Below are 57,671 nucleotides of genomic sequence, written 5' to 3'. Positions count from 1 at the left end.
ATCAGGAATACGCCCGGCACCACGCTTACCAACCCGGCAACCGGCGAGGTGGTTTACACTCCGCCGCAAGGCGAACAGGTAATACGCGATATGCTTAAAGAGTTGGAAGATTTCATAAATATCGACAACGAAATAGACCCGCTGATAAAGCTGGCGCTTATTCATTACCAGTTTGAAGCTATACACCCGTTTATGGATGGTAATGGCAGGGCGGGGCGCATCATCATGCTGCTTTATTTAAAGCTTACCGGGCTAATGCAAATGCCGGCCTTGTATATAAGCGACTATATTATCCATAACAAACGCGATTACTATACCAAACTACGCCGGGTAACCGAACATGGAGACTGGGAGGGCTGGATAATATATATATTGAGCATGGTAGAAAGCACGGCCATAAAAGGGCGGCAGCGGATAGCAGCAATAGAAGCTTTGATGAAAAATATGGGAGAGTCTATCCAAAAAACACTGCCAAAAATTTATTCGAGGGATTTATTAGATGTGCTGTTCAGATTGCCATACACCAAAAGGTCATCTTTAATAACAGCAGGCATCGGCAACCTTAAAACCACGGGGAAGTATTTAAATGACCTGGAAGCGGCGGGTTTCCTCAAAAGTGAATATGTGGGCAAAGAGAAACTGTATTTGAATATGCAATTGATGAACGTTTTAACCTTTAGGGATAGTAGCTAAATTCTGATTTTGCCGAGTTTGTGTCAAAGGTAAAATTTAATATTTTTTACCTTCGAATAAATAACCTTACCCTCGAAAATGGGGGAGGGCCTTCCCCGGCTTCTCAAAAAATCAAACCCCCTCATCTCCAACATCTCCCCAACATTAGCTGCATATTTCTTTTTCATACCATACTAAAATAATACAAAGTAAGTTTTACCTTTGTCACCTTAAAAAAGAAGCGTATTTATAGTTGGCTTTGCTTAAAACAGGTTGTTTTTGAGTATAGCCATGAATTTAACGGCCTTAATTTGGCTGTTAAAACCTCCCGAAAAATGAGTTATAAGGATCAGATAGATTTGCAGAGATTGCCCCGCCACGTAGCAGTTATTATGGATGGTAACGGCCGGTGGGCCAAAGGCAAAGGCAAGTTGCGGGTGTTTGGCCACCATAATGGTGTACTATCGGTACGCGATGTGGTAGAAGGCGCAGGCATTATCGGTATAGAATACCTCACCCTTTATACCTTCAGTGCCGAAAACTGGAGCCGCCCCACCTTCGAGGTAAATGCTATCATGGAATTGCTCATCAGCACCATCAACAAAGAGATAAACAAGCTGATGGAAAACAACGTTAGGCTTAACGCCATAGGCGACCTTGACCAGCTGCCCGCGAAATGCAACCGCGAACTTAAGAATGCAATAGAAAAAACATCGGCAAATACCGGCCTGGTGCTTACGCTTGCATTGAGCTATAGCAGCCGCCGCGAGATTGTACACGCGGCCAAAGCCCTTGCTTTAAAGGTGCAAAGCGGCGAGTTGAAACCCGAGGATATTACTGAGAACACGTTTGAGGATAATTTATATACAGGCGGTATGCCAAACCCCGAGCTATTGATACGCACGAGCGGCGAGTACCGTATTAGCAACTACCTGCTGTGGCAAATTGCCTACGCAGAACTATACTTCACCACAAAATTATGGCCCGATTTCAGGCGCGAAGACTTGTATGAAGCTATACTTGATTACCAGAAACGCGAGCGCCGTTTTGGTATGACAAGCGAGCAGGTAAACTAAATTTTTCCTTTTAACACTTTTTAACAACTGTATAAATTATTTTTAGCCCACTAAAATATTCGGATGAATAAAGTCTTTTTCGCTATACTTTTCTCTTTGCTAAGCACTGCCGTTATAGCCCAGATACCTGGCCAAAGGCGGTCAACGCTTACCAAAACTATCCCTGCCGACAGCTTGAGCTACCTTAATCCAAAAGATTATATCATTGGCGGCATCACCATTAGTGGCGCTAAATACCTTGATAAGGATGTATTGCTGCAGATATCCAAGCTCAACAAGGGCGATAAGATAAACCTGCCCGGCGAAGCCAATGCCAACGTGATCAAAGATCTTTACAAGCAAGGGCTGTTCGATGATATCCACCTGAATGTTACCGGCATCAACATGGATACCATTTACCTGGAAATTGCCGTGGTAGAGCGTCCGCGTTTATCAAGGCTGCACATCACTGGCATTCGCAAAGGCGAAATTGAAGACGTTACCAAAAAGCTGAGCGACAAAACAGGCAAGATCGTAAACGAGAACCTGCTGAGCACTACTACGGCTATCATCAAAAGGCACTTCCAGGAAAAAGGCTACTTAAATGTAACCGTTGTTATCACCCAAACAAAAGACCCCGGCGACCCCAACAGCGTAATACTGAACGTTGCAGTGGATAAAAAGACCAAGGTGATGATCAATGACGTAGTCTTTGAGGGGAATAAGGATTTCTCGCAGAAAAAGTTGCGTGGATACCTTAGCAAAACCCGCAAACGCCGCTGGTACAACCTGTTCGGTTCTAAAAAATTCAAGCAGGACAAATACGAAGAAGACAAGCAGAACCTGATAGATAAAATGCAGGGTGCCGGCTACCGCGATGCCGAGATACTGACCGATAGCGTTTTACACCACGACGATAAAACCGTCGACGTAAAAATAAAGGTGTATGAAGGCCATAAGTATTACTTTGGCGATATTAAATTCAGCGGCAACGCGCGTTACCCTGCCGAGATATTAACCCGCGTAATGTCGATAGAAAAGGGCGCGGTTTTCAGCGAAGAAGAGCTGAACAAGCGCCTGAGCGGCCCAACGCCTAACAACGACGACGTATCTTCGTTATACCTTAACGATGGTTACCTTACTTTCAATGCCGATCCGGTTCAAACCCGTATCCATAACGATACCGTAGATCTGGACATCCGTATTTACGAGGGCCCGCMGTACACCATCAACCGTGTGATACTAAAAGGCAACGATGTTACCAACGATAAGGTGGTAATGCGCGAGATACGTACCAAACCGGGACAGAAATTCAACAAAGAACTCTTGATACGCAGCGCGCGCGAAATTGGCCAGCTGGGCAACTTCGACGAGCAAAAGACCGAACCAAGGCCAACTAACATCAACCCTGCAGAGGGTACTGTAGATTTGGTTTACAATGTGGTAGAGAAACCATCGGATCAAATCGAGCTTTCGGGCGGTTTCGGTGGTGGCCAGTTGGTGGGTACATTGGGCTTAACGTTCAACAACTTCTCGCTGCGCAACTTATTCAATGGCAAAGCATACCGCCCATTGCCAAAAGGCGACGGGCAGAAACTGAGCCTAAGGGGCCAAAGCAGCGGCCGTACTTACCAGAACTTCTCCTTTACCTTTAGCGAGCCGTGGTTGGGTGGTAAAAAGCCAATCTACTTTGCTGTATCGGCTTATACACAGGGAAGCTCTACAGGGCAGTACTACCCAAAAACAAGCCCTAATTACAACAACCTGCGTATAAATGGTGTGGGTATTACCCTGGGTAAACGTTTAAACTGGCCGGATAACTACTTCCAGCTGAACTACTCGTTAAACTTCGACCACTATAACCTGGATAATTACCCGGGCTACCTGTTCAACAATGGTACTTCGTACAACATCAAGTTAACGCAGGAGCTTAGCCGTAACTCGGTAGACGTGCCGCTTTACCCAACCAGCGGGTCAAACATTAAGTTGACCCTGCAGGGCACGCCGCCATACTCGTTATTCAACCATACTAATTACAACGTTGCTACGCCCGAAGAGCGTTACCACTTTGTGGAGTACTTTAAAATAAAATTCGATGCGCAGTGGTTCACTAAAATAACCGGCAAGCTGGTATTGATGAGTCAGGTAAGGTTTGGTTACCTGGGCCAGTATAACAGCAAAGTAGGCCCATCGCCGTTCGAACGCTTTAAATTAGGCGGCGACGGTATGCAAACCTACCAGTTTTTACAGGGTACGGATATCATAGGGATGCGTGGTTACGAAAACTTCTCGGTAGTGCCTGTTGGTTCCAGCTTTGATGCCAACAGCAACCAGGGTAACGCTATCTACAACAAGTACACGTTTGAGTTAAGGCACCCGGTAATTGCCAGCCAGTCGGCAACCATATATATGCTTGCCTTTGCAGAGGGCGGTAACGTGTGGGATAATATAAACCAGGTAAATCCGTTTAACGTTCGTAGGTCGGTAGGCGTGGGCGCAAGGATATTTTTACCTATATTTGGCTTGCTTGGGCTTGATTATGGTTACGGTTTCGATGCGTTGCCCGGCCAGCCTACTGCAAACAAAGGGCATATACACTTTACAATATCACAAAGCTTAAGCGGCGGATTTAACTAAACTTGTAGCATAGTTTATGAAGAAGATAATTTTAGTACTCTTTTTTACGGTAACGGCCTGCACGGCAGCAATGGCGCAGCGGTTCGCGTATGTAGATTCGGATTACATCCTGAAACACATACCCGAGTATGCATCTGCCCAAAAGCAACTCGCAGCTTTATCAGACCAATGGCAGCGCGAGGTGGATGGCCGTTTCCAGGAGATAGACCGCCTGTACAAAGCCTACCAGGCCGATCAGGTGCTAATGACCCCGGATATGCGCAAACGCCGCGAAGCGGAAATTGTAGACAAAGAAAAATTGGCTAAAGATTTTCAACGTCAGAAATTTGGCCCCGATGGCGACCTTGCTCAAAAAAGCACGGCACTGATTAAACCTATACAGGATAAAGTGTCAAAAGCAGTGCAAGCAGTTGCCGAGGCAGATAACCTGGATATGATATTCGATAAAAACAGCGAGGTGATTATGCTGTATGCCAGCCCGCGCTACGATAAAAGTAACGATGTGATTACCAAGCTTGGGCTTAAACCCGGAGTGCTTGCGAAATAAAAATTTTATATAAATTCGCGAACTATTTATTAAACACCAGAACAGAACAAAAAAACAATGAAAAAATTATTTAAAGTTGCTTTAGTTGCAGCAGGAATGTTATTTGCAGGCAACTTTGCCCAGGCCCAAACCAAGATAGCCCACATTAATTTTGAGCAATTGGTAGGTTTAATGCCAGAAACTAAGACGCTTTCTACCCAAATCGATCTATACAAAAAAACATTTGTTGATCAGCTTACTGCCATGAACACCGAGTTGCAAACAAAGCTTAAAGATTATCAGGATAAAAAAGCAACTATGTCTGATGCTGTGCGCGTGCAAAAAGAAGGCGAATTGCAGGATCTGCAGAAACGTTTCCAGGACTACCAAAACACTGCACAGCAGCAAGTAGAAGCAAAAGGTAACGAGCTAACCAAACCACTGGTTGATAAGGCACGTGCCGCAATTGCAGCAGTAGCAAAAGAAAAAGGTTACACTTATGTGCTTAACTCATCGCAAACCGACCTGATCGTAGCGCCGGATGGTGATGATTTGATGGCTGCTGTGAAATTGAAATTGGGCTTGAAATAAGCGTAAACAAGATTATTAATCATAAAAAGCGCCCCAACTATGGGGCGCTTTTTTTAGTTTTGACGATGTATGGCAACCGGCACACCAATAGGCGTATTTGATTCTGGCATAGGCGGCTTAACCGTTTTTCGCTCCATAGTAGCGCAATTGCCCGGCTACGATTATATTTACCTGGGCGATAACGGCCGGGCACCCTACGGCAATAGGTCGTTCAAAACCATACACCAATATACCTGGGAATGCGTACAATGGATGTTTAAGCAAGGCTGCCCGCTGGTGATTTTGGCCTGCAACACCGCATCGGCCAAGGCCTTGCGCACCATACAGCAGCAGGATTTGCCAAAGGCCAATGCCGATAAGCGCGTACTGGGCGTTATACGCCCCACGGCAGAAGTTATTGGCAATTACACCAACACCAATGAGATTGGGGTGCTGGGGACCAAGGGCACGGTGCAAAGCGGATCGTACCTGTTAGAGATTGAGCACTTTGCCCCGCAACTGAAGGTCCACCAGCAGGCTGCCCCGCTTTGGGTTCCGCTGATAGAAAACGGCGAATACGATAAGCCGGGTGCCGATTACTACGTACAGCTTTACCTCGACCAATTAATGGCCCAATCGCCAAATATCGATACCATATTGCTGGCCTGCACACATTATCCGTTATTGGCCGATAAGATCAACGCCCATTTGCCGGCAGGCGTAAACGTTGTGGCCCAGGGCGATATTGTTGCCGCCAGCCTGGTAGACTACTTGCAGCGCCATCCCGAAATTGAACAACGCATCACCAAAACCGGCAGCCGTAAATTTTATACCACCATTGATGATACCGCCGACTTCGACCACCACGCCTCCCAATTCTTCAACGACGACGTAAAAAGCGAGTTTGTGGATGTACGGGAGGGGTGCGAATAGGGATGTGCAGATTGTCTGAACCCCCGCGTCATTGCGAGGAACGAAGCAATCTCCCGATTAGCAGGGCGACCTGCAAAGTAGCCTATCCTACGTAGAGATTATTGATGTTTTAATTTTCTTAAGGAATCAATGTGCTCCCTACGGTCGGTTGTCTTCGTGCCTTATAATGACGGTGGGGGGACCAATCGGTGTAATCACAAAAATCCGTGAAATCGGTGTAATACTAATATACTATCCCCCGCATTTATTAAGTTTGCAACTTATAGCACGCTGTTGAATTTTTACCTTACATATTTCATCGTCGCCTTTGGCCTGTTTGCTTTTGTGGGCCTTTTTACCATGTTGGGCGTATATGCCGAGCGTAAGGTAAGCGCCTTTATACAAAACCGCCTGGGCCCAACAGAAACCGGAAAATTCGGCTGGCTGCAGGTACCGGCAGATATGCTGAAGATGGTGCAGAAGGAGTTCATCATCCCCGCGGCGGCCGATAAGGTGCTGTTTGTGATGGCGCCGGTGATTATCTTCATAGGCGTTTACCTTGGCTTCGCTGCCCTGCCCTGGAGCGCGGGCCTTATTCCCGCAGATATCAACATCGGGCTGTACTACGTGTTCGCCATTATTTCTATCGAAACCCTAGGCATACTGATGGCCGGCTGGGGATCCAACAACAAATATTCTATACTGGGTGCCATGCGTTCGGCTGCTCAGATCATCTCTTACGAGATTCCTGCCGGCTTTGCACTGATAGCGGTAGTGATGATAGCCCAAACCCTAAGCCTGCAGGAAATTGCCATGCAGCAGGGCGTATTGGCAGCAGAGAAAATAAAATTCCTGGGCATTTGGGATGTGAGCCATATAGGCGGCCTATTATCGTGGAACGTGTTCCGTGCGCCGCATTTGCTGGTAGCATTCGTAATATATTTCATTGCCTCACTGGCGGAGAGCAACCGCGCGCCCTTCGATATCCCCGAGGCAGATTCGGAATTGGTATCGGGTTTCCATACCGAGTTCACAGGCTTGCAATTTGCGCTTGTGTTTTTAGCCGAGTACAGTATGATGTACCTGGTATCGATGGTAGGGGTAATCCTGTTCCTGGGTGCCTGGAACACGCCGTTGCCCAATATGGGCTGGCTAAGGCTGGCCGACTGGACGACCAGCACCGGATGGGGCATCATCTGGATATTATTAAAAACAATCGGCCTGGTAGGCGTACAGATGTGGATACGCTGGACGCTGCCCCGCCTGCGCGTAGACCAACTGATGAACCTCTGCTGGAAGATACTGACCCCGCTGGCCTTTGCCTGCATGCTGATATCGGGCGTGTGGCGGCTTTGGGTAATGTAGGGGACGGGTGAATTATTGAATGAGTGATTTGGATTCCGATATAATGATGTCCTTTTGTACTTTCAGCTTTTTAAAATATCTTTAACGCAACCAACTAAGCCATTTAATGTCCTATAAAAACCGGAAGCCTGGGTACTCCAAGTTTATATTGATATTTGTTGCCCTTAAAGTAGTGCTCAATGCGGTAGCTATCAGCCGGTTTGGTTTCCACCGTGATGAATTTTTGCACCTGGTACTGGCCGACCACCTGGATTGGGGCTATAAAGAAGTCCCCCCGTTTATTGCGGTGCTGGCCAGGATCAGCCTGTCTGTATTTGGCGATTCGGTGTTTGCGGCCCGGGTATTCCCAACAATTGCCGGGGCATTGATTGTATGGCTTACGGGGCGTATAGTGGTTGAGCTTGGCGGCAAGCGGTTTGCTATCACTACGGCCTGCCTGGCACTCATATTTGCACCTGCATTTGTAGCCAGCAATTACCTCTTTCAGCCTGTGGTGTTCGATCAGCTTTGGTGGGTGCTTACGGTTTGGCTGTTCTGCAAGTATTTGAACACTGCCGATGTACGCTACCTGTACTGGCTTGGCGCAGCGGTTGGCCTGGGGATGCTTACCAAGTACACCATGGCGTTCTTTACCGGTTCGCTCATCATTGGAATACTCATCAGTAACGAGCGCAAGCTGCTTTTCAACCGCCATGTCATCATCTCGGCGCTTATAGCGGTGCTCATATTCCTGCCCAATGTTATCTGGCAATTCGCGCATCATCTACCGGTAATAACACACATGAAAGAGCTGCGTGCCACGCAGCTCGATTACGTAAAACCTTCTGATTTCATCATCCAACAATTGCTGGTAAATGGCCCATCGCTGTTTATCTGGCTTACCGGGTTTTTCTTTTTGCTGTTTGCATTCAAGCTCAGGCGTTTCAGGTACCTGGCCATTGCTTACGTACTTATCTTCCTGTTCTTGCTTTATATGGATGGCAAAAGCTATTACATTTTCGGGGCGTACCCCATGTTGTTTGCAGCAGGTGGTTTTGCTTTAGAGAAGATGATCCAGCGGTCGTGGGTAGTTTTACGCATTGCGGCCATACTGCTGTTTATTTTGCCCAACCTGCTGTTGCTGCCCTTGTTTTTGCCTGTATTATCTTTAGATAATACCGTAAGTGCATTTCAATATGCCACAAAGCATATGCCTTTCTTAAATTTTGCCGTTACCTGGGAAGATCAAAAGCAGCACCCACTTACGCAGGACTATGCCGATATGTTGGGCTGGGACGAAATGGCCAAAAAAGCCGCAGACGCTTACCATAGCCTTACGCCCGAGCAGCAAAAGCACGCCCAGATATTTGCCGATAACTACGGCGAAGCCGGCGCACTACACTATTTCCACAAAAAATATAACATGCCCGATGTGGTGAGCCTCAACAGCAGTTTTGCCCTGTGGGCGCCCGACAGCCTGAACGGCAAATACATCATTTATGTAGATGATGACGATAACGTAACCGCCCGCCTGGCCCCGCTTTTAGAAAGCTACAAGCAAATGGGCGAAGTTACCACACCCCTGGCCCGTGAAAAAGGCACCCGGATATACCTGCTGGTAAACCCATCGCCAAAGCTGAACGAAGTGTACAGCGCCGAGCTGGCGAAGAAAAGGCTACAGTAATGTGCAGATATGCAGATTACAGATGTGCAGATGGAAATATTCCCCAACGTCATTGCGAGCGATAGCGCGGCAACCATCGGCAAGCAGAGTCGCTTGCATAGCGGATGGACAAGTGGGGGTACTGAAAACAAGTTTAGCATTATCGGGTTACAATAATCCTGTTTTAATCCATAAATCCCTTAATCCTGTTAAAAAACGACTAAAAATCCTGTTAAATCGTGTATTATGCGCGGACTAAAAACCATCCTTCTCCTTACCGTATCCAATATGTTCATGACATTTGCCTGGTACGGGCACCTCAAATTCAAAGAGTACGAATGGGGTAAAAACCTGGGGCTTATTTCGATCATCTTCATCAGCTGGGGACTGGCCTTTTTCGAGTATATGTTCCAGGTGCCGGCAAACCGGTTGGGCTTTAAGGAAGATGGCGGGCCATTTACCCTTGTACAACTCAAAACCATACAGGAAGCCATTACGCTTACCATGTTTATGGTATTCACCATCGTCTTCTTCAAAACCGAAAAACTCGGCTGGAACCATCTCGTGGGTTTCGCGCTGATTGTGCTGGCAGTGTTCGTGATATTTAAGAAATGGTAAGGGTGTTCACGGTGCGCCGCGTGAACACCGTGAACATTTTCAAATACCTAACAATCAACATGTTGAAAATATTGAGGTGCTGACAAAATCGTGTCACCACTACTCTTATTGACATTTGTTATATTTCGTAAAAAAAAGTCGGCTTTTTAACGCCGCCACATAAAGGTGGTATTTGCCCGGCATGGGTTCTTTATTGTTGGTGAATTGGATTTTGATACAGCCTCCTTTAAGTAAACGACATTGATCTGCAGACGATTTACCTGGTGCTATTTTCCTCCTTGGGACATATGGATTACCTGTCCGGTTTTGGCGTATATGATTATCTCAAATTCGCCGCCATGATCTGCCCATAAATGTCCTTGCATCATCCAATAACCATCAGCATAACCCACAGCATATGGCCTTTGCCCCTTTACCCATTCTTCTCCATATTCCGCAAAAAGGATAGGTTCAGCTGCTTTCACAAAGCTCCTTTCATCTGTTATTTTTAATTGCGACACAGGGTATCGCAGGTGATGAAGTTTTAACGCTTCCAGACAATTATGAGCATAAAGTCTAACCATGCTAACAGGCAATGTCCTGTTCTGCCAGGTATTATCGCACCCGGCCAATAAAAACGCGCAAATGATAAGGAGTTTTTTCACAATTAAATATACAAATTTGTGTACGATTGAACCTATGTCAATAGTCCTACCTCCCATGCTCCCAATACATAATCTCGCTGGTTTTTCCGTAGAATATAATGATGAAAACATCTCCGTCGACATCAGGTGGCAGGTAACCATAAACTATCCAATAGCCATCTGCGTTGCCAACTGTATAGGGTCTTTCGTTCCGGATTGTTTCTTTGCCGTATATTGGGAATAGTACTTCCTCCGCTGCAAGCGCTGCGCTCGCCTCGTCTGTTATCACCGTTTTCGCAAACATCCGCTCAGGCAGTTTATGTCGTTTTACATAATAGCTTATAGCGTTTCTCGATTTTTCGGTCGAAAGGTGCATGGTTTGCCAGGTATTATCACAACCGGCCAGAAAAAACAAACATGCGATAAGGAGGATTTTTTTCACAAACTAAATATAATGAAAAGTTTCATTCGGGTTATCTGTGAAATTTAAAATGGTGGAACGGATATGCCTAAAATTATTCAACTTTATCACTACGAGGAGCAGCAGGGGCCGTGTGCTTTGGGGCGACGCGGCAATTATTGGCAAGCAGGTCGGGTTTGCAGGGCCGCGCTATTTTTGGTGTTCCCAGTATATTACCTCACCCGTTTTTCCGTAGAATATAATCTTAAAAACGCCTCCATGATAACCGGGAGGCAAATAACCGTAAATTATCCAATATCCATCTGCATTGCCAACTGTATAGGGCCTTTCGTTCTTGATGGTCTCTTTGCTGAATATTGGGAATAGTATTTCTTCGGCTGCAGCGGCTGCGCTTTTCTCATCGGTTATAGCGGTTTTAGCAAATACCCGTTCCCGTGCTTTATAGTTTTTTGCATAGGGACTTATAGCCTTTCTCGCTTTTTCGGTCGAAAGGTGCATAGTTTCCCAGGTGTTGTCACATCCGGCCAGTAAAAACAAACAGGCGATAAGGAGGATTTTTTTCACAAAAAAGGAATTATGGACAGGTAAATATTACATTATCAATTAATTTAGTTTGGGAGGCCAGCAGTCCTCATCGTACAAGCCGAATTGCTATTGCGGCACTAATCGGTACCATTTTTTTGAGTGTCCCAAACCTATGAAACCAGAGTTCGACACCTCCAGGTCACCTTCATAAGTTAGCCACCTTCCCTCGGCTACTGAAAATTTCGCGATTGCTGTAAAAACTGTTTTGAAGGTAGTTTGCAAGCGTCCGCCAGCCTGTTCTACCTCTTTGCCCTGGAAAGGGAAACGATAGCTACCGGCAACATATTCCTCAATATCATATTTAACAGTCACGATTTCCCCTGCCGGGCCATGTTCAATATCTGCTATCCACACTTTGTTTTTTTTATATGCAGTATCGCATTTAAACCGCGCACCAACGTTCACAAAATGTGTTGCTATTGATATGGTATCGTTTATGTTAACGGGTTTGGCCGGCAATTGAAAAAATAAAGCAAGTATGTTATTTTCTTCATTACCCAGGTAAAAGCTTTCTAAAGCCCCGTCTTCGTGTATGGTGGCGTTCAATAGAGGCTCTGATGACATGGAATCGAACATTTGTAGGAAGCCGTCTTGCTTCTTTGCGGTATCCGTTGTTGCTGTCCTGAAAGGCAGCATTTCTAAATTTATTAAACCATGCTGTCCTCCTTTCATGCTGGTGATATAATATTCAGGCACTAAACTTCTCATCTTTTGCATCATATCGCTAAAGCCCAACTGCGCGTTTGCCATATTTTTCCGGCGATTCGCTTTACTCCTATTTGATAGCTTATCGGCCTTAGAGTCGGCTTTATCCTTTCCGAGAGAATCCATACTGTCAAAAAAGCCTCCAAACGGCGACTTATCAGACGCTGAGGTGTCAAGCTTCATATAGGTTTTATATGTAAGCGTTTCTCCTGGTTTTACTTTCCACCTCATGGTAACCGCAGTCGGGTTTTGGCAAAAAGCAGAAAAACTAAATAAGAGCGTGATACCTGCGAGGTGGAATTTTAGATAAGACATAGGTGCTGGTTTATAAAACTAAAAATAACAAAAAAAGACGCGATATTTCGCGTCTCTACAATAAAAACCTTTCAGCTTTTACCTTTATCCTTTCGCCTCAACTACGCCGATATCGCATTAATAATATCGTACTGCGTAATAATCTCAATCTTGCCGTTATCATCCTCTACCAGCACGGCGATGTTATCCTTGTTAATCATTGCAGATATCTTGTCTATAGCGGTATTCAGGTCGATAAAAGGGAAGGGTGCTGTTGAAATGCTTTTAACGGGCTGCGATTTGATGCCCGGGTTTTCCATCAGCGAGGTGAGGATGTCGCTTTCGGTAATCTTGCCGATAACCATGCCTTTTTGGGTAACGGGTATCTGCGAGATATTGAGCGATTTGATGGTGTTGATGGCCTCCAGCACGGTCTTTTCGCAGTCGATAGTCACAATTTCAGTGCTTTCTTTTTTGCTGAGGATGTGGCGGGCGGTGAGTTTTTCTTCTTTGATGAAACCGCGATCGCGCAGCCAGTCGTCGTTATACATTTTGCCTAGGTAGCGGGTACCATGGTCGGGGAATATCACCACTACCACATCGCCCTCCTTAAACATATCCTTCATTTGCAGCACGCCTGCAATAGCCGAGCCGGTTGAGTTGCCGGCGAAGATGCCTTCCTTGCGGGCAATCTCGCGCGTCATGAGGGCGGCATCCATATCGCTTACCTTCTCAAAGTGGTCTATCAGGCTAAAATCCACATTCGCCGGCAAAAAGTCTTCGCCAATGCCTTCGGTGATGTAAGGATATATCTCGTTCTTATCAAACTCGCCGGTTTCCTTGTATTTTTTGAACACCGAGCCATAAGTATCGATACCGATGATTTTGATATCGGGGTTCTGCTCTTTAAGGTAACGAGCGATACCTGATAGCGTGCCACCGGTACCAACGCCGGCAACCACATGGGTAACTTTTCCGTCGGTTTGCGCCCATATTTCCGGACCTGTTTGCTCGTAATGCGCCTGCGAGTTGCTCAGGTTATCATATTGGTTGGGTTTCCAGGAATTGGGCACCTCGCGCTCCAGGCGCGACGATACGGAGTAGTAAGAACGCGGGTCTTCCGGCTCCACATTGGTGGGGCACACGATAACCTCGGCCCCAAAGGCGCGCAGGGCATCGAATTTTTCTTTCGATTGCTTATCGGTACTGGTGAAGATACATTTGTAGCCTTTTATCACAGCGGCAATGGCCAGGCCCATGCCCGTATTGCCCGATGTGCCTTCTATGATGGTGCCGCCGGGTTTAAGTTTGCCGCTTTTCTCGGCATCCTCAATCATTTTAAGGGCCATGCGGTCTTTTATAGAGTTGCCCGGGTTGGTGGTTTCAATTTTTGCCAAAACCGTAGCAGGGATATCTTTTACTACCTTATTCAGTTTAACCAGGGGTGTGTTGCCGATGGTTTCGAGGATGTTATTGTACCACATAATCTAAATATCTACCTTAATTACCTGCCGGTGAGGACACCGCCAAGGCGGGGACAGGTTAGGCTTCAAAATTAGCTTTCTTAAATGATATTTTGGTTATGGAATGGTAAATACATCTCTACAGTAGATGGATGTGATTAGTAGCCGGTCGTTTTAGAAAAGCAATTGCCGTGGTTCTTAGGTTAAGGTAGCCCCGCTATTTGCTGCAAGCCGCTGATAGAAGCGGGCTTTGCGCTGCTATCGGGTTTAGGTTTGGAAGGCCATCGGGCGACAGCTTTTTATCACATGAGTTTTGCAAGTTTGATATCTTTCTCTTTTGCCAACTCTGTCAATGATTTTTTATCGCGGATAGCTTCCTTGATATCCCTTTTATCTTCCATCATTTTTTTCATGAAAGCCGGAATACCATCTGGTATTTCTTTTTTACTTGAATTTGCCATGATGTTTGCTTTAGTTATGCAACTATACGAAATAAACGATTTAAAGTTTAAATCCACTTACGTATGCGCCTTCAGCAAAAAAACAGGTTAAGCTTCAAATAGCTTTCTTAAATGATATTTTGGTTATGGAATCAATGTCGTTTACTTAAGAGTAGCCCGCTGCATAGGCCTCACCCCAACCCCTCTCCAAAGGAGAGGGGCTTTAAGTCCTCTCCTTTGGAGAGGATTTAGGTGAGGCTACTGAGTAGCTTAAGTAAACGACATTGGTTATGGAAAGGTAAATACATCTGGTACTTAAGAACGCGATGCGGATTTGGCCTCTTTTGAAAAAGCCGAAAACATAAAACTTGTTGCTATTTCAAATATAAAAGTTCATTTTTATATAGCCATTGTTATAGCCTTATCAGCACCATAGAACCTGTAAGTATTTTAAACCGGGCGTTTGTACCCGATAGGAAGGAAATAGCTAAAACAGGTGAGTGCTTGATATTTTGACTATAGAATGAACCTTAAACCTCTGCTTTATTTGGCATTAGTACTGCTGCTGATTGTACAAGGCTGTAAAAAGGATGCCGTAATTATCCCGGATCCAAAGCCCGACTCTAAGCCCGATGTCACGACGCCACCCGTAATTGTTCCGTTTTCGGTTAACAACGTTTTACAAAGCAATATGGTGATACAGCGCGACAAGCCCTTCACCGTATGGGGAACGGCTACCGCCGGATATAAAGTAACCGTAAAGGTGAGCTGGAATGCTAATGATTTTGCCGGCACCTCCGATAAAGATGGCAACTGGGCCATCTCCATCCCTGCCGCATTGGCAAATAGCACTCCGCAAGCCATCACCTGTAAAACAGGTTCGGAGGATCCCGTAGTATTGACCAACATTTTAATTGGCGATGTGTGGGTGTGCGCCGGTCAATCCAACATGGTGATGCCGGTTGATAAGATCTCTCCTTTCAATGGCGTTACCAATTACCAAAGCGAGATTGCGGCGGCTGATTACCCGCTGATACGTGCCACAACCGTTCGTCAAAAGCTGGCATCGCTGCCTTTAAGTGCTTTTGCATCGCCCGCAGGCTGGGATGCTTGTTCGCCGGGAACCGTAGGTAAATGGAGTGGCGTAGCCTATTTTTTTGCGCAAAAACTGTTCAAATCACTACAAGTGCCGGTAGGAATTATTATATCGGGCGTAAACGGTTCGTACTGTAGGGATTGGTCGGAGGGGGGAGACGAGTTTAACGGGATGATCAGCCCGTTAAACAGGCTTTCCATCAAAGGGTTCATCTGGTACCAGGGCGAAAACGACTCGCACGTTACGCCGGCAAGCGACTACACCAGCCTTAACAAAACCCTCATCAGCCAGTGGAGAACTAGTTTTAAGCAGGGTACATTACCTTTTTACTATGTGCAGATGACGCCATTTGCCGAAGATTATTATAACACCACATCCGTGGGCGGCGATCTGAAATCCGATTATTATGCGCGGTTTAGGGAGGCGCAGGCTAATGTACGGGAAATGCCAAACAGTGGGATGGCTATTACCATGGATGTAGGAGAACCCGATAATCATCATCCGCAAAATAAAAAACCTGTAGGCGAACGCTTAGCCTTGTTAGCCTTAAAGAATACCTATGGGTTGCCAGTGGAATGTACGGGCCCGCAATATCTATCATGGTCGCAAACGGGTGATAAGGTTACGCTTAACTATATCAACGGAACAGCAAACGGACTAAATACCATCGATAATAAGCCGCTTAACCAATATTTTTATGTGGCTGGTGCCGACCATGTTTTCCGCCCCGCGCTTGCCGCAATTCAGGGCAAAACTATTGTGTTAACTACCAGTGCAAATGTTCAAGCCATTAGATATGCCTTTACAAATGCACCCGTAACCAACCTGCAAAATTCAGCGGGTCTCCCGGCAGAGCCCTTCCGTACAGATAACTGGTGATTAACTATTCTGTTAACTAAGGCATCCTCATCAAAAGAATGATTATAGGTGCCCCTTCAGCAAATCGGGAAATACACCAACGCGGTTAATGCAATAGCGATCACTACCGAAAGCACCACCAGCTTTATCGACCATTTGTTTATCATGCCAGCGGGTTTGCTCCCGCCACATTATGCGATCTTGATATGTTCAGGGTCTTTGGGATTGACTACCACTCTAATTTCGTCTCCCGGTGATGGTATTGTTTCATAAACACTATAAGCTCGTTTTGCAACCGCCTTATACTTGCCTGTTTTTTCGTTCTCAATTTCAACCGTCAATTCCATTTGTTTTTTGTCAACCACGTCAGCAGATTTAATCGTGACAAAAGTATTCGCTACAGAAATTACTTTTGCCATCACCGATACACCATGCTTTTCTAAGTAGCGAGCTTTTCGCGTCCACAAAAACCAAATAGCGTAGCACGCACCAAATACGCACGAGGAAAAAATAATTCTATCCATATTCTTAAATAGTCGAGCCTTAAAGAGCCCTTTTAGTTACAGGGTGTTCGTTAAATAATGCTTGCCCTCCGCAAAAATTCTTCTTTTACGGATACAAACCTTCCTCGCCTACATATGCCCCTTCAGCAAATCGGGGAATACCCCGAACACAATCAGCGCAATGGCAATCACTACCGACAGCACCACCAGCTTTATTGACCATCGATTCTCGCTCAGCAAAAGCTCGGTGCGTTTAAGGAACAGGTTCAACGGAATTTTGATATAGTAGAATAAAGCCACCACGGTGGTAAGCGCCCCGGTGCCCAGCATGGCCAGCAGCCATGGGTCCTTTGTTTGCTGATAAACGCTGTAGGTGGCCGAAAACACGAACAGCTTGCCCGTAAAACCCGCGCTTATGGGGATACCTGTTAAGGATACCAGCACCACCACAAAGCAAACCGATGCCAACGGATATTTAAAGCCCAGGCCCTTATAGTCGCGTACATCGGTAATGCCCTCAGCGTTCTCAAAGTAATTAGTTAGCGCCAGGGCGGCTATGATGCCCAGGCCATAAACAAACAGGTAGTAGATGAGGGCAGATAAGCCATCGGGCGTAAAGGTTACCAATGCCATCAACGCGAAGCCGGTATGCCCTATACCCGAATAGGCCAGCATGCGTTTCACATTATTTTGCAGTACGGCGGCAAAGTTGCCGGCTATCATGGTGATGATACCGATACCCGCCAGCACCAGCCGGAAATCGAAACCCTGCCAGCCTTTATAAAAGGCGAAAGGCGTTACGAAGTTTACCAGCAGCGCGAATGCGGCAATTTTTGGCAGCGATGACAAGTAAGCCGTAACCGGCGTTGCCGCCCCCTCATACACATCGGGCACCCAAAAGTGCACGGGTACAAATGACAATTTAAACCCGATGCCCACCAGCACCAGTACCAGCGCAAAGGATACGCTCAATGGCGCAACCTGCATCAGGTTGGCCACCATGGGGCTGCCTACGGTTAAGCTTAGCGAACCCGTAAAGGCATAAATAAGCGATATGCCATATAACATTACCGCAGATGATGCCGCGCCGAACAGCACGTACTTCAGACCCGCTTCGGTGGTTGTCAGCCGTTCGGATTTGTAGGCCACCAGCAGGTATGATGCGATGGATACCATCTCTATAGCCAGGTAAATGGATAACAGGTTTACCGCCATAATCATGAGGTGCAGTCCCAGTACCGAACCTACTACGATGGTGTACAGATCCGACAGGCCCTTTTTATGCGCCTTCAGCTTATTATCCCAGGTAAAATACAGCAGCAGGATGAAGGTAAGCACGTCGATAACCATCTTGAAGCTAACCGCCGGGCCATGCAACGCCAGCATGCTGCCGAACAAGTATTGTGTATCTATACCTTTCTGTAGCATCAGCTTCTGGTCGTAATCCATCACCAGCACCATTACCATGCCCACGCAGGCAATAGCACGGCAGAGCCAGGTAGAGGTTTTGCCGAAGAACAGATCGGTAAGCAGCACCAAAATAAACAACGCAGTTAAGTAAATCTCGGGCTTAAAGTAGGTTAAACTGCCTAAAACGTTACTTAACTGGTTGGGTATATCGTGCGTTAGCTGCTGCATTTTTTATTATTGTACTAGTACGCTTTGGTTTTTGGGGTACTTAACCGTGTATTTTACCCGCAGTTGTTTTACGGCCTGTGGCTCCAAAGTAAACGTCCACGATAGTTTGCCGGTGGCTTTGTCCATTTCTGCGCCGCTGATGTCCTGCGTATCTACTTCTATGGCGCTGTTTTGCGATACCGGCACCTGGTCTTCTATCAGCAGGTTGATGGCTTGCGTTTTGCGGTTTTTGATGGAGATGCTCCAGTCGCGGGTTTCTTTCTTACTCGAGCCGAATATGCCTTGCTTATCGGCCAGTTGGGTTTGCATCAGGCGTTTCACTACGATGTTTTTATCCACACCCAAAGATAAGCTTAAGGTATCATTCGCGGCACGGGTATCCAGCCTCGATTTACCGATAAACGTACCCTCGAAGAACAGGTTAGCTTCGCCCGAGAGGAAGTTGTACTTGGTCCAGTCGGTAATGCGGGCGGTGAGGAATACATCGGTGCTTAGCTTTGGCGCGGCGTAGTATTGGTAAGTGGCGTTAGTGGTAACCTGGTCTATCTCTACGGAGTATTGCTTACCGTCGTTAGGTATCGAGAACGGGTTCTGGATATTGAACTCCATATTGGTTTGGTTTTCAGTAGTGTTGACTTGAACGCCGCTGGCTGCTCCGGTTAAATCTGCCCGCCTTTTTTTGTCACTGCTGGTTACCACAACTTCGTTCAGGCTATTGTTGTAATACCCCGAGTTTACAGCCGGCGTATAAACATTCAAATAATACGGCCTCAAATCCGGCTTCTGGCCGCTAACCGATGGGTCGCCGGTGGAAAGGGTAAGTTTTACGTCTTTCCAATCCTCGCCGCATTGCTGCGATACATTGGCTTTGTAGGCAATCACTACCGGACTGCTTACGTTTTTGGCGCGGATATCGTAAGTGGGCTGCCAGCTGGCCTGGCCCACCACGTAAGTAATGGTAAAGGTTGATTGCAGGGCCGCAGTTGATGAAACGTTTACCAAAATGTTGCTGCTGGCAATACCGCGGGTGTTTATCAATTGGTTTACCTGGCTATCGTACTTCCTTAATTGTACGTTCAGTTGCGCAATTTCTGCGTTGATGGCCAGTTCTTTCTTTTTTATTTCGGTAAGGCGGGCGGTCTGGAAATCGAGCGCGGCGCGTAGTTTGATAATGTCCAGCCCGGCGGTTTGGCCGTTGCTTACCTGGTTTTTGGTCAGCATATTGGCTTCTTCCTGGTTAATGTTCAGCAAGGCTGTTTGCAGGGAAATCTTATCACGCAGGGTTTGCTGCATGGCTTGCAGTTCTTCCAGTTTTTTGGTTTTCAGCTGCTCGCCCAGGTAGTTCAGTTCGTGTTTTACCGATAGGATGGTGAAATCGCCGGTGGCGCGTACCTGTATGCTGGCCGGGTCGAGTTCGGGCGATAGGTTTTCGAACGAGAGGGTGGAGGTACCCGGCACTACGTTGGCCGTAGCCGTACGCGTAACCTGCGCCCCGCTAAGGAACACGGTAACCTTTTCTACTTTGGTGGCTACCTTCTGGCCGTCATCGGCACGAAGGGTTTGGATAGATATAAACAGGCAGATGGTAAATAATATCTTCTTCATGATTTTTTTATTTACCTGTAAGATGCGTTTGCCTGTTGGTTTCCATAAGCCTGCAACAATTATTTTATGCCAATGAATTGCACCAGCGCCAATACCGAATCGTTTATTTTATCGAACACCAGCGATGGCATCAGGCCCAGACCTAAAGCAATGAGCGCCAATGGCAACAAGGTTAGCGTTTCGCGCAGGCTGATATCCGTGAGGGCTATCTTCCATATCTCGCCTCCTTTTAAGCTCAGCTTGCCGAAGAACATGCGTTGCAGTGTCCACAAAAAGTAAGCGGCACTCAACAAAATACCTACCGAACCGCAAATGGCCATCCAATAAGGCAACAAGCCGTTAACCGAATGAGATTTGAATGCACCTGCTAAGGAGAACGCCTCGGCCACGAAAGCAGAGAAGCCCGGCAAACCTAAAGAAGCAAAGAACGCCACCATTACGTAAACGGTGTAGCGCGGCATCAGGGAGCCGAGGCCGCGGAAATGGTAGATATCGCGGTCGTGCACGCGGTTGTAGATAACGCCCACCAAAAAGAACAGCATGGTAGAGAGGAAACCGTGGCTTACCATCTGCATCATGGCGCCACTGATACCTTCGGCGGTATTGGAGGCAATGCCCAGCAACACGAAACCCATATGGGATACCGATGAGTAGGCAATTAACCGTTTCAAATCGCGCTGAGCGAGGGCGTTGAATGCGCCGTATAATATGGAGATAACGCCTAAAAGGCCAATCCAGAAGGCACCGCTAAGCGCTACATCGGGGAAGATGCCCAGGCAGATGCGGATAATGCCGTAGCCGCCGATCTTTAACAGGATGCCTGCGAGGATGATGGATACCGGTGTAGGCGCCTCTACGTGCGCATCGGGTAGCCAGGTATGCAGGGGCACTACGGGCACTTTAATGGCAAAAGCGATAAACAGTACCACAAAGCCAACCGACCGCGCAGGCATGCCTAAAATGGTGCTGTGCGCTATGGTGGAGAACACCGAGCCATTGATATAATTGGCCGGGTTCATCATTTGGATGATGTTGAAAGTGTGGTTGCCGGTTGCAGGGTCCTTCACCGATAGGTACAGGCCCACCATCACCAACAGCATAAATACCGAACCGAACAATGTGTAGAGGAAAAATTTGATGGCCGCGTATTCGCGCCTGGCGCCGCCCCACATGCCGATAAGGAAGTACAGCGGCAGCAGCATCAATTCATAAAAGGTGTAGAACAGGAAGAAATCCAACGCGCAGAACACGCCGACTACCGCCATATCCAGCAGTAAAAACAGCGCGAAGAAACCTTTGAGATTGCTTTTGATTTCCCAGGAGGCCACGGCAGCTACTACCATAACTAAACAGGTCATTACCATGAGCGTAATAGAGATACCATCAATCCCCACGAAATATTCTATCTGCATTTTGCCTGCCGAACCGAGGTCCAGGTGTATCCAGGGGACTTTCTGCACGAATTGGAACTGCTCTTCGTGACTGATACCGGCAAATGGAGCGCCCGTTTTAAAATTCATGTACATCCAAATGCTCAGCCCCAACTGTACCAGCGTGGCCAAAAGCGTAATATATTTAAAGCTGGCCCGCATGGAGGAGGGCAGCAGCAGGATGATGAATCCGAACAGTACAGGGGTGAATATCAGCAGGGTTAATATGTTCATCAGGCCCAAATCAGTTTAATAATGAAAACAGCAATTACGGCAAGCAGCATGCTGTACAAATAGTATTGCACTTTGCCACCATGAAAACGGCGCGCAAAGTTGCCTATCGAGGCTACCAACTTAGCCACCAGCCACAGCACGCCATCCACAATATATTTATCGCACCAGGCGGCGGCTTTGGCTATGCACTGGCCGATGCGCTCCAGCAGGTGTATAAAACCGTCGATAATGTTGCGGTCTATCCAATAGGCTGCGCCGCTCAGCCAAATTACGAACTTTACGATTACGCGCCGATAAAAACGGTCGATATACCATTCGTTGTAGGAGATACGGTAGAAGATGCCGGTTTCGGAGACTATACTACCTTCGCGTTTGATATACAACACATAGGCACGGTAGATAACAGCCATACTCACCACCGTCACCAAGGCAGGAATGAGCAGGTGATAAATGCTTGCGCGTTCCTCGCCATGCTTCGGCGCTAAAACCTGGTACAACCAGGAGCCTTCATACGAAATCGGGTTCACGGAAAACAACGGGAACAAACAACAAAGCGCCAAAAAGACCAGCGGCAGCTTGTACGCCCAATGCCCGTCGCCAATGTGGATTTGCAGCGATGGAAATGTTTTGAGCAATCTTAATTCGCCGAAGAATACTTTGAAAATGAGCCTTGCTACGTAGAAAGCCGTGAGCCAGCTGGTAAGCAATGCCATTACCGGGATGATGTTCAACAGGATGTTTTTGCCTTCCGACCATTCAAATGCCTGGATAAGGATACCATCTTTAGAAAGGAAGCCAGACGTAAGCGGGAAACCCACCAAAGCCAATCCAGCTATTACAGCAGCTATAAAAGTAAGTGGCAGGTTTTTGCGCAGGCCACCCATGTGGCGGATGTCCTGCGGGTCAATATCGAGGTTGTTATCTTCCTTGATGTGTTTGATTTGGTGGATAACGATGCCGGCCACCAAAAACAGCAGGCATTTGAAAAAGGCATGCGTTACTAAATGGAACAGCGACGATGAATATGCCCCAACACCCATAGCCATCACCATGTAACCCAATTGGGATATAGTGGAATACGCCAGCACGCGCTTAATATCGTTTTGGGTGAGCGCGATGGTAGCTGCCATAAAAGCTGTGAAACAGCCAATGGCTGCCAATATGGTGAGTTCCTCGGGACTAAAGAATGGATAAACCCGCCCCAACAGGAACACGCCCGCCGCCACCATGGTAGCCGCATGGATGAGTGCCGAAACCGAAGTTGGGCCTTCCATAGCATCGGGTAGCCAGGTATGTAAGGGGAACTGTGCCGATTTTGCGGCAACCGCTAAGAAGATGCCACCAAAGGCGATGTAATGTAAAACGACGGGCGGAAAAATTGGCGAAAAGTTTACCCAGACCGACTCATTAGATGCCGGCACACGCAATTCATGCATTAACGCCCATGCGCCATCTTTAACGGTGATGAAAGACGTTAGCCCTTTCTCGCCAAATATTTTATCGATATCGAATGTGCCATATAAAACAAAGAATATCATGATTGCCGTCAGCAAACCGATATCGCCTATCCTGTTCATGATAAAGGCTTTTTTGTTGGCTTGTACCGCGCTGTCCCTATCATACCAGAAACCGATGAGCAGGTAGCTGGAGAAACCTACCAGTTCCCAAAAAGCATAGAAGGTAATGAGGCTATCAACCACCACCAACGCCAGCATACTGAAACAGAAGAAGCTTAAATAACGGAAGTAACGGCTGTAGCCGGTATCATCCTTCATGTAAGCCGTAGAATAAATATGTACCGGCAAGGCAATAAGCGATACCAGCACCAGCATCAGTACGGACAGATTATTGAGCAATACGCCAATCTGCACCTTCGTTTCGCCGATGGTAAACCACACCTGCTGCATGTGAATGGTATGGCTATCCCACACCCTGAAGAACACATTAAGCGACAACACCGCGCTACCCAAAATAGCCAGCGTAGAAACCCAACCCGAAGCCTTGCTTTTGCCCAGCACCAAAAAGTTTACCACAAAAGCAGCAAAAGGCAGCACCACTGCTATAATAGCAAGGGTTACGGTTTGCGCGTCGGTATGGAGGGTGGTTGGGTTCAATTTTTATCTTTAAGTGTTATATCTACGTATCTGTTAATGCCGCAACAGGTTTGTTTTTCGCGAAATCTAACCTTTTTTATGTTATTCCTGGGGATATTATATAGTTCGCGTACCAAGTCGTCTCCAACAGCAAAAGACCTATTTGATATGCTATAAAATATCCCTTTATCGTTATGATTATATTTCATCTCAAACTCGATACGCTTTTTGTACTTTTTCGAAAACGCACTTAGTTTTTTTTGATAATTCGCTATAACAAAGGTTCTGGTTGCAATAATAATCGCCCCGTTATCAGGTTTGTCTGGGTAAACATTGGGGCCGAAAATTTTCTTTATCGCCACTATTTCAACTATATCTTCGGCATAAACATCTTTTGGTTTTCCTTCGATTGGCTTCCCGTCAATTATATAAAGAGGCCCTTGTGTCGCTACAGAATCTATCCTGGTCGTATCAGAACTTATTTTTTGCTTGGTGTCTATAGAAAATAACGGATACCCGCCATTTAAACTACCAAAAAGGGATTCCGCATACCATGACGCTAAAATATTGGAATGTTGGATATCATCGCGATTTAGGTTTTTTATATCATCACCATAAAATTGCCCGTTAACCAATACCATAGTTTTATGCGAAGCAGCACTATAAATCGTCTTAGCAGTACTCGTAACGGTTTGCGCCACAGCCGTATCATCTATACCAGTTGTAGCATTTGCAAGGCCTTTGTTCGCGGGATAAATAACCTTGTTATTAGCTATGGTATCTATTTTGTAAGAGGTCGTCGCTTTTGGCAATTCCTTTTTAATGGCGTACGCTTTAGTGACTATTAATAATAGCGGATGGCCATCTGAAGTAAATTTGCCGGATTTAACCCCCTTTTTTGAAAATTGCAGTTTAATAATGTCGCTTGTATTTAGCCCGACTAAGCCGCTATCTACCAATTTCGAATTTAATGCCACCCAACTGCGGTATTTAACTTTACTTAGATAGGGCCTGAATTGTTCAGCATACTTTGTACCCGGCTTGCCTTTTTTAGTTGTAATTAAAAATACCCCATTGGCTCCGCGCGCTCCAAAGAGAGCCGAGGCCATTGCGCCATTTAGCGTATCCACCTTAATAACATCAGAGGGCTTGATGGCACTAAAATCATCTGCCAGGTAAGTCCGGTCGACAACAATTAGCGGCGTATTGGGCATTAGCGTTGCGGGCTCTCCATTTCCTTGCGCCACTGCTGCGTTATCCATCATCACGAAGGATAAACACAGGCATAATAATATGGCAAGCAGCTTCCTCATCTTTATTTAGTGGTAATAACCACCACCGGCTCTTTATTATCTAATGCGTTTTTATAATGCTTATCCATGAACATTACAGAGGTAATCGATTCCGCAGGCAAATCATACAGCTTTTCCACCGTACGGTTATCTTCCTCCTGTTTTAAGGGCTTGCCGTTCAATACATACAGGAAACGGATATCGTTGCACCTGCACGAATCGAAATATGCTTTGTACTCTTTAGAAAAAGCACCCAGTTTCTTTTGATACTGCATAATGGCGAAGCCTTTGGTTGTAATGGTATAGAGGGTGCCTAAGGAATCGATACCGGTGTCTTTGGGCAACCGCGCAGCTTCAAACTTCAATACTTGCAGCGCATCCACTTCTTCCAGCTTCATCTCGCCCCGGTCTTTGCCATCCACTATAAATTTATCGGGCCTTTTTTTACCATGAGGTGGCGGCGGCAAGATGATGTTATCCTGCGTGGACGGCAACGATTGCTTCGTGGTAATCATCACCACCCCATTTGCACCTTTCTTCCCGTATATTTTTGCGCCATCCGCTGTTTTGATAATCGAAACGGCGATGATATCATCCTGGTTGATGTCCTCCAGCTTGCCTTTATATTCTTTATCGTCTATCAGCACCAGCGGCTTATCCTTCGCCAGCGGCGGGTCCTTAAAAATCAGGACTTTGCTGTTTACATTAAAATATTTGTCGTTCTGCGCGCAGGCAGCAAGGGAAACCATCAGCAGGAATAATATCGTAAACTTCCTCATCCCTTAATCTTTTAACTGGTTAATTTTATCTGCATCGATGGTTTTATACCGACGGTACACGTTCAGGATGATGGCCAGGGCCACGGCGGTAGTTGCTGCTGCCAGCACGATGGCGAAAAGGGCGAACATTTGCCCGCCGTTGTTGATACGGTCGTACCGGCCGAAGGCTACCAGGTTGAGGTTGGCAGCATTCAGCATCAGTTCGATACCGATTAATATTTGTATGGCGTTCTTTTTTGATACGATGATGAACAGGCCGATGCAAAACAGCCCTGCACTCACCAGCATAAAGTGCTGCAGGCCAATCATGGGTTGCCCTCCTTGCGCGACAAATGCGCCGAACCCACCAAGGCTATCATCAGTAATATGCTGATGGCCTCGAAAGGCAGCAGGTAACTGGTCATTAAATTGATACCGATGTTGTTAATGCCCGATTGGTTCACCGGGATAATATTGCCTGCATCTTTTGCCGCTTTTATCCAGGCCAGGCCGGCTATATCGGCCTTGAACACCACGTTTACCATCACCACCAAAAACAGTGCGGCCAGTATAAAGGCGGCCATGGTATTCAGGCTGATGAAACGGTTCTGCTGCTGCCCCGCAGCGGCCAGCGATTCTTTGCCCGATAGCATAAAGGCAAACAGTATCAGCACCAAAATGCCGCCCACGTATATCACAATTTGGGTAACGGCCACAAAATCGGCAACGGCCAAAACGTAGAGGCCCGCCAACCCAAACAACGTTACGAAGAACATAAATATGCTGCGTACCAGATTTTTGCTTGCGGCTACCACCAGTGCTGAACCCAGCGTAACCAATGCCATCAGATAAAAGAGTATTTGTACTAAACTCATGCGTTGCCCTCCTTTGCCTTCATGGCGGCTAATTTGGCGGCTTGTTTTTCGGCCTGTTGTCTTTCCAGCAAAGCGCGTTTTTCGGCAGCCAGCTCGGGCGACATATCCGAGAACTCGTAATTCAGGTCCTTCAGTTCGAATACCGTGCGGTCGTACTGGTTGGTCATTACGATGCACTCCGTAGGGCACACAATGGTACACAACCCGCAGTACATACACTTGGCCATATCGATATCGAATTTGGCGGCGTAAAGTAGTTTCTTAGAGCCATCGGATGTTTCGCCGATGGAACCTTCTGTAGATTTTATCGATTCGATGTCGATGCAATCCACGGGGCAAATCTTGGCGCAAAGGTCGCAAACGATGCAATCGTCAATTTCTACATCCAGCTGGTAGCGGCCCACTTCGGGCGTGGGCAATTGCTGCGCAGGGTATTGTATGGTATTGGTATCGTTTTGGCGGCTAAAGTAGTTGTTATCAGTAATAGGAAGCACATCGCGCTTGTGGTTCCCCACAAAAAGATGCTTCAGGGTGAGGGTGAGGCCCCGCCATGCCGTTGTGAAACTATTTAGTACCTTATTAATCATTTATATTTCTTGCGATTTCACCGATTTAAATGATTTCACTGATTTAAATCACACTCATTAACGCCATAACTACATCAACCAAAGCCTCCACACGCCCAATTTCAGCATGCAGGCAACGATAGGAGGGTCAATATCTCTTGGCAAGGTGCCATAAGTGACCTTTTATATGTCTTTTTAATTATACCCTCGTAATATCTGCCCCAAGCGCCTTTAGCCGGGCATCGATATTTTGGTAGCCGCGCTCAATTTGCTCGATATTGTAGATAGTGGATTTGCCTTGGGCCGATAAGGCTGCGATAAGCAGAGACACCCCGGCGCGTATATCCGGCGAGGTCATGGAGATACCGCGCAGCTGAATTTGTTTGTCCAGGCCTATAACGGTTGCGCGGTGCGGATCGCACAGGATGATGTTGGCACCCATATCCAGCAGCTTATCCACGAAGAACAAGCGGCTCTCGAACATTTTCTGGTGTATCAGTACCGAACCTTTTGCCTGTGTGGCCACTACCAGCACAATGCTTAGCAAATCGGGCGTGAAGCCCGGCCATGGTGCATCGGCAACGGTAAGCAGCGAGCCATCGATAAAGGTATCGATCTCGTAATGATCTTGCGAGGGGATGTAGATATCATCGCCGCGGAGTTCCATTTGTATGCCCAGGCGTTTAAAAACATCGGGTATCATGCCCAACTCGGCGTATTTAACGTCTTTGATGGTGATTTCGGAACCCGTCATGGCGGCAAGGCCTATGAACGAGCCGATCTCGATCATATCCGGCAGCATGGTATGCTCGGTACCGCCAAGGCTTTCAACGCCCTCTATAGTCAATAAGTTGGATGCAATGCCGCTTATTTTGGCACCCATGCGGTTAAGCATTTTGCAAAGTTGCTGCAGGTAAGGCTCACAGGCGGCGTTGTAGATGGTGGTAGTGCCTTTTGAAAGGACAGCTGCCATAACGATGTTGGCCGTACCGGTTACCGATGCTTCATCCAGCAGGATGTAAGTCCCGCGCAGGTTTGATGCATCTACGTTGTAAAAGCCGGTTTCGGGATTGTAATCGAAGCGTGCACCCAGTTTTTCGAAACCCAGGAAGTGGGTATCCAGCCTGCGGCGACCGATTTTATCGCCACCCGGTTTTGGGATAGATGCCTTACCGAACCGTGCCAGCAGTGGGCCCAGTATCATGATAGAGCCGCGTAAGCCGCCGCCCTTGGTTTTGAATGCTTCGGAATTGAAGAAATCCTGGTCTATTTCCTTGGCCTCGAAGGTGCAAACCGAACGCGAGATGCGGTTCACCTCAACGCCCATATCGCCAACTAGTTCTATTAGTTTATTAACATCCTGTATATCAGGGATGTTGTTGATGGTCATTTTTTCGCCGGTAAGCAATACAGCCGATATGATCTGCAGCGCCTCGTTTTTTGCGCCCTGCGGAATAATCTCGCCCTTAAGTTTCTTGCCACCTTGTATCTCGAATGCGTTTCTCATTTTTGGTTCATGGTTGATGGTTCATAGATCATGGTTCATTGCTGATAGATCTTAGTAAGGGCAAAGATTAGAAAATAATTGCAAATACAAGCCCGATACCGCCATGAGCTATGAACCATTATCTATCAACTAAATTAGTACTTCTTAGCCCCGCCGGTATTACGGTTGCGGTTTTGGTTGTTGTTATTATTGTTGTTGTTGCGGTTTTGGTTGTTATTGTTGTTGGTGCGCCCGCCGCCGCCATTGCTGCGGTTTTGGTTGTTATTGTTGTTTTGGTTATTGGTGCGCCCGCCGCGGTTGTTGTTGTTGCTTTGGCTGTTGTATGGGTTGGTGCGGAACTCTACCCGGTTAAGGTTTACGTTCTCTTCCAGCCTCAATTCGCCGCCGGATAAGTGCAGCAGATCGGATATAATCAGATCATCTGCAACAGAATCTTTGTTCCACTGCACATAAGCCATTTTCATGAAGTTGGCAATAGCCTGTACCATGTGGCGTTTGCGATCGGGCTCCTCAATGCTTTTGGCTTTCTCTATCATCATTTCGATAGTTTTGCCATAGTGCTTGTAGCGTATGCGCTGGTGCGGGTATTTAAGCGGCTCGGGCTTAAGGTGTATAGCTTCCGGACTAGGCTTAGGGTAAGGCGAATCAACATCCAACTGGAAATCGGAGATGATGTGCAGGTGATCCCAAAGCTTGTGCTTAAAATCGGCTACATCGCGCAGGTGCGGGTTCAGGAAACCCATCAGGTCTATTACCACCTGGGCGTATTTGTTGCGTTCTTCTTTAGTGGGCAGCGCAACAATGTATTTCACCATGTTTTGCACGTTGCGGCCGTATTCGGTAAGTAAAAGTTTGTTCCTGGTAGAGTTATAATCAAACTCGCCAGGCAAAGTGGTTAATGCCATGTAAATATTTTTTAATTGAATAAAATCGTTTGAAAGAATTTCCCGGTGCATGGACAGTTTCAAAGAGTAGAAACCGGAGCAACAGAATGAATGTGTACGAAGTACGAACGCAAAGATAGAGATTTTGTGTTGCAAGTACAAAAAGATGTTTAGTGGTTAATTTAACCGCAAAGAACGCAAAGAAAAAAACGCAAAGAAACACAAAGGCATAGTTTGCTAAATATTGCACGCAAAGTCGCGAAGGCGCAAGGTTTTATTTTCTTGGCGACTTTGCGCCTTTGCGTGAAAAAAATCTTTGTGTCCTTTGCGCTCACAACTATGCAAATCTTTGCGCTCTTTGTGGTTAAATCGCCAACTTGCATTGGAGATATTTATCTTAATTTAGCCATGATGAAAAATCCTGTTACCATTACCTCCGTAGATATCTACCGTTTCAGCATCCCCATGGAGCCCTTCACCATTGCCACCGGTACTATGGACCATGCCGCCAATACTTTTATCCGCATACATACCGATGCCGGTTTTTACGGGGTGGGGGAGTGCTCGGCCTTCCCGATGATTGTGGGCGAAACGCAGGATACCTGCCTGGTGATGGCCAAAGACTTTGCGAAATTATGGCAGGGGCAAGATGCGCTGGATATCCCCGCCCGCATGCAGCAATTGCACGATGCTACCGCCGGCAACGGCACCATTAAAAGCGCATTCGATATGGCTTTATATGATATTGCCGCCAAAAACGCGGGTTTGCCGCTCTATAAATTTTTAGGGGGAGAAAAGCGCGTGGTAGAAAGCGACATCACCATCGGCATCGGTACGCCCGAAGTAATGGCCAAAAAAGCGATTGAATTCAAAGCATCCGGTGCAACGATATTAAAAGTAAAGCTGGGCAAAGGTGCAGAGGTTGATGTAGAGCGCATTAAACAAATACGCCAAGCTGTTGGCCCGGAGATGAAGATACGCGTAGATGCCAACCAGGGCTGGAGTTTCGATGGAGCTGTTTTTGCCCTGCAAGCCCTCGGCGAGTATGATATAGAGTTTTGCGAACAACCCATGCGTACCTGGTACGACGATAAATTGCCCGAACTGATGGGCCTGTCGCCGGTAAAAATTATGGCCGATGAAAGCGTGTACATCCACCACGATGCACGTAAGCAGATCGAAAGCGGTAGTTGCCATTACGTAAACATCAAAATGGCCAAAGCCGGCGGTATTACCGAAGCCAAAAAGATCCACGATACCTGTGCTGAACGCGGCATCCCATGTATGATGGGCGGCATGCTCGAGAGCCGTATAGCGCTCAGCAGCAAGCTCCATTTTGTGTACGCCAGTCCCAATATCCGGTTTTATGATATGGATACCTGCAAGTTGGGTCACCTGATCGATCCATGCATAGGCGGTGCACAGTACGATGGCTACCATCTTGATATAAGCGATGCGCTGGGAATTGGTGCGGATGCGGATGAAACGTTTTTGGAGGGGTGTGAGAAGTGGAGTGTTTGAATGTCTGAACTCGAATTTTAAGGAATTTATAAAATTTGTCGAATTAAGGAACTATGCATTCTGTATAATTCTCCTAATTCGACAAATTCGAGTTCAGACAACTCCTACTCACTCAACTCAGCAAAATACTTATGAAACAAGGGTATCGTCTCAATCCCTTTGTAATAGTTAAAAATATCATACTTCTCATTCGGCGAGTGCAGGGCGTCGCTATCCAGGCCGAAGCCCATCAGTACAGTTTTTAAGCCCAGTTCAGCCTCAAATAAAGCTACGATGGGGATGCTGCCGCCGCCACGGGTTGGGATAGGCTGCTTGCCGAATGCTTCGGCTATGGCCTTTTGTGCGGCTTTGTAGGCAATGCTATCGGTGGGGGTAACTGCCGGCTCGCCGCCATGATGCGGGGTAACTTTTACTTTTACGTATTTCGGTGCTATCTTCAGGAAATGATCGGTGAAGAGTTGGGTTATTTTCTCGCTGGTTTGGTTAGGCACCAGGCGCATCGAGATCTTGGCGCTGGCTTTTGATGGCAACACGGTTTTTGCGCCTTCGCCAATATAACCGCCCCAAATGCCATTTACTTCTAAAGTAGGGCGGGTACCGGTACGCTCGAAGATGGTGTAGCCTTTTTCGCCCCAGGTTTCGGCTATATCCAGGTCCTTTTTGTATTCTTCCTCATCGTAAGGTGCGGCGTTCAGTTCGGCGCGTTCTGCCTCGGTCAATTCCAATACATCTTCATAAAATCCTGGGATAGCGATGTGGTTATCATCATCATGCAAGGAGGCGATCATTTTGGCTAATATGGTTGCCGGGTTGGCCACCGCGCCGCCGTAAACACCCGAATGCAGATCGCGGTTAGGGCCGGTAACTTCTACTTCAAGATAAGACAAACCGCGTAAACCGGTCTCTAATGAAGGATGCTCCATGCTAATCATCGAGGTATCGGATATCAGCACCACATCGGCCTTCAGGCGTTCTTTGTTTGCTTTTACGAAGATGCCCAGATTATTGGAGCCTACTTCTTCCTCGCCCTCTATCATAAATTTGATATTGCAGGGCAGGGTATCGGTCTGCATCATCAGTTCGAAAGCTTTTACGTGCATATAAAACTGACCCTTGTCGTCGCAGGCTCCTCGTGCGTAAATTTTACCGTCGCGGATGGTGGGCTCGAAGGGAGGGGTGAGCCAAAGCTCCAATGGGTCGGCTGGTTGCACATCGTAGTGGCCGTAAACCAAAACCGTTGGCAAGGCGGCATCAATTATCTTTTCGCCATACACGATAGGATAGCCTGCGGTTTGGCAAACTTCTACCTTATCTGCACCGGCATCCGTCAGTTTTTTGGCCACGTAATCGGCGGCGTTCAAAACATCGGCTTTGTATTTTGGGTCGGCACTAACGGAGGGGAAGCGCAGCAGTTCGAACAGTTCGTCCAGCAAACGCTGTTTATGAGTTTCTATATATTGCTTTATAGCCTGCATGGTAAATGTATTTGAGGCAAATATAGCGCAGCGAAACAGATATCCAATAGATTTCACGCAAAGGCGTAAAGCCGCCATTGAAAATTAAAAACTTAGCGACTTAGCGACTTTGCGCGAGATTAATATCGTTATTTCTTCGCCTTCGGTGAAAATAAGGCAAAGGGCACAGCGCCCAACACCACCGCTGCGATATGCGCAAACGTAACTTCCTTTTGAAGCGTAAACGCATAATATATAATGGCGATTACCGCCGCAACAATACTTATGTAATATAACGGCTTACGGTATTCTTTGTATTTAAGCACCGTAACAAAATTGACGCCTCCCAACGCGCACCAGGTAACCGATATGCCCACCGCAGTAACAGCAAACCATAAAAACACCTGAAACGCCGCCATAACCAATAGTACCCCAAAAGCAGCCCGCTTTATCTTCGGACCGGCAGAACCATACATTACTATCGGCAAAATAGTGATGAAGAGCATGAGATAGTTAACGATGATGTGTTTAACCTCGCCTGCGTAGGTGAAGCCGTCGATTAGGGTTTGGATGGTTTTGCTCATGATAAATTGGGTTAGCTAAATCTACAGAATAATTTTATAGAAAAGCATGAGCAGGTACACGATAGGTTTCACGCAAAGGCGCGAAGCCGCTAAGTCACAATTAAAAACTTTGCGGCTTCGCGGCTTTGCGTGAAATAAATATGGAGGCTTATTACGCTTTCTCTACCACCACAGCAGTACCATAAGCCAAAACCTCGGTAATGCCTTGCATCACTTCGTTGGCATCGTAACGCATGTTGATGATGGCATTGGCACCCGTTGCGCGTGCATGCTGTATCAAAAGCTGGTAGGCTTCTTCGCGGGCGTTTTCGCAAAGCTCTACGTAAACCGAAAGCCTGCCGCCAAAAAGCGACTGTATGCCACCGGCAAAGTTGCCCACAACGCTGCGGCTGCGCACGGTAATGCCGCGCACTACGCCAAGGTGTTTGGTAACTTTATACCCTTCTAACGTGTTGCTGGTGGTAATGAGTGAAGTATCCATAATGTGTTTAGTGTTTGTTTATTTATTAGACACTATTTCTTTAAAAATGTTACCAAAGCGGGGTTCACAATTTCGGGCTGCTCTAAAAAGGGCAGGTGGGCGGCATCGTCAACCGGCAAAAACTCGGTTTTTATCAGCTTGTTTACCGAATCGGCATACATAAAAGGTACGCTTTTATCTTCCTTGCCCCAAATCAGCATCACCGGTTTGTTTTTGCTGTTGAGTAAGGCATAGCTTTCGCGTGGCTTAAAGTCGTAATTATACTGGGTAGAAACCAACGCATGGCGGAAACCTTTGTATTCCATCTGCGGGGTGTATTGGTCTACCCAGGTGGGGTGCTTATCGGGGTATTTAAAATCCGTCATCTGGCTCAGGGCCCTGTCATCCGCGCCTACCATTTCTTTAAGCGTAGTATAATACTGCGAAAAATCGGGCTTGCCGAAGTTATAGACAGGATCTACCAATACCACTTTGTTCACCATATCCGGGTATGCGCAGGCAAAATCTGTGGCTACCGCGCCACCGAAGGATACGCCAACCAGGCTTACAGGTGTTTTTACCTCCAGCTCGGTTAATAGCTCTTTCAGTTGGTCCATATAAAGCTGCTTGTTGTAAACGGTGTCGGGCCTATCAGAATAACCCCTCCCGAATTCGTCGTAGCGCAGCACCCGGAAGCCGTGCTCGGTTAAATATTCATAGGTGCCGTTCCAGATGTAGTAGGGCACGCTGAAGCCATGTATCATTACCACTACCTTGCCGGAGTCGGGCCCATCCAGTTCGTAATGGGTAACGCCGCCGCTTAGTTCCTGGTAGCTGCCATTGGTGTTTTTGCGCAGGTTGTAAGTAATTTCTTTTGTTTCTTTGTTTTTGGTGAAATACAGGATGGCGATAACGGCCGCCCCAAAAATTATGAGCACGAGCAGAAATGTAACAACACGTTTAAGAAACTTCATTTTTGTGGGGGAATAAGGTTTTTTGAATTAAGAAATAAAAGTAACCCAAATATTTAATTTTGCAATAGAAAGCTATCAACACTCATGCGTATTACAATCGTCGGCTCGGGAAACGTTGCCACCCACCTTGCAGCAGCATTTAAAAATGCCGGGCACCGCATGGTGCAGGTGTATAGTCCTAACATGCAAAACGCTGCACTGCTGGCCTATCATGTGGGTGCCGAGGCTATCGATAACCTCAAAGATATTGATGCCGAAACTGATATTTTTATAGTTGCCGTAAAAGACGATGCCATAACGGAAATTATTCCCGCTTTATCGTCATTGGGTAAATTGGCGGTACATACCTCCGGCGCGGTCGATTTAAAGGCGCTTACGGATTATACGGCCAATGCAGGCGTTTTTTACCCGCTGCAAACCTTCAGCAAAACAAAGGAGCTTAACTTTTGGGATGTGCCGATGTGCATCGAAGGTGCGGATGAAGCGATAACCAGTCAGTTGGAAGAACTGGCCCGAACCATCAGTAATAAGGTTTACCGGGTTAGTTCCGCGCAGCGCAAAATATTGCACCTTTCTGCGGTTTTTGCCTGCAATTTCACCAATCATTTATACGCGGTAGCCGAAGGGCTTTTAAAGGAGCACGATATGGCCTTTGACATGCTGCGCCCGCTGATACTGGAAACTGCCGATAAAATAAAGGCACATTCGCCCGCCACCGTACAAACAGGCCCGGCAGTGCGTAAAGACGAGCAAACCATGCAGGCGCACCTGGCAATGTTGGAAGGGAAGGCAGATTTACAGCAGATTTACCTTTCGCTAAGTCAGGATATTATCAAAAACAGCAACGTACCTCACGGGGATAAGTAATTTTGTTACTTTTGCCAAAATGAATATTTTTAATTTAACGATCAACTTTGAAGAGGCCGACCACGACACCGTTGTTTTGCCTATTGCCGAAGGGGAATCTGTTTTAGACGTTTGCCTGGAAAACGGCATTGATTTACAGCACAACTGCGGCGGCGTATGCGGTTGCAGTACCTGCCATATTTACGTTAATAAAGGGATGGACAACATCCAGGAGATTTCTGACAAGGAAGAGGACTTTATAGACAGGGCCGTAAACCCGCGCATTACATCGCGGCTGGGCTGCCAGTGCGTAATTATCGATGGCGATATAGAGGTTACCCTGCCCGATCAGTCGGGCTTTATGGGGCATTAATTATTAATAAGACTTATACTTACGAAGCAAGAAATGAACGACGATAAATTCGCCCTGCCCATACACTGGAACGACCACGAAGATATAGCCATGAGCCTTTACGAAAAGTTTGGCGACGATTTTGGCGAATCCAAGATATACCGCATCCGCTTTACCGACCTGCTGGAATGGGTGCTAAGCCTGCCCAACTTTGCCGGCACGCGCGAAGAATCAAGCGAAGGCCACCTGGAGCAGATACAAAGCGCCTGGGTGTACGAGTGGCGGGATAACCAATAGGCAGTTTGAAAAGTTGGAGATGTTAAAAAGTTGTAAGGTTGGAAAGTTGAAATGTTCTGAACTGATAACGAGTAACACTCCAATCTGTGTAATCGGTGGAATCAATTCTCAATCGGTGAAAACCTAATAATATAATCGGTGCTATATCGGTGAAATCATTTTAATCGGTGAAATCCAAAAAAACAAATAATGGAATCCTTTTTAAACAAGCTTAAAGATATAACCACTTTTATTTTTGATGTGGATGGCGTACTGACGGATGGTTCGATATTCGTTACCGAAACCGGCGTACAGAGCCGCGCCTTTAATATTAAGGATGGGTATGCTTTGCAGCTGGCGGTTAAAAGCGGTTATAACGTAGCGGCGATATCGGGCAGCAGGAGCAAAAGCGCCCTGTTCCGTTTGAATAGCCTGGGCGTGAACGATGTTTACCTGGGTGCGCATACCAAAACCGAGCGTTTCAAGATATACGTAGAGGAAAAAAGCATCCACCCCAGCAACGTGCTGTACATGGCCGATGATATCCCCGACCTGGGCGTGATGAAGATGGTGGGCCTTCCGGTTTGCCCTGCCGATGCCTGCGAAGAGATAAAAGCCGTAAGCGCTTTCGTATCGCCTTATGCCGGCGGCAAAGGCTGCGTACGCGACATCATCGAAAAAGTGATGAAGATACAGGGCAAATGGATGAACGAACAAGCGTATAGCTGGTAGGTTTTTAGTTCATGGGTGATAGTTCATGGTTCATAGCAGCTGCGAACCGTGTATGACAATGCTATTAACCTTCCAACTCCTGCCATGAACCATTAACTATTAACTATGAACCCCAAGATAATTCTCGCTTCTAAATCGCCACGGCGGCAGGAATTGCTGAAACTGATGGATATCGATTTTCGGGTGGTTTTGAAAGAGGTGGATGAGTCGTATCCGGATGGTCTCAGTCCGGCGGAGATTTCCCTCTATATCGCCCAAAAAAAAGCGGAAGCCTTCGATGAAGATATTAACGATGAGGTGGTGCTTACTGCCGATACCATTGTTTGCATAGATGGCGAGATACTGGGCAAGCCCGATGATGCCGAACACGCCATTGCCATGCTGCACAAGCTAAGCGGCAAGGTGCACCAGGTTTACACCGGTGTTTGCCTGTTTTACAAGGGCCGCTACAATAAATTCTACGACATGTCGGAAGTGTTTTTCCGCAAGCTTACCGATGAAGAGATACGCAGCTACGTGGCCGAATACCAACCCTTCGATAAAGCCGGCTCCTACGGCATACAGCAACGCATCGGGCTCATCGGCATCGAACGAATCAACGGCTCTTACACCAATGTGGTAGGTTTGCCTACCGAAAAGGTTTATCAGCAGTTGAAGGCGATTGTGGCGGAATAGGCGCGCAAATCATATTTTTAAAAAGCAGTGGGTTTGTGCGATTCCCCTCTCGAGAGGGGTGGAGGGGTGTGTTTCGTCGATTGCTATGCGCCGTTGCATGGTGGCGAACACACCCCTGCCTACCGGCAGGCAGGCCTGCTCCAACACCATCCGGCCCGCCCCCTCTCAAGAGGGGAGCCAAAACTTTAAAACGGTTTCCCTTTCTAAATAGCCTTTCTTTCCCCTCAACTTCTAAAAAAAACTATCTTTGGGCTATATGAAAACCATCAACGTAGCCCTTTTGGCCGGGGGATTCACCGGCGAGTACGAAGTATCGCTCAACAGCGCCAGAAACATCGCCGCAAACCTTGCCGAAACCGGTAAATACAACGTTTATACTATCCTCATCCACCGCGATAGCTGGGCCTACGATAATAATGGCGAAACCGTTGCCGTCGATAAAAACGACTTCAGCCTGAGCCTTAACGGCGAAAAGATAAAATTTGATTTTGCATTCATCACCGTGCACGGCACCCCCGGCGAAGATGGCAAGCTGCAAGGCTACCTGGATATGATGAACATCCCATACAATACCTGCGATGCTACCACATCGGCCATCACCATGAACAAAGCCTACACCAAGGCGCTTGTGCATGGCATACACGGCCTGCATACCGCAAAATCGATGCAGCTGCACCAGCGCGATATGCACGATACCGCTACCATTGCAGCCAACCTTAGGTTCCCTTTGTTTATTAAGCCCAACAATGGCGGCAGCAGCGTGGGCATGAGCAAAGTACACAACGTGGGCGGCTTGCAGGATGCGTTGGATAAAGCCTTCCACGAGGACAGCCAGATACTGATAGAAGAATTCATAAAGGGCCGCGAGTTCAGCATAGGTATTGCCCGGCTGAATGGCAAGATAACCGTGTTGCCCGCTACCGAACTGATAACCACCAAAGAGTTTTTTGATTACGAAGCCAAGTATAGTCCCGGTTTTACAGAGGAGATCACCCCGGCGCGCCTCCCCGCTGATAAGGTGCATGAGATAGGCGAGATAGTAACCCAGATTTACCTGCGCCTCAATTGCCGCGGCATGGTGAGGATAGATTTTATACTGCTGGAGGATACCGATGAATTCTACTTTATAGAAGTAAATACAACTCCCGGGCAATCATCCGCCAGTTTGATACCACAACAGGTAAGGGCCGCCGGCATGAGCGTGCCAGAGTTTTATAGCGAGCTGATAGAAGGGGCGATGTGAGTTAACACGAACAAGGCTAATTGATTCGAATTTCATGAATTAAGGAAATTGCCGAAGTGGAACGCAGGCCTGTTACGTAAACTTGGATACTTACCAAATGAAAATCACTGATAAAATTGAGCGGCTTGTGGCATTAGGCATCGATGCTAATGTATTGGATAACTACCGCCAGCCGCATCGTTTTTATCATACCCTTGCCCACCTTGATGAGATTTGGGGCCTGTTGACAAAGCAAGGCCATAGTGATAACGATGCTTTGCTTTTGGCTACTGTTTTCCATGACATCGTTTACGACCCCAAATCGGCAACCAACGAGGAAGACTCCGCCACTTATTTTCAAGAGGTTTTTAATGGCGATGAGCAGCTAAAACAGCAGGTAATAAACATTATCCTGGATACCAAAACGCATGAGCCCAAAACTCCGCTTTCCGAAATATTTTCTGCAGCCGACTTAAATATCCTGTACCAACCATTTGACAGGTTACTGGAATACGAGCAGCAGATATTTAAGGAGTTTCAGTTTGTTGATTACAGCGTGTATAAGCAAAAGAGGGTTGAGGTGCTGCAAACTTTAAGGCAAAGCGTTGATAACCCTGCGCTGGATGCGCTCATTGGTTATGTGAATGCCCGTGTGCCGCGTATTGCTGTGTATCCCGGCAGTTTTAACCCTTTCCATAAGGGGCATTATAATATCTTGCAAAAGGCCGAGCAGATATTTGATAAGGTAATCATAGCCCGCGGCGTAAACCCGGGGAAGGATGCGGCCACTTATCCCTTGCCGACTGTATTGAATTTTAGGCAAGTGTCTCAATATGAAGGCCTGCTAACCGATTTTACACAAAGCCTTGGTTATGAGGTTGCCATTATCCGCGGGTTGCGTAACGGTAGCGACTTGCAGTACGAGCTTAACCAATATCGCTACATGCAGGAGCTGAGTAATAAAAATATCAGCGTTATCGCTATTTTTTGCGATATGGAATTTGAACATATCTCCAGCACGGGAATACGCCAGTTAGAGAAATACGGCAAAGCCGGAGATTACCTCATTTAAAAAGCCTGCGGAACCAACCGCCTCGACTGTTAATTTCAGATTAACTGCAACTTAAGTATTCTTGGTACGTATATTGTGTATATAAATTGCCGGATTTAAATTGTTCATCTGTAACAGTTTACCCGGGCCGAGCGTCCTATTTACTGTAAAAACTCACAAAGCCATGAACACCCTGAAGAACAGCGCCCGTAAACTCAATAACGCCATTACCAACCGCGTTATAGCCCTGCACGATCAGGGGTACACCCACGATTTTATGCCGATGAAAAACCAGCATTTCCTGTGCCTGCAGGATGATGTTGATTTTGACATCGCCGACCTTAATATAAAGCTGGTTGACCATGCGTTCGACCACGTCACAAAAACCTATAAATTCATCCATATTATCGAAACCATCAACGGATCCAAGGGCTTGCTGCTAAGCGATATGGACTGCTGCGGGGATGCAATACTGGCGAATTGATGTGCAGGTGTGCAGATTTCAAATGCAGATTGATTTAAAATGAATGTGTCCCGAAGCGCCGGGATACAGATGATGGATGTGTTTATCTATTAGTAGTAATTGAAAAATATTTCTGACACGCTGTAGCCGAAACCCCATCCGAAGTTTTCGCTGCTTTCAAATATATCTGAAGCGCGTTGTTCAAATTGCTCCAGGATGCCTTCTTTGTGCGCCAATTTTAAGGCATTGCTGAAAGTGCTTGCCAAACTATTATAAAAAGCCTCATTAATGTCTCCAAAATCGTTGGTGAACTGTATGCCGGTTTCAACATAAAAAAGCATAAGGCTTGCGACCGACTCGGGGGAAGTGCCGAGTTTTTTAAAATCACTTATCGCTTCTTTACCTTGCTTAAGATTATAATTGTAGCCACGCTTTGGGAAAAAGGCTTCGTAAACCTTTACGCGATAGCTTTCTAATAAACTCGCCTCATCCTCGGGTTTGATGTATAAATTGAGATACTCCTGTACCGACTTGTTTTTCTTGTACAAGTCCGTCAATATTTCGATAAGGGCCTTTTTATCGAGTTTGGCAAGTTCGCTTTTGATAGACATTGTGGCGTTAAGTAAAATAGTTTACAAATCTTTAATTCCTCATCCTAAGATAGTTCTTTTCCCAATTAGAACTGTTTTCTATGACTTTTTGGTTGACTTTTCCAATGCAGTTTTGCATCAAACAATAATTATTTTAATATTTCTGAGGGCTTGGTTGATTTGAGATAATAATATAGATTTATCTAAATAATAGTAGTGAAATGAGTGAAACAATTCGCGATAAAATAGAAAAAGCAAAAGAAGCCGCCAGAACCGAGGCGGACCGAGTGAAAGATGAAATCGAAAGAAAACTTGACAGCTATGTCCGTACATTCCGTTGGGTAATTGGCCTCTTTGTCCCTGCTTGCGGAGTTGGCCTTTTAGCATTAGCTAATTTTTACATAAGTAATCGCGTGGAGGCAAGTATTCAACCACAAATAGATTCCTTAGCTATTATTCGTAACAACATTAAACCCATTTGGCATGAGGCCGATTTGGCATCTGGCTGGGTTAACTTTGATAATGGAAATCTAGTTGAATATTCAGGTGCTGGTTACCTGAAATACAGCGATGGGGAAGTTTATTTAAATGGGTTAATAAAAGGGGGCATAAATAATATGCCAGCTTTTATATTGCCAGACGGCTGTCGCCCCAAAAAAAGACTGGTTTTCGCAACAGTTTGTTCAGATGATCTGCCTTGCCGGGTTGATGTTTTGAGTAATGGGCAAGTAATAGTGTATGCTAAAAAGAATAATTGGGTGTCACTTGATAATATACGTTTTTCAATAATCAGTGGAAAATAATATTTTGAAAATTAGCATTATCTGCAATATTCGCTTCTATCATACATGGGCCTCGCAAGGATAAGTTGAGGAGTTTTATCTGCACATCTGAAATTTGAAATCTGCACATCAAATACACTAATGCTCAATCTCGTCATCCTGCACGAAAACTACGCACTTGGCCTTAGCGGTTCTGTTTTGCTTTTTTGCTTAAAGAATTCCACTATTTCCTCCTTTGTCATTTTAGACAATTCGATAGTCAATTTTTCACGCTGTTCACGCATAAACAGAACAGCGTCGAATTTTTTTTCAATTACTGTCTTCATATTTTATAAAATCTCTCGGTGAGCGAATTTCAAGTAAGCCGTGTCCATTTTTTAAATTAATAGAATTGTATCCCCTTATTCTGTCAACGTTTACGATATGTTTAAAGTTCCAACTAACTAAAAAACTGGCTTTATGAATAGTTGCTAACGCAATATGCAAACAATCTGCAAAACTTGTTTTGCCAACGACTTTTTCGTTTATATATGACATGGCTAACTCAACAGCGTCATCTGATTCCTCTATAAATTCGGTATTTGATGCTTTGAGTGCTGTTACCAACGACTTTACTTTTGTGGGTGCTGAAGCAAGTTCATAAGCCGTCACAGAAGAATACATGACAACAAATTCATCATTTCGAATCCGTTCAAATAAAAGTTTTGTGAACTCCTCAAACTCGTCATCAAAATAACCTCCAAATACTGAAGTGTCAAGATAAAGCCGTGGTTTCATAGGTAAATATACAAATTATAATATAAGGTCAACTCAAATCCCATAATGCTCAATCACATCCTCGGGCACTTTCGTGCCGCGACCGGTGGCCATATCAATCATTACGTAATCGAAGTAGCCATCGCAGCAAACTTTTTTGGTGGCTTTGTTGATGATGGTGAATGCCACGCGGCAGCCTTTATCGTTGATGCTTTCTATGCCGGTGCGCACTAAGAAGTAATCGCCCATTACCAGGGCGCGTTTGTAGTCCATATATACGCTGCGCACTACCCATCCAAAGCCGCGCTCCATAAATTTCTCCATGCCCATGCCGTAGCAGGTTTCCATCTGCTCGTAACGGGCGGCCAGCACATAATCAAAATACTTGCTGTTATGCACATGCTGAAACATGTCGATATCATCGGGACGTACGCGGTGCTCGGTTTCGAAAGTGGAGTAGGGCATGCTTTGAAAGTAAAAAGTTAGAAGTCAAAAGTAAGAAAGATTTGATAAGAGGAATATCATTCCTAAATATCTTTCGACGGTTAACTGCCCCATGGGGGCAAAATGTCGGTAGATATTGAGATGAACGAATTTCAGTGCCGTAGGTACTGTACAATAGCAAGTAGGTGATCGCGGGGTTGGGTTTCGTACCGATGGCACGAAAAGATTTTGTTGTATTCTTACTACCGACGTTTAACCCCGATGTGGTTGATATGCAAGTTTATCAGTTTCATTAACGTCGGTTTTAACCGACGGTACCCCCCATGGTTTTCTAACCGAAATAGGTTTTGGCTAAAGCCTGTAGGTTTGCTTTTAATCCGTCGATTAAAACCGACGGCAATGAAGGTGGATGTGCGGGTTGCGGGGCATTGATTTTTCATAGTAGGCAATTTCGCAAGCGTTTAGAGCGCGGGCCGCAGGCAACGCCACGATTGGTGAGTGGTTGATTTTGAGCGGAGAATAGTTACATTTATAAATAATTTACATGCGATTTGTTACAAATTGAAACAGTTAATAAATATTCTCTGGCCATTTTTGCTTTTGTCCTGTAACCAATCAGGAGTAAGAACGAGAACCATAAATAGCGACCTCGATGAATATGATAAGTTGGAAACATTATACCATAACTGTGACACGGTTATTAGGAAAATAGACACCGTAATTATTGTGAATTCCAAGCTTGATACTACCGTAACCGAGACAGGGATTTTCACTTATTTACAGTACGACTATCCTCTAACAACACCTCATAAATTAATCAATCATTGCAAATCCGCTATTCAATTTGATAAACGGGGAGAGAAAGAGAAGGCCAACGAGTTGTTTAAGATTGTAATTGCCTTTTATCATAACGAAAGACCTGTGCAGTTAAAAAGTTATTCGGATATGAATGGTTATCTTCAATATGAGGTTAATTCTGCTATTCTTTGCTCTTATGCTTATGAAAGGCTTGGTGACAAAAAAAACGCGATAACTACATTGCAGCCATTCTTAGCCAATACAGAAGCTTGGAACAGTAAGATTCACGAACGATTTATCCGGCTATGCATTGGGAAATATGGCATTGATAAGGTTAAAGCCGAACTTAATAGTTGTGCAAATACAGTAAAGTTTAAAAAGCAGGATGCGCCGGAAAATAATGATTGGGTAGTTAATGTGTTTGGTGCGGATATTGGAATTGGCAACACATTCGAGACAAAGCAAATGACCATCGTAAAGGCTGACAGTATAGTTAGGCAAATGGATTTCTATAAACTAGCAAAATGAGCAGTAATACAGCAGTAACGAACTGGAAATTATAGTCCTCTTAATATATAAATTCAACGACTTTCGCCAACCCCAACCACCCTCTTAATCAACAATTCACCAATATCAAACCACCCCTTGCACATATAAAAGCTTAACCGTATCTTTGCGCCACAATTAATAGAATTTTAAACGCTTTAATATTATTTACGTAATGTATTTAAGTAACGAAGCAAAGGCAGAGATCTTTGCAAAACATGGTAAGAGTGCCGCTGATACAGGTACAACCGAAGGACAGGTAGCATTATTCACTTACCGCATAGCGCACTTAACTGGTCACCTTAAGAAAAACAAACACGATTTTTCTACCCAGTTATCGCTACAAAAATTAGTAGGTAAACGCCGCGGATTGCTGGCATACCTTTTCAAAAAAGATATCAACAGGTATCGTGCTATCATCAAAGCTTTAGCGCTAAGGGATATCATCAAGTAATCCTCCTGAATATTTTTCAAAAAGCCGTCCGCATTATGCAGGATGGCTTTTTTACTTTTTGAAATCGTTATTTGCTGCCTTTTATAAACCTAAAACAGTCGCAAAAACAGCTTCAAAAGCCGATTCAGAACCGGCGAAACATACACATCGAAACAATACATACACACACATAAAAACCGGGACGCTCCTGAAGATGAAAAGCGCCCCACAACACAAACAAGATGAGTTTAAACGTAATTAAAAAGGTTATTGATTTAGGTGACGGCCGCACCATTGAGATCGAAACCGGTAAACTGGCTAAGCAGGCAGATGGCTCTGTAGTAATTAAGATGGGTGATACCATGTTATTGGCTACTGTAGTATCATCACCGGATGCAAAAGAGGGCATTGATTTCTTACCTCTTTCTGTAGATTATCAAGAGAAATACGCTTCCACCGGCCGCATACCGGGTGGTTTTTTACGCCGCGAGGCACGTTTGTCAGACTATGAGGTTTTGATCTCGCGTTTGGTTGACCGTGCATTGCGCCCAATGTTCCCAGAAGATTATCACGCCGATACACAAGTGATGATTTCTTTGATTTCTGCCGATAAAGACATTATGCCGGATGCACTGGCAGGTTTAGCGGCTTCTGCAGCATTAGCTGTTTCTGATATCCCTTTCAACGGGCCTATATCTGAAGTGCGTGTTGCTAAAGTTGATGGCAAATTGATTATCAACCCAACCCTTAGCCAGTTAAAAACTGCAACCCTAGAATTCATTGTAGCAGGTAACCAGCACGACATCAACATGGTGGAAGGCGAAAGTGCCGAGATACAGGAAGCTGAACTGGTTGAAGCGATTAAGTTTGCACACACTGCCATCAAAATACAGTGTTTAGCGCAAATTGAGCTTGCCGAAGAAGTTGGCAAAACTGTTAAACGTACCTACAGCCACGAGCACAGCAACGAAGACCTGAAAAAGGCTATCTACGAAGCTACTTACCAGCAGGTATATGATATCGCTTCTTCTGCTTCTGCAAAAGACGAGCGTTCTGCAAAATTCAAAGAAGTACGTGATGCTTACATCGCTACTTTAGGCGAAATTGACGATATCACCAAATCGTTAGCCAAAAAATACTACCACGATGTGGAATACGATGCCATCCGTAACCTGGTTTTGGATGAAGGCAAACGTTTAGATGGCCGCCACACCAAACAAATACGCCCTATATGGAGCGAAGTTAGTTACCTGCCATCTGCACACGGTAGCGCTGTATTTACCCGCGGCGAAACCCAGGCATTAACCACCGTTACCTTAGGCGCTAAGGACGATGAGCAAATGATTGATGGTGCTTTCATCAACGGTTACCAAAAATTCCTGTTGCACTACAATTTCCCTGGTTTCTCAACCGGTGAGGTTCGCCCTAACAGGGGTGCAGGCCGTCGCGAGATTGGTCACGGTAACCTGGCTATGCGTTCGTTAAAACGTGTGTTACCGCACGAAGATGAGAACCCATACACTATCCGTATCGTTTCTGATATTTTGGAATCTAACGGTTCATCGTCAATGGCTACGGTTTGCGCCGGTACTTTGGCTTTGATGGATGCAGGTGTTAAAATCACCAACCCGGTATCAGGTATCGCAATGGGCTTGATCACCAACGAAATGGGTACCAAATACGCTATCCTTTCTGATATCCTTGGCGATGAAGATCACTTAGGTGATATGGACTTTAAAGTAACCGGTACCAAAAACGGTATAGTTGCTGTACAGATGGACCTGAAAATTAACGGTCTTTCTTACGAAGTGCTTACCAACGCATTAGATCAGGCAAAAGAAGGCCGCTTACATATCCTTGGCGAAATGGCTAAAACCATGACCGCGCCACGCGAAGATTATAAACCACACGCTCCACGTATTGTTACCATTAAAATCGACAAAGAATTTATTGGTGCAGTTATCGGGCCCGGCGGTAAAATCATCCAGGAAATGCAACGCGAAACCGGTGCTACTATCTCTATCGAAGAGGTTAACAACGTGGGTATAGTACAGGTATTTGCCGATAACAAGGCAGCTATCGATGCGGCTTTAACCCGCATCCGCAACATCGCTTCTAAACCGGAAGTTGGCGAGATATACGAAGGCAAAGTGAAATCGATTATGCCGTTTGGCGCATTCGTAGAAATTATGCCGGGTAAAGATGGCTTGCTGCACATCTCTGAAATAGATCACCGCAGGATAGAGACCATGGATGGTATCTTCAACATAGGCGACGAGGTGCGCGTGAAACTGCTTGACGTGGATAAACAAGGCAAACTGAAACTTTCCCGTAAAGTTTTATTGCCAAGGCCAGAGTCGAACAAATAACATACCTAATCCGTATAAGACAAAACCCTCCCAAAAAGAGGGTTTTGTTATTTTAATTTTAATTTTTTATAAATAATTAAAACAAAATACAAATCTTAGTGGTTGCAAGTACTTAAGTATAACTATATCGAGAAACATTTAGCCGGATCCTTGTTTTGCAAATGACATCTACCACCAATGATCCTTTAGGTTTTCTCAATAATTCGCGGGGGATGGGCAACGGGCAGCACACCGACCTCATTCAGCAGTTATTGTACGAGATCATAAGGGTTAAAGAGCTTATTACCTATTACGACTCCATCCCCAACGGGGCAGGGCAGCTCGGCTCTTCTATTTTGAACGAGCTGGTTACCGAAGCCTACAACTCTCTCGTGAACTACGATACCATCCTGATGAAGAAATACTACGATCTGTTGCTGAATTGCGATTGACGAGATTTCGAACTATTCCTTTCCCCGTGCATTAAGCACTTTTGCTATTTCTTTAACGAAGATCCCTGCATACACTCCCTCTTCGTCTAGATCCGGATCGAGGATGGTAATATCCATACCGCTTACTATACCCGATTGGAAAAGCGCAGTTAACGTTTGGTTCAGTTCGCTATAAGATAGGCCTCCTTGCTGAGGGGAGTCCACACAGGGCATTATATCATCATCCAGCACGTCTACGTCCAAATGAATCCAGATGCCGTCTAAGTTTTTCAATTTAGCCTGGGCTATAAAATCAGCTGTAACGGTTTTAATACCGATTTGCCTGATATGGCTCAAGCTGAAATAGGCGATGCCCGAGTTGAGGATCAACTCTACATACTCCCGGTCCTCGCAACGATTACCGAAAGCAAGGGCGTCGGCTTCGTTTACGTAGGGTTTTAAGCCATCGATATTGGTGATTTTGTTCGCACCGTTGCCGGTTACTAAAGCCAGGTCCATGCCTGCCGCGGCTTTGGTTGCCGAAAATTGGGTGGGGACGTAGTCGGTATGCCCATCCATAAAAAACAAAGCGCATTGGCCATGCTTTTTTGCGCCCAGCATGCAGCCGATCAATATGCTGCAATCGCCGCCGATAACTAAGGGGAAGTTGTTTTTTGCTAAAGTATCCTGTACCGTAAGCGCTAAATTTTTGGAATAGTCCACAATTGCATCCGCGTTCCTAACGCCCGTTTCGGCATCGATATGCATGCTGTAGGGTGGTGCGGGTATGTTGATGATTTGAGTGGGCGAGAGGGCTTCATATAGGCCGTGTTGCTTTAGCCATTGCGGAAGCCTGTCTACACCCGGCGGTTTGCCCGGCGTAAGTTCTTTTAACCCTAAATTGAAAGGGCTTTCTATCACAACCAGGTTATTCATAAATCGCCTTATCTTTTCCCGAAAACCCTTTCCCTCAATTCCTGCGAAATTTCGTCTGTTACCCTGATGATGTCATCCGCCACCGTTCCGTTGTTGATTACTACTTTGGCACATCTGTCGCGGTGGGGCAGCAGGTACTCTTTATAGGCCGGTACAACGTGGTTCACCCATTTGAAATACGCGTCTTCGTTAGAGTAGCCGCGTTCGGCCAGGTCGCGCTTAAGGCGGCGTGCCAGGGCAATGTCTTCGTCGGCTTCGATGAAGATGGTCATGTCCAGATCGTTGGCTACCTTTTTAAAGTGGAGGATGAACAAACCCTCTACGATAATGATAGGCGCGGGCTTTATCTCCAGTATCCTGGGTACGATATCGGGGTTATTGAAGGTGTATTCTTTTTGGTAAACGGTTTCCCAGCGCATCAGCTTGCTGATGTCGCTCTCAAACAAATCAGCATCAATGGTGCTGGGCAGGTCGAAGTTATAGTGCTTGTTTTCTTCCTTGGTCATGGTATGCGCCACGGGGATGTAGTAATCATCCTGCGATACCAGGCACACTTCTTCGGGCGTAAAATGCTCCAAAAAACATTTCAGGAAAAAGGTTTTGCCACTTCCGCTTCCGCCGGCAACACCAACTACATAAGGTTTATTCATTAGGCGTACCGTAGCTAATAGTTACATGGAAACGTTTGTCAATAGCACCGATAGCGTCGGCAACATTCTTGGTCATTACAATCATAACGCCCTGGGTGTTTTGGTTATCGGTAAAGCGGCCAACTACCTTGGCAAAGGTGCTTTTACCCGTCATGGGGTTGGTAATGCGCATCACGGTGCCAATAGGGGCGGTGCGGTGCAGTATCAGTTTTTTATTGGGGTCGAGGCTGGTATCTTCTATCCAGGTGGCTACGCCCTTCTCGTTCTTTTCGAATAAGCCGTATTTGGCGTTACCGGCGCGTTTATCGGCCAATGAATCTGCCGGCGATGCCACGTAAGTGCTATCGCGTTTGGCCAAGGCGGTATCGGGGTGCATTACAACAGGAGCAGTACCTGCAGGCTGCGTAACAACGGGTTGCGTTGCAACGGGCTTAGGCGCAGGCACGCCTGAGCGTATGGTGAGCACCTGGCCCGGCATAAGGGGGCCGGTTAGTTTGTTGGTTTCGGTAATTTCATCAACCGTAGTGCCGAAGCGTTTGGCGATGGCATAAAGCGTTTCGCCAGCCGATACTTTGTATTGCTGCGTGGTAATGCCGCTGGTATTATTGCTGTTGGCCACCTGCTGTGCAGTTTTTTGGTCGGCAGCGGTTATGGTGGGTGGTGTGTTTGTTGCGGGCTGGGTAGTTACTACGGGAGTGGTAGTTGCAGGCTGAGTTGTTGCGGGTTGCTGCACTACAGGCTTTGTTTGCGGCTGTTGGGCCGGGGTGGTAGTTACTACCGCAGGGGCATCGGCAAAGGGGCGCTCGGTAGGCACTTTGATAATTTTGCCAATCTGCATGCTGGCGTTATTATTAAAGTCGATGATAGCTTTCGGGCTAACGCCGTATTTGCGACCGAGGGAGTAATAATTGTCTTTTGGGTCCAGCTTGTGGAGGATAACTTTCTTGCCGTTGAGGTTTTCTACGCCTACAGAATCAACTAATGGGCGGGCGTATAACGAAGCGGAGGCGAAGAGGGATATGGAGGATAACAATAAGAACTTATGCTTCATAATTTGCTATTATACAGTATTTTTAGAGGGCTAATACGATAATTTCTGTTTTATTCTTAATGTAAACAAGTACATTTTTATGTAATACAAACGCCTCGGGCTGCAATTTTTGTATATCGGCGTTCAATAAATCGGCGTACACAATCTCCGGACCCTCCATTATATACAGGTGCTGTTGCAGCACCCCGTTTTTTAACGTGTGCAAAGATACAATTCTATACCTATTGTAATCCAGCCGCTGCACGATATTTCCGTAAGGCGTTTCGGGTAGCGTGCCGGCCATAAAATCCTGTGCGGAGGCTATTTCGGGTACGGCTATGCTGTTGGGCAGGGGCAAATCGGCCGGTTGGTAGCTGCGCATCGGCCGGCCGGTAGTCATATCGGCCAGCATCAGTTTTTTGGGCTGTAGGGTGGTATCGTAAATTATAGGGCCGTTTATGCTGAGATGGTCGAACGCGTGGCTGTAGTTGCTCCATAAGGTCGCAGCATCCTGTGTGCCGATGGCGATAATGCCCTTGTGCTCGGGGCTGCCCTCATGCTTGTAGTAATGCAGTAAAGCTACGCCATCATACACGGCTTCCAAACCCGTAAGCCAGCGTTCTTCGGTAGTAAGGCCTTCAAAGTACAGCCGGCCGGTAGTTAAGGATAGGGAGGCAAAACTTACCTGCTTATCGTCGGAGTTTCGTATTTCCAGCAGCAGGGTGTCTGTTAGCTCGTCTATCTCCATCCGCCAGATGGTGCCGCCGAATTGATGGCCGAATAATGGTTGCAGCATTGTCATTTATGCTGCAAATATGGGCAATATTATCAAATGTGCTTACCTTTATCAACGATGCCGCCAAAGGTATCTAATCCACCAAACACATACACACATCACAACACTATGGACGCAAAAGAAATAAGCTTAGAAGAAAAAAAAGTAAAACCGGTTGTAGACCATCTGAACGACCTGCTGGCCAATTACCACATCCACTACCAAAAACTGCGTGGCTGCCACTGGAACGTAAAAGGCCAAAGCTTTTTTACCCTGCACGTAAAATTCGAGGAGTTATACACCGCCGCGCTTACTACTATCGACGAACTGGCAGAGCGTATCCTCACCCTGGGAAAAGCCCCTTATAGTACTTTTAAAGACTATATCGGCACATCAACCCTGAAAGAAATCCAAACCATCGGATTGAAGGATACCGATATGGTAAAGGCTTTGATTGAAGACATGGCTACATTGATTGAAATGGAGCGCGAACTACTGGAAATAACCGATAAAGCCGGCGACGATGGTACCAACGATATGGTGAACCGTTTTATGCAATTCAAGGAGAAAAACACCTGGATGTTGAGGTCTTTCGTGAATGAAGATTAATTGATTTCGGAATTCGAATGTTCGATTTCGGATTTGTTATTACCCCATAAATAATCAAGGCGATGAAATTTTCATCGCCTTGATTATTTATGTAAAGCATCTTAACCGTCACCGCAGGCTCTCAGTAGAGGATCCTGCGGCGGCGGAAGATTGTGTTACGCTCCGGGCTTCCCCGGGGGGGGGGCAACGGTTCCGCAGGGTCCTTTTTCAAAGAGACCTTACGGGGACATGAAGTGTTCCCGCCACTTACCAAATCGTGAGAACCTATAAAGCGTTCCTATGGAACGCGCTTTCATATCTTTCTTTTTCTACCCATAAGGTATCCCGAAGGGATACGCATTTACTTTCTTCGTCCCTTCGGGACGGCTTATGGGTAGGAAACATGTAAAACCGTCCATTTTACGTTCCATCGGAACGTTTTATGATATTAAGTTTGCAGTAGCGATGGCTTTTTAGCGTAGTATTTTTATGGGTTAACTCAAACTCGGTAGAGGACCCTGCGGCGGCAGAAAGTCTTTTAGATTTTTAGTGCTTCAATATGGATTTTCACCCATTTTTACGCTATGCAGCCTTGTTGTAATCAAATCAGAGATTGTTAAGTCCAGGCAACGAATCCACGAGGGCTCAAGCAAAGCATCCGCGTAATATGCTTCGTAAATAACCGGGTCGTGTACGCCGACCTCATCTAAATAAACAAAAACACACTGGTCAAGCGCGTTGTAAATATCTATTACATAAAATGGCCTGGATATAAACCTGTCGAATTCTTTCATCCATTTTCTGGTATCTTCTTGCAATTCTTGTTGTGAATGATTTAGCCCAAAATCAAGTACAATGCAATATTTCCCAGCGAGGAACAACATTTCACGCAACGCCTTTGGAAACTCGTTGCCATTGTTATACACCAATTCCAGCGCACGAATTTCATCCAACGAAATTGGCTCGTTTCGGAACGGCCCTCTTTTTGGATTATCTCTAAGGTTTTGTAATAATTCAACTTCCATTTTTTTGATTTCAATTCCAATAAGTAAGGCGATGAAATTTTTCATCGCCTCGCTTATTTATAAAATCTCTGTGAACCTCTGTGTATATCTCTGCGGACTCTGTGGTTAAATAGCCACTATGAAGTCTCACATCTCAAATCTCACGTCTCAAATCTTAAAACCTATACCCCAAAGTCAAATAACCATTGTTCAATGTTTTGTTGAGCAATGCGCTTGGGCTTGCAGAACCGATTTCGTAAGGGAACACCGTTTGGCTGCCGGTGGCGTGGGTGTAGGTAGCATCCAGGTAATACTGGCCAAAGCGCAGACCTAAGCCGCCGCTTACGGTTTTAATGTCGCTGTCGTTGCCATCGCGGCGGGCTTTGCCCTGTATGCCGTAACCGCCACGCAGCAAAAAGAAACTGGTGATGCGGGCTTCGGCACCTAAATGGTAGTTTACTGCCGATTGGTAATTGCTGCGTATGGTCGAGTTATCGAAAGTGCCATCGAAATTAGCATCGCTGCTGATATGGGTGCTGCTGTAATCTACATATTCGATATCGCCGGTAATAAAACCAAACGATTTAATGAATATAGATGCACCGCCGGCAAATTTCCACGGTGTGCGCATGGTGTAAGTCAGCGCATAGTTCTGCGGACCGTCTTCGTAACGCTGTCCGTTGCTTATGCTGGTAGCCAGGCTCTCGCTGTACGAATCATCAATAGTATAATAAGTAGGCGTGTGAATTACCGCACCTATACGGAATGCATCGGCAGGTTTGAAGATAACGCCTAAACGGCCGCTAATGCCCGAGCCTTTGGTGTCTTGATCCTGCGTAAAATTAGAGGTGTAATTGCGGGTAACCCCAACAGGGTTAGGATTGCCTTCGAGTACCGATAGCGAACCATCCTCATAAAAATTGCTGAGGGAGTTGAACCTCACGTTTACGAAGCTTATGCCCGCGCCGATGTAGAACTTGTTGCTGTAGTTGGCGCCAAAGGCAAAATCCAAAGCTGATAGGCCGCCGCTGCGTGTCGCGATGCTCTGCTGGTTAATGCCAGGGAAAGCATTGCTTTTATAGTTGGGATCGGCGTTGGTGCCGTAATTATCTATCAGGTTATGGTCGTAAGCGGCACCGGCCAGGGTACCTACGTCTATACCATACTGGTTGGCCTGGTTGGCATAGTAATCATTGATAGAGTTGTTGCTATTTCGGCCCGCGTAATTGATGTTTTCGTAAAAATTCGCGGTACGGCTGTAACCGCCGCCATAGTTAAAACTAAGCCATCCTTTGGTTTTATCGGCACCTTTTGGCCGTTGCAGCTGCTGGTATATCACAAAGGCGGCGTGGTTAAGGTTGCCGGTAGTTTTTGTATCAACTTTAGAACTGTTTAAATAGCTCGAGTTTGCTTTGAAATTGTTGTATTCGGGCGTAATGCTCAACTCCGAATGGGTAAAGAAACCCAGGCCGGCGGGGTTGCCGCTTACCGAGCTAAGGTCGCCGCCAATGGCTGTGCCGGCATTGCCAACGCCTTTTATACGCGCTGTAGAGCCGGTTTGCCCGGTAGAAAAACGCACCGCATCCTGCGCGTATTGGGCAAAACTATTTTGGGTAATTGCTACTATAGCAATTACACTGAGTAGATATTTAATTTTCATAAAATAATAGGTGTATGTGATAAAAATTATGGTCGTGATGGTCTGCCGCCGCCACCACCGCCGCTGCTTGAGCCGCCGCCACCGCCACCACTGCTGCTTGAGGATGAAGGAGCGGGAGGAGAGTAAGTAGGTTGCCTATCGGGCGTGCGGGCTGTACTTGCCGGGCGTTGTTGTGGCTGATAGCTGTCGTTACCGCCGCTGCGTGCTGCCCTGGTTGGGCGCGTATTGCTGTAGCCGCCGTTATTATTGCCGTTAGCCGTTCTGGTATAGCCGCCGTTTGCGCCCCTGGTTGGCCTGTTTGGATAGTAGCCAATGCCATTGTTGGCAACCCCGTTATAGCCTACACCATTGCGGCCGCCTGCGCCTAATCCACGCGGGCTGCCTGTTCCGCGCACAGGGCGCGGGTTGCCATAGGCCGATACCGGGCCCCAGTACGAGCCGCCGTAACCATAGCCTGTACCCCAGTACGAGTAGGGCGAATAGCCATAGCCGCCATAACCACCGTAACCATAATAACCGCCATAACCAAAGCCGGCATAGGGCGAAAATGCACCATAGCCATAGCCTATACCGCCATAATAGCCATAAGGGAGGGTGAAAGGGCTCCAGTTTAGGCCTATGCTGAAACTATAGTTGCTGTAATTGTATGGATTGTAATTGCCGTAATAGCTATCGTAGTAGCTAAATGGCGAGTAATAGCCAAAACGGTTGATACGCGATGAGTAATCGTCGTAGTAGTAATAATCGTCGTCGCCGCCATCGCCGTCATAGGCTACGTCGTCCTGCTGCTGCTGGTACACGGGTTTAGGCGCTATATATTCGGGCGCTTCTCCTGCGGTTGCCTGCGAAAAGTAGACGTCGTCGCTGTTTTTTGCGTTGTTTGCGGTTTTATTTACCGAGCAGGAACTCAGCGCCACGGCGCCGATAATTGCGATTCCTAAGAGTAGGTTCCTTTTCATTTTGCAGAGAGTATAAAGTTCGAGTTCAAATAAACGTATAAATTTATAAATTTGGCGGTTAGTATTATTAATTATAAAGTCAAATTCTATTCCAAAAATCAATATATGAGCAAAGGTGTTATCAGCAAAGACGAAGATTATTCGCAATGGTTTAACGACTTAATAATTAAATCTGATATGGCCGAATATTCGCCTGTCAGAGGGTGTATGATCATTAAGCCCTACGGCTATTCTATATGGGAAAAGATACAGGCTCAGCTCGATAAAATGTTCAAAGAAACCGGGCATCAGAACGCCTATTTCCCGCTGCTTATACCAAAGTCTTTCTTCTCTAAAGAAGCCAGCCACGTGGAAGGTTTCGCTAAAGAATGCGCTGTAGTTACCCACTACAGGCTAAAGAACGATGGCAACGGCAATATTGTTGTGGATGAGGACGCGAAATTGGAGGAAGAATTAATCATTCGCCCAACATCAGAAACCATCATCTGGAACACCTACCGCGGCTGGATACAAAGCTACCGTGATTTGCCTATTTTGGTGAACCAATGGGCCAACGTAATGCGTTGGGAAATGCGCACCCGTTTGTTTTTGCGCACCAGCGAATTCTTATGGCAGGAGGGCCATACCGCCCACGCAACCGCCGAAGAAGCTGTAGCAGAAACCGAACAGATGCTGGATGTTTACGCCGAATTTGCCGAAAATTGGATGGCGCTGCCGGTAGTAAAAGGCCGCAAAACCGCCAACGAACGCTTCGCCGGCGCGCTGGATACCTACTGCATCGAAGCATTGATGCAGGATGGCAAGGCCCTGCAGGCCGGTACATCACACTTTTTAGGGCAGAATTTCGCCAAAGCTTTCGACGTGAAATTCACCACCCGCGATAACAAACAGGATTTTGTTTGGGCAACCTCATGGGGAGTATCAACACGTTTAATTGGTGCCTTGATTATGGCGCACTCCGATGATGCCGGACTGGTATTGCCGCCAAAACTGGCACCGATACAGGTGGTTATTGTGCCGATATACAAGCACCCCGAAGAACTGGATGCCATCAGCGAATACGTTAAAGGCTTAACTAAAGAGTTACGCTCTAAAGATGTTACCGTGAAATTCGATAACCGCGACACCCATCGCCCTGGCGCAAAATTTGCCGAATACGAACTGAAAGGCGTGCCATTGCGCGTAGCCATAGGCAGTCGCGATATGCAGAATGGCACCGTAGAACTTGCCCGCCGCGATACCAAAACCAAGGAAACCGTACAACAGGATGGTTTGGCAGCGCACATCACCGCCTTGCTGGAAGAGATACAGACCAATATCTACACCAAGGCCTCAACCTTCCGTGCGGAGAATACCACCGAGGTAGATACCTACGAGGAGTTCAAACGTATGCTTGATGAGCAGCCGGGCTTTATATCGGCCCATTGGGATGGCACCTCAGAAACCGAACAAAAGATAAAAGATGAAACTAAGGCAACAATACGTTGCATACCTTTGAACAATAAGCAGGAAGAGGGCAAATGCATTTTGACGGGCAATCCGTCGACGCAGAGGGTGCTTTTTGCCCGAGCATACTAATTTAGTCCATAGTCGATGGTCGATAGTCCATAGCTATGAATATTGTATTTTTTACTATGGTCCATCGACTATCGACTATGGACCGTGCTGAAAGCACGACATGAAATTCGCAACAAAAGCAATACACGCAGGGCAGGAGCCCGATCCAACTACAGGCGCTATCATGACGCCGATATACCAAACCTCTACCTACTGGCAAAAATCGCCGGGGGATAATAAGGGGTATGAGTATTCGCGCGGTACCAACCCAACCCGTAAGGCGCTGGAAGATTGCTTAGCGGCTTTGGAAAACGCAAAATACGGACTGGCATTCTCCAGCGGCATGGGTGCAACCGATGCCGTAATGAAACTCCTTTCGCCCGGCGATGAGGTAATTACCGGTAACGACCTCTACGGCGGCTCGTACCGTATCTTCACCAAAATATTCGCCAACTACGGCATCAAATTCCATTTCCTGGATTTGAAAGACCCGGAGATCATAAACCAATACATCAACGATAAAACCAAACTCATCTGGATAGAAACGCCTACCAACCCTACGATGCAGGTGGTGGATATAGAGGCTATCGGCAAGATCAGCAAGGCCAATAATCTGCTTTTCGTGGTGGATAATACCTTTGCTTCGCCATACCTGCAAAACCCGATTGATTTGGGTGCCGATGTAGTAATGCATTCGGTAACCAAATACATCGGCGGTCACAGCGATGTGGTGATGGGCGCCCTGATGCTGAACGACGAGGAGCTGTACAAGAAGCTGTGGTTCATTTACAATGCCTGCGGAGCTACTCCCGGGCCTATGGATAGCTTCCTGGTACTTCGGGGCATCAAAACCCTGCACCTGCGTATGAAGGCCCACTGCGAGAACGGCAGGGCTGTGGCCGAGTTT

Annotated in this window: 60 protein-coding genes (2 of these 60 cut by a window edge); 28 read left to right on the top strand and 32 right to left on the bottom strand. The window is 46.4% G+C overall.

Annotation, left to right across the window (positions count from 1 at the left end):
• The 10 genes from AC1DYT_RS21420 to AC1DYT_RS21375 all read left to right on the top strand — a co-directional run.
• On the top strand, positions 1-693 hold the 3' portion of the coding sequence (locus AC1DYT_RS21420) for a Fic family protein (protein ID WP_477471556.1). 402 nt of this gene lie to the left of the window's left edge; the window shows 693 of its 1,095 coding nt (coding positions 403-1,095); the start codon falls outside the window, past its left edge; its stop codon occupies positions 691-693.
• Between the two features lie 314 nt (positions 694-1,007).
• Positions 1,008-1,748, top strand: coding sequence for an isoprenyl transferase (locus tag AC1DYT_RS21415; protein WP_477471555.1), 741 nt, complete (start codon positions 1,008-1,010; stop codon positions 1,746-1,748).
• 63 nt (positions 1,749-1,811) lie between these two features.
• On the top strand, positions 1,812-4,364 hold the full coding sequence (gene bamA, locus AC1DYT_RS21410) for an outer membrane protein assembly factor BamA (RefSeq protein WP_477471554.1): 2,553 nt from the start codon (positions 1,812-1,814) through the stop codon (positions 4,362-4,364).
• Positions 4,365-4,380: 16 nt separating this feature from the next.
• Positions 4,381-4,911 carry an OmpH/Skp family outer membrane protein gene (locus AC1DYT_RS21405; RefSeq protein WP_477459844.1) on the top strand — a complete coding sequence of 177 codons (531 nt, stop codon included), beginning with the start codon at positions 4,381-4,383 and terminating at the stop codon, positions 4,909-4,911.
• 57 nt (positions 4,912-4,968) lie between these two features.
• The gene (locus AC1DYT_RS21400) at positions 4,969-5,481 is read left to right on the top strand and encodes an OmpH/Skp family outer membrane protein (RefSeq protein WP_477471553.1); all 513 of its coding nucleotides are present in this window, start codon (positions 4,969-4,971) and stop codon (positions 5,479-5,481) included.
• A gap of 69 nt (positions 5,482-5,550) precedes the next feature.
• Positions 5,551-6,393, top strand: a complete 843-nt coding sequence (murI, locus tag AC1DYT_RS21395; protein ID WP_477471552.1) for a glutamate racemase — start codon at positions 5,551-5,553, stop codon at positions 6,391-6,393.
• 273 nt (positions 6,394-6,666) lie between these two features.
• Positions 6,667-7,737 carry a complex I subunit 1/NuoH family protein gene (locus AC1DYT_RS21390; RefSeq protein ID WP_477471551.1) on the top strand — a complete coding sequence of 357 codons (1,071 nt, stop codon included), beginning with the start codon at positions 6,667-6,669 and terminating at the stop codon, positions 7,735-7,737.
• 106 nt (positions 7,738-7,843) lie between these two features.
• Positions 7,844-9,400 carry a glycosyltransferase family 39 protein gene (locus AC1DYT_RS21385; RefSeq protein WP_477471550.1) on the top strand — a complete coding sequence of 519 codons (1,557 nt, stop codon included), beginning with the start codon at positions 7,844-7,846 and terminating at the stop codon, positions 9,398-9,400.
• Between the two features lie 9 nt (positions 9,401-9,409).
• On the top strand, positions 9,410-9,556 hold the full coding sequence (locus AC1DYT_RS21380) for a hypothetical protein (RefSeq protein WP_477471549.1): 147 nt from the start codon (positions 9,410-9,412) through the stop codon (positions 9,554-9,556).
• Between the two features lie 69 nt (positions 9,557-9,625).
• Positions 9,626-9,997 (top strand): DMT family protein, encoded by a 372-nt coding sequence (locus AC1DYT_RS21375; protein WP_477459849.1) that lies wholly within the window; start codon positions 9,626-9,628, stop codon positions 9,995-9,997.
• Between the two features lie 266 nt (positions 9,998-10,263).
• Here the strand turns inward: AC1DYT_RS21375 and AC1DYT_RS21370 are convergent, their stop codons facing one another.
• From AC1DYT_RS21370 to AC1DYT_RS21345, 6 genes are all read right to left on the bottom strand, one after another.
• Positions 10,264-10,641: an NTF2 fold immunity protein gene (locus AC1DYT_RS21370; RefSeq protein WP_477471548.1), complete on the bottom strand. Its 378-nt coding sequence runs from the start codon at positions 10,639-10,641 to the stop codon at positions 10,264-10,266.
• Positions 10,642-10,687: 46 nt separating this feature from the next.
• Positions 10,688-11,062, bottom strand: coding sequence for an NTF2 fold immunity protein (locus AC1DYT_RS21365; RefSeq protein WP_477471547.1), 375 nt, complete (start codon positions 11,060-11,062; stop codon positions 10,688-10,690).
• A 168-nt stretch (positions 11,063-11,230) separates the two neighbouring features.
• The gene (locus tag AC1DYT_RS21360; protein ID WP_477471546.1) at positions 11,231-11,605 is read right to left on the bottom strand and encodes an NTF2 fold immunity protein; all 375 of its coding nucleotides are present in this window, start codon (positions 11,603-11,605) and stop codon (positions 11,231-11,233) included.
• A gap of 87 nt (positions 11,606-11,692) precedes the next feature.
• Positions 11,693-12,646: a hypothetical protein gene (locus tag AC1DYT_RS21355; RefSeq protein WP_477471545.1), complete on the bottom strand. Its 954-nt coding sequence runs from the start codon at positions 12,644-12,646 to the stop codon at positions 11,693-11,695.
• A 101-nt stretch (positions 12,647-12,747) separates the two neighbouring features.
• A complete protein-coding gene (locus AC1DYT_RS21350) occupies positions 12,748-14,109 on the bottom strand; it encodes a pyridoxal-phosphate dependent enzyme (RefSeq protein WP_477471544.1) in 1,362 nt (453 codons plus the stop codon).
• A 281-nt stretch (positions 14,110-14,390) separates the two neighbouring features.
• Positions 14,391-14,549 carry a hypothetical protein gene (locus AC1DYT_RS21345; protein WP_477471543.1) on the bottom strand — a complete coding sequence of 53 codons (159 nt, stop codon included), beginning with the start codon at positions 14,547-14,549 and terminating at the stop codon, positions 14,391-14,393.
• A 502-nt stretch (positions 14,550-15,051) separates the two neighbouring features.
• Between AC1DYT_RS21345 and AC1DYT_RS21340 the strand changes: the two genes are divergently transcribed.
• Complete coding sequence (locus AC1DYT_RS21340; RefSeq protein ID WP_477471542.1) at positions 15,052-16,503, top strand: sialate O-acetylesterase; 1,452 nt, start codon at positions 15,052-15,054, stop codon at positions 16,501-16,503.
• Positions 16,504-16,673: 170 nt separating this feature from the next.
• On the opposite strand, the gene AC1DYT_RS21335 is transcribed toward AC1DYT_RS21340, so the two are convergent.
• From AC1DYT_RS21335 to AC1DYT_RS21280, 12 genes are all read right to left on the bottom strand, one after another.
• Entirely contained in the window at positions 16,674-17,006 is a 333-nt protein-coding gene (locus AC1DYT_RS21335) for a hypothetical protein (RefSeq protein ID WP_477471541.1), read from the bottom strand.
• A 108-nt stretch (positions 17,007-17,114) separates the two neighbouring features.
• On the bottom strand, positions 17,115-18,623 hold the full coding sequence (locus AC1DYT_RS21330; RefSeq protein WP_477471540.1) for an NADH-quinone oxidoreductase subunit N: 1,509 nt from the start codon (positions 18,621-18,623) through the stop codon (positions 17,115-17,117).
• A gap of 6 nt (positions 18,624-18,629) precedes the next feature.
• The gene (locus AC1DYT_RS21325) at positions 18,630-20,228 is read right to left on the bottom strand and encodes a DUF4139 domain-containing protein (RefSeq protein WP_477471539.1); all 1,599 of its coding nucleotides are present in this window, start codon (positions 20,226-20,228) and stop codon (positions 18,630-18,632) included.
• A gap of 59 nt (positions 20,229-20,287) precedes the next feature.
• Positions 20,288-21,892: a complex I subunit 4 family protein gene (locus AC1DYT_RS21320; RefSeq protein WP_477471538.1), complete on the bottom strand. Its 1,605-nt coding sequence runs from the start codon at positions 21,890-21,892 to the stop codon at positions 20,288-20,290.
• Positions 21,892-24,006, bottom strand: a complete 2,115-nt coding sequence (gene nuoL / locus AC1DYT_RS21315; RefSeq protein WP_477471537.1) for an NADH-quinone oxidoreductase subunit L — start codon at positions 24,004-24,006, stop codon at positions 21,892-21,894. Before nuoL ends, AC1DYT_RS21320 begins: the two co-directional genes overlap by 1 nt.
• A complete protein-coding gene (locus tag AC1DYT_RS21310) occupies positions 24,003-25,298 on the bottom strand; it encodes a hypothetical protein (protein ID WP_477471536.1) in 1,296 nt (431 codons plus the stop codon). Before AC1DYT_RS21310 ends, nuoL begins: the two co-directional genes overlap by 4 nt.
• Positions 25,299-25,300: 2 nt before the next feature.
• The gene (locus AC1DYT_RS21305) at positions 25,301-26,056 is read right to left on the bottom strand and encodes a hypothetical protein (RefSeq protein ID WP_477471535.1); all 756 of its coding nucleotides are present in this window, start codon (positions 26,054-26,056) and stop codon (positions 25,301-25,303) included.
• A 3-nt stretch (positions 26,057-26,059) separates the two neighbouring features.
• Entirely contained in the window at positions 26,060-26,365 is a 306-nt protein-coding gene (nuoK, locus tag AC1DYT_RS21300) for an NADH-quinone oxidoreductase subunit NuoK (RefSeq protein ID WP_477459865.1), read from the bottom strand.
• The gene (locus AC1DYT_RS21295) at positions 26,362-26,910 is read right to left on the bottom strand and encodes an NADH-quinone oxidoreductase subunit J family protein (RefSeq protein ID WP_477471534.1); all 549 of its coding nucleotides are present in this window, start codon (positions 26,908-26,910) and stop codon (positions 26,362-26,364) included. Before AC1DYT_RS21295 ends, nuoK begins: the two co-directional genes overlap by 4 nt.
• A complete protein-coding gene (locus AC1DYT_RS21290; protein WP_477471533.1) occupies positions 26,907-27,497 on the bottom strand; it encodes a 4Fe-4S dicluster domain-containing protein in 591 nt (196 codons plus the stop codon). The genes AC1DYT_RS21295 and AC1DYT_RS21290 overlap by 4 nt, the downstream gene beginning before the upstream one ends.
• A gap of 178 nt (positions 27,498-27,675) precedes the next feature.
• The gene (gene murA / locus AC1DYT_RS21285; RefSeq protein ID WP_477459868.1) at positions 27,676-28,983 is read right to left on the bottom strand and encodes a UDP-N-acetylglucosamine 1-carboxyvinyltransferase; all 1,308 of its coding nucleotides are present in this window, start codon (positions 28,981-28,983) and stop codon (positions 27,676-27,678) included.
• A 134-nt stretch (positions 28,984-29,117) separates the two neighbouring features.
• The gene (locus tag AC1DYT_RS21280) at positions 29,118-29,888 is read right to left on the bottom strand and encodes a DUF4290 domain-containing protein (RefSeq protein ID WP_477471532.1); all 771 of its coding nucleotides are present in this window, start codon (positions 29,886-29,888) and stop codon (positions 29,118-29,120) included.
• 387 nt (positions 29,889-30,275) lie between these two features.
• On the opposite strand from AC1DYT_RS21280, the gene AC1DYT_RS21275 reads away from it, so the two are divergent.
• The gene (locus AC1DYT_RS21275) at positions 30,276-31,388 is read left to right on the top strand and encodes a mandelate racemase/muconate lactonizing enzyme family protein (RefSeq protein ID WP_477471531.1); all 1,113 of its coding nucleotides are present in this window, start codon (positions 30,276-30,278) and stop codon (positions 31,386-31,388) included.
• A 104-nt stretch (positions 31,389-31,492) separates the two neighbouring features.
• On the opposite strand, the gene AC1DYT_RS21270 is transcribed toward AC1DYT_RS21275, so the two are convergent.
• From AC1DYT_RS21270 to AC1DYT_RS21255, 4 genes are all read right to left on the bottom strand, one after another.
• Positions 31,493-32,863 carry a dipeptidase gene (locus AC1DYT_RS21270; RefSeq protein WP_477471530.1) on the bottom strand — a complete coding sequence of 457 codons (1,371 nt, stop codon included), beginning with the start codon at positions 32,861-32,863 and terminating at the stop codon, positions 31,493-31,495.
• A gap of 128 nt (positions 32,864-32,991) precedes the next feature.
• Positions 32,992-33,426, bottom strand: coding sequence for a hypothetical protein (locus AC1DYT_RS21265; protein WP_477471529.1), 435 nt, complete (start codon positions 33,424-33,426; stop codon positions 32,992-32,994).
• Between the two features lie 151 nt (positions 33,427-33,577).
• A complete protein-coding gene (locus AC1DYT_RS21260; protein WP_128531506.1) occupies positions 33,578-33,907 on the bottom strand; it encodes a YbjQ family protein in 330 nt (109 codons plus the stop codon).
• A 32-nt stretch (positions 33,908-33,939) separates the two neighbouring features.
• Entirely contained in the window at positions 33,940-34,860 is a 921-nt protein-coding gene (locus AC1DYT_RS21255) for an alpha/beta fold hydrolase (RefSeq protein ID WP_477471528.1), read from the bottom strand.
• Positions 34,861-34,944: 84 nt separating this feature from the next.
• Here AC1DYT_RS21255 and AC1DYT_RS21250 point away from each other — a divergent pair, with 84 nt between their 5' ends.
• The 8 genes from AC1DYT_RS21250 (at position 34,945) to AC1DYT_RS21215 (ending at position 40,498) form a co-directional block, all read left to right on the top strand.
• On the top strand, positions 34,945-35,727 hold the full coding sequence (locus tag AC1DYT_RS21250; protein ID WP_477471527.1) for a Rossmann-like and DUF2520 domain-containing protein: 783 nt from the start codon (positions 34,945-34,947) through the stop codon (positions 35,725-35,727).
• A 19-nt stretch (positions 35,728-35,746) separates the two neighbouring features.
• Positions 35,747-36,079, top strand: a complete 333-nt coding sequence (locus AC1DYT_RS21245; protein WP_477471526.1) for a 2Fe-2S iron-sulfur cluster-binding protein — start codon at positions 35,747-35,749, stop codon at positions 36,077-36,079.
• Positions 36,080-36,112: 33 nt separating this feature from the next.
• Positions 36,113-36,355 (top strand): Fe-S cluster assembly protein IscX, encoded by a 243-nt coding sequence (iscX, locus tag AC1DYT_RS21240; protein ID WP_133235866.1) that lies wholly within the window; start codon positions 36,113-36,115, stop codon positions 36,353-36,355.
• 189 nt (positions 36,356-36,544) lie between these two features.
• Positions 36,545-37,066: a KdsC family phosphatase gene (locus AC1DYT_RS21235; protein ID WP_477459878.1), complete on the top strand. Its 522-nt coding sequence runs from the start codon at positions 36,545-36,547 to the stop codon at positions 37,064-37,066.
• A 105-nt stretch (positions 37,067-37,171) separates the two neighbouring features.
• Complete coding sequence (locus AC1DYT_RS21230; protein ID WP_477471525.1) at positions 37,172-37,741, top strand: Maf family nucleotide pyrophosphatase; 570 nt, start codon at positions 37,172-37,174, stop codon at positions 37,739-37,741.
• A gap of 256 nt (positions 37,742-37,997) precedes the next feature.
• Positions 37,998-38,984: a D-alanine--D-alanine ligase gene (locus AC1DYT_RS21225; RefSeq protein WP_477471524.1), complete on the top strand. Its 987-nt coding sequence runs from the start codon at positions 37,998-38,000 to the stop codon at positions 38,982-38,984.
• A 97-nt stretch (positions 38,985-39,081) separates the two neighbouring features.
• Positions 39,082-40,035, top strand: coding sequence for an adenylyltransferase/cytidyltransferase family protein (locus AC1DYT_RS21220; protein ID WP_477471523.1), 954 nt, complete (start codon positions 39,082-39,084; stop codon positions 40,033-40,035).
• Between the two features lie 163 nt (positions 40,036-40,198).
• On the top strand, positions 40,199-40,498 hold the full coding sequence (locus tag AC1DYT_RS21215) for a hypothetical protein (protein ID WP_477471522.1): 300 nt from the start codon (positions 40,199-40,201) through the stop codon (positions 40,496-40,498).
• A gap of 89 nt (positions 40,499-40,587) precedes the next feature.
• Here the strand turns inward: AC1DYT_RS21215 and AC1DYT_RS21210 are convergent, their stop codons facing one another.
• Entirely contained in the window at positions 40,588-41,088 is a 501-nt protein-coding gene (locus AC1DYT_RS21210) for a DUF6155 family protein (protein ID WP_477471521.1), read from the bottom strand.
• A 200-nt stretch (positions 41,089-41,288) separates the two neighbouring features.
• Here AC1DYT_RS21210 and AC1DYT_RS21205 point away from each other — a divergent pair, with 200 nt between their 5' ends.
• Positions 41,289-41,870: a hypothetical protein gene (locus tag AC1DYT_RS21205; RefSeq protein ID WP_477471520.1), complete on the top strand. Its 582-nt coding sequence runs from the start codon at positions 41,289-41,291 to the stop codon at positions 41,868-41,870.
• A gap of 288 nt (positions 41,871-42,158) precedes the next feature.
• On the opposite strand, the gene AC1DYT_RS21200 is transcribed toward AC1DYT_RS21205, so the two are convergent.
• Both AC1DYT_RS21200 and AC1DYT_RS21195 read right to left on the bottom strand, forming a co-directional pair.
• Positions 42,159-42,626, bottom strand: coding sequence for a PIN domain-containing protein (locus tag AC1DYT_RS21200; RefSeq protein ID WP_477471519.1), 468 nt, complete (start codon positions 42,624-42,626; stop codon positions 42,159-42,161).
• 33 nt (positions 42,627-42,659) lie between these two features.
• The gene (locus tag AC1DYT_RS21195) at positions 42,660-43,070 is read right to left on the bottom strand and encodes an acyl-CoA thioesterase (protein WP_477471518.1); all 411 of its coding nucleotides are present in this window, start codon (positions 43,068-43,070) and stop codon (positions 42,660-42,662) included.
• A gap of 705 nt (positions 43,071-43,775) precedes the next feature.
• On the opposite strand from AC1DYT_RS21195, the gene AC1DYT_RS21190 reads away from it, so the two are divergent.
• From AC1DYT_RS21190 to AC1DYT_RS21175, 4 genes are all read left to right on the top strand, one after another.
• Positions 43,776-44,375 (top strand): hypothetical protein, encoded by a 600-nt coding sequence (locus AC1DYT_RS21190; RefSeq protein ID WP_477471517.1) that lies wholly within the window; start codon positions 43,776-43,778, stop codon positions 44,373-44,375.
• 193 nt (positions 44,376-44,568) lie between these two features.
• Positions 44,569-44,847, top strand: coding sequence for a 30S ribosomal protein S15 (rpsO, locus tag AC1DYT_RS21185; RefSeq protein WP_191187177.1), 279 nt, complete (start codon positions 44,569-44,571; stop codon positions 44,845-44,847).
• 221 nt (positions 44,848-45,068) lie between these two features.
• Positions 45,069-47,195 carry a polyribonucleotide nucleotidyltransferase gene (pnp, locus tag AC1DYT_RS21180; protein WP_477459887.1) on the top strand — a complete coding sequence of 709 codons (2,127 nt, stop codon included), beginning with the start codon at positions 45,069-45,071 and terminating at the stop codon, positions 47,193-47,195.
• Between the two features lie 161 nt (positions 47,196-47,356).
• Positions 47,357-47,626 carry a hypothetical protein gene (locus AC1DYT_RS21175; RefSeq protein ID WP_477471516.1) on the top strand — a complete coding sequence of 90 codons (270 nt, stop codon included), beginning with the start codon at positions 47,357-47,359 and terminating at the stop codon, positions 47,624-47,626.
• A 12-nt stretch (positions 47,627-47,638) separates the two neighbouring features.
• Here the strand turns inward: AC1DYT_RS21175 and AC1DYT_RS21170 are convergent, their stop codons facing one another.
• The 4 genes from AC1DYT_RS21170 to AC1DYT_RS21155 are packed head-to-tail and all read right to left on the bottom strand — an operon-like array spanning position 47,639 to position 51,017.
• The gene (locus tag AC1DYT_RS21170; RefSeq protein WP_477471515.1) at positions 47,639-48,541 is read right to left on the bottom strand and encodes an arginase family protein; all 903 of its coding nucleotides are present in this window, start codon (positions 48,539-48,541) and stop codon (positions 47,639-47,641) included.
• A gap of 8 nt (positions 48,542-48,549) precedes the next feature.
• Positions 48,550-49,191, bottom strand: a complete 642-nt coding sequence (locus AC1DYT_RS21165; RefSeq protein ID WP_477471514.1) for a uridine kinase family protein — start codon at positions 49,189-49,191, stop codon at positions 48,550-48,552.
• Positions 49,184-50,242 (bottom strand): DPBB and LysM peptidoglycan-binding domain-containing protein, encoded by a 1,059-nt coding sequence (locus AC1DYT_RS21160; RefSeq protein ID WP_477471513.1) that lies wholly within the window; start codon positions 50,240-50,242, stop codon positions 49,184-49,186. The genes AC1DYT_RS21165 and AC1DYT_RS21160 overlap by 8 nt, the downstream gene beginning before the upstream one ends.
• Positions 50,243-50,264: 22 nt before the next feature.
• Positions 50,265-51,017: a DUF4905 domain-containing protein gene (locus tag AC1DYT_RS21155; RefSeq protein ID WP_477471512.1), complete on the bottom strand. Its 753-nt coding sequence runs from the start codon at positions 51,015-51,017 to the stop codon at positions 50,265-50,267.
• A gap of 108 nt (positions 51,018-51,125) precedes the next feature.
• Between AC1DYT_RS21155 and AC1DYT_RS21150 the strand changes: the two genes are divergently transcribed.
• Positions 51,126-51,605, top strand: coding sequence for a Dps family protein (locus AC1DYT_RS21150; protein WP_477471511.1), 480 nt, complete (start codon positions 51,126-51,128; stop codon positions 51,603-51,605).
• Positions 51,606-52,138: 533 nt separating this feature from the next.
• On the opposite strand, the gene AC1DYT_RS21145 is transcribed toward AC1DYT_RS21150, so the two are convergent.
• The 3 genes from AC1DYT_RS21145 to AC1DYT_RS21135 all read right to left on the bottom strand — a co-directional run bounded on the left by AC1DYT_RS21145 (position 52,139) and on the right by AC1DYT_RS21135 (position 55,207).
• Positions 52,139-52,654: a hypothetical protein gene (locus AC1DYT_RS21145; RefSeq protein WP_477471510.1), complete on the bottom strand. Its 516-nt coding sequence runs from the start codon at positions 52,652-52,654 to the stop codon at positions 52,139-52,141.
• 109 nt (positions 52,655-52,763) lie between these two features.
• Positions 52,764-54,248: an OmpP1/FadL family transporter gene (locus AC1DYT_RS21140; protein WP_477471509.1), complete on the bottom strand. Its 1,485-nt coding sequence runs from the start codon at positions 54,246-54,248 to the stop codon at positions 52,764-52,766.
• Positions 54,249-54,274: 26 nt separating this feature from the next.
• Positions 54,275-55,207: a hypothetical protein gene (locus AC1DYT_RS21135; protein ID WP_477471508.1), complete on the bottom strand. Its 933-nt coding sequence runs from the start codon at positions 55,205-55,207 to the stop codon at positions 54,275-54,277.
• A gap of 105 nt (positions 55,208-55,312) precedes the next feature.
• Between AC1DYT_RS21135 and proS the strand changes: the two genes are divergently transcribed.
• Positions 55,313-56,785 carry a proline--tRNA ligase gene (gene proS, locus AC1DYT_RS21130; protein ID WP_477471507.1) on the top strand — a complete coding sequence of 491 codons (1,473 nt, stop codon included), beginning with the start codon at positions 55,313-55,315 and terminating at the stop codon, positions 56,783-56,785.
• Positions 56,786-56,885: 100 nt separating this feature from the next.
• Positions 56,886-57,671, top strand: partial view of a cystathionine gamma-synthase gene (locus AC1DYT_RS21125; RefSeq protein WP_477471506.1) — the 5' portion only. 354 nt of this gene lie beyond the right edge of the window; the window shows 786 of its 1,140 coding nt (coding positions 1-786); its start codon is at positions 56,886-56,888; its stop codon lies off the right edge, out of view.

The sequence above is a fragment of the Mucilaginibacter sp. P1_D10 genome, assembly GCF_056406215.1.
This window is presented reverse-complemented; position numbering and strand designations above follow the sequence as displayed.

Coding starts and splice junctions, on each gene's coding strand:
- AC1DYT_RS21335 (WP_477471541.1), bottom strand. CDS start 17,006: ATGGATAGAATTATTTTTTCCTCGTGCGTATTTGGTGCGTGCTACGCT.
- pnp (WP_477459887.1), top strand. CDS start 45,069: ATGAGTTTAAACGTAATTAAAAAGGTTATTGATTTAGGTGACGGCCGC.
- AC1DYT_RS21235 (WP_477459878.1), top strand. CDS start 36,545: ATGGAATCCTTTTTAAACAAGCTTAAAGATATAACCACTTTTATTTTT.
- AC1DYT_RS21385 (WP_477471550.1), top strand. CDS start 7,844: ATGTCCTATAAAAACCGGAAGCCTGGGTACTCCAAGTTTATATTGATA.
- proS (WP_477471507.1), top strand. CDS start 55,313: ATGAGCAAAGGTGTTATCAGCAAAGACGAAGATTATTCGCAATGGTTT.
- AC1DYT_RS21320 (WP_477471538.1), bottom strand. CDS start 21,892: ATGAACATATTAACCCTGCTGATATTCACCCCTGTACTGTTCGGATTC.
- rpsO (WP_191187177.1), top strand. CDS start 44,569: ATGTATTTAAGTAACGAAGCAAAGGCAGAGATCTTTGCAAAACATGGT.
- AC1DYT_RS21175 (WP_477471516.1), top strand. CDS start 47,357: ATGACATCTACCACCAATGATCCTTTAGGTTTTCTCAATAATTCGCGG.
- AC1DYT_RS21345 (WP_477471543.1), bottom strand. CDS start 14,549: ATGGCAAATTCAAGTAAAAAAGAAATACCAGATGGTATTCCGGCTTTC.
- AC1DYT_RS21305 (WP_477471535.1), bottom strand. CDS start 26,056: ATGAGGAAGTTTACGATATTATTCCTGCTGATGGTTTCCCTTGCTGCC.
- AC1DYT_RS21250 (WP_477471527.1), top strand. CDS start 34,945: ATGCGTATTACAATCGTCGGCTCGGGAAACGTTGCCACCCACCTTGCA.
- murI (WP_477471552.1), top strand. CDS start 5,551: ATGGCAACCGGCACACCAATAGGCGTATTTGATTCTGGCATAGGCGGC.
- AC1DYT_RS21275 (WP_477471531.1), top strand. CDS start 30,276: ATGATGAAAAATCCTGTTACCATTACCTCCGTAGATATCTACCGTTTC.
- AC1DYT_RS21230 (WP_477471525.1), top strand. CDS start 37,172: ATGAACCCCAAGATAATTCTCGCTTCTAAATCGCCACGGCGGCAGGAA.
- iscX (WP_133235866.1), top strand. CDS start 36,113: ATGAACGACGATAAATTCGCCCTGCCCATACACTGGAACGACCACGAA.
- AC1DYT_RS21350 (WP_477471544.1), bottom strand. CDS start 14,109: ATGTGGTACAATAACATCCTCGAAACCATCGGCAACACACCCCTGGTT.
- AC1DYT_RS21140 (WP_477471509.1), bottom strand. CDS start 54,248: ATGAAAATTAAATATCTACTCAGTGTAATTGCTATAGTAGCAATTACC.
- AC1DYT_RS21290 (WP_477471533.1), bottom strand. CDS start 27,497: ATGATTAATAAGGTACTAAATAGTTTCACAACGGCATGGCGGGGCCTC.
- AC1DYT_RS21150 (WP_477471511.1), top strand. CDS start 51,126: ATGGACGCAAAAGAAATAAGCTTAGAAGAAAAAAAAGTAAAACCGGTT.
- AC1DYT_RS21155 (WP_477471512.1), bottom strand. CDS start 51,017: ATGCTGCAACCATTATTCGGCCATCAATTCGGCGGCACCATCTGGCGG.
- AC1DYT_RS21375 (WP_477459849.1), top strand. CDS start 9,626: ATGCGCGGACTAAAAACCATCCTTCTCCTTACCGTATCCAATATGTTC.
- AC1DYT_RS21400 (WP_477471553.1), top strand. CDS start 4,969: ATGAAAAAATTATTTAAAGTTGCTTTAGTTGCAGCAGGAATGTTATTT.
- murA (WP_477459868.1), bottom strand. CDS start 28,983: ATGAGAAACGCATTCGAGATACAAGGTGGCAAGAAACTTAAGGGCGAG.
- AC1DYT_RS21160 (WP_477471513.1), bottom strand. CDS start 50,242: ATGAAGCATAAGTTCTTATTGTTATCCTCCATATCCCTCTTCGCCTCC.
- AC1DYT_RS21330 (WP_477471540.1), bottom strand. CDS start 18,623: ATGCAGCAGCTAACGCACGATATACCCAACCAGTTAAGTAACGTTTTA.
- AC1DYT_RS21270 (WP_477471530.1), bottom strand. CDS start 32,863: ATGCAGGCTATAAAGCAATATATAGAAACTCATAAACAGCGTTTGCTG.
- AC1DYT_RS21205 (WP_477471520.1), top strand. CDS start 41,289: ATGAGTGAAACAATTCGCGATAAAATAGAAAAAGCAAAAGAAGCCGCC.
- AC1DYT_RS21220 (WP_477471523.1), top strand. CDS start 39,082: ATGAAAATCACTGATAAAATTGAGCGGCTTGTGGCATTAGGCATCGAT.
- AC1DYT_RS21325 (WP_477471539.1), bottom strand. CDS start 20,228: ATGAAGAAGATATTATTTACCATCTGCCTGTTTATATCTATCCAAACC.
- AC1DYT_RS21135 (WP_477471508.1), bottom strand. CDS start 55,207: ATGAAAAGGAACCTACTCTTAGGAATCGCAATTATCGGCGCCGTGGCG.
- AC1DYT_RS21145 (WP_477471510.1), bottom strand. CDS start 52,654: ATGAAAAATTTCATCGCCTTACTTATTGGAATTGAAATCAAAAAAATG.
- AC1DYT_RS21295 (WP_477471534.1), bottom strand. CDS start 26,910: ATGAGTTTAGTACAAATACTCTTTTATCTGATGGCATTGGTTACGCTG.
- AC1DYT_RS21355 (WP_477471545.1), bottom strand. CDS start 12,646: ATGTCTTATCTAAAATTCCACCTCGCAGGTATCACGCTCTTATTTAGT.
- AC1DYT_RS21195 (WP_477471518.1), bottom strand. CDS start 43,070: ATGCCCTACTCCACTTTCGAAACCGAGCACCGCGTACGTCCCGATGAT.
- AC1DYT_RS21200 (WP_477471519.1), bottom strand. CDS start 42,626: ATGAAACCACGGCTTTATCTTGACACTTCAGTATTTGGAGGTTATTTT.
- AC1DYT_RS21210 (WP_477471521.1), bottom strand. CDS start 41,088: ATGTCTATCAAAAGCGAACTTGCCAAACTCGATAAAAAGGCCCTTATC.
- AC1DYT_RS21255 (WP_477471528.1), bottom strand. CDS start 34,860: ATGAAGTTTCTTAAACGTGTTGTTACATTTCTGCTCGTGCTCATAATT.
- nuoK (WP_477459865.1), bottom strand. CDS start 26,365: ATGATTGGCCTGCAGCACTTTATGCTGGTGAGTGCAGGGCTGTTTTGC.
- AC1DYT_RS21225 (WP_477471524.1), top strand. CDS start 37,998: ATGAAAACCATCAACGTAGCCCTTTTGGCCGGGGGATTCACCGGCGAG.
- AC1DYT_RS21215 (WP_477471522.1), top strand. CDS start 40,199: ATGAACACCCTGAAGAACAGCGCCCGTAAACTCAATAACGCCATTACC.
- AC1DYT_RS21280 (WP_477471532.1), bottom strand. CDS start 29,888: ATGGCATTAACCACTTTGCCTGGCGAGTTTGATTATAACTCTACCAGG.
- AC1DYT_RS21265 (WP_477471529.1), bottom strand. CDS start 33,426: ATGAGCAAAACCATCCAAACCCTAATCGACGGCTTCACCTACGCAGGC.
- AC1DYT_RS21245 (WP_477471526.1), top strand. CDS start 35,747: ATGAATATTTTTAATTTAACGATCAACTTTGAAGAGGCCGACCACGAC.
- AC1DYT_RS21170 (WP_477471515.1), bottom strand. CDS start 48,541: ATGAATAACCTGGTTGTGATAGAAAGCCCTTTCAATTTAGGGTTAAAA.
- AC1DYT_RS21310 (WP_477471536.1), bottom strand. CDS start 25,298: ATGAGGAAGCTGCTTGCCATATTATTATGCCTGTGTTTATCCTTCGTG.
- AC1DYT_RS21260 (WP_128531506.1), bottom strand. CDS start 33,907: ATGGATACTTCACTCATTACCACCAGCAACACGTTAGAAGGGTATAAA.
- AC1DYT_RS21380 (WP_477471549.1), top strand. CDS start 9,410: ATGCAGATTACAGATGTGCAGATGGAAATATTCCCCAACGTCATTGCG.
- AC1DYT_RS21340 (WP_477471542.1), top strand. CDS start 15,052: ATGAACCTTAAACCTCTGCTTTATTTGGCATTAGTACTGCTGCTGATT.
- AC1DYT_RS21165 (WP_477471514.1), bottom strand. CDS start 49,191: ATGAATAAACCTTATGTAGTTGGTGTTGCCGGCGGAAGCGGAAGTGGC.
- AC1DYT_RS21415 (WP_477471555.1), top strand. CDS start 1,008: ATGAGTTATAAGGATCAGATAGATTTGCAGAGATTGCCCCGCCACGTA.
- AC1DYT_RS21405 (WP_477459844.1), top strand. CDS start 4,381: ATGAAGAAGATAATTTTAGTACTCTTTTTTACGGTAACGGCCTGCACG.